The 57,671-nt window shown below is 28.9% G+C and carries 55 protein-coding genes and 1 pseudogene (1 of these 56 running past the window's edge); 46 read left to right on the top strand and 10 right to left on the bottom strand.

Features of this window, described 5'->3' with window-relative positions; genetic code table 11:
- The 11 genes from E6771_RS09040 to E6771_RS08990 form a co-directional block, all read left to right on the top strand.
- Positions 1-239, top strand: the 3' end of a protein-coding gene (locus tag E6771_RS09040) for an LD-carboxypeptidase (protein WP_316090966.1). Its footprint begins 682 nt before the window's first position; only the last 239 of its 921 coding nucleotides appear in the window; its start codon lies off the left edge, out of view; the stop codon is at positions 237-239.
- 3 nt (positions 240-242) lie between these two features.
- Complete coding sequence (locus E6771_RS09035) at positions 243-1,016, top strand: threonine/serine exporter family protein (RefSeq protein ID WP_316090965.1); 774 nt, start codon at positions 243-245, stop codon at positions 1,014-1,016.
- Positions 1,017-1,031: 15 nt separating this feature from the next.
- Positions 1,032-1,466: a threonine/serine exporter family protein gene (locus tag E6771_RS09030; RefSeq protein WP_316090963.1), complete on the top strand. Its 435-nt coding sequence runs from the start codon at positions 1,032-1,034 to the stop codon at positions 1,464-1,466.
- A 48-nt stretch (positions 1,467-1,514) separates the two neighbouring features.
- Positions 1,515-2,819, top strand: a complete 1,305-nt coding sequence (lysA, locus tag E6771_RS09025; protein WP_316090962.1) for a diaminopimelate decarboxylase — start codon at positions 1,515-1,517, stop codon at positions 2,817-2,819.
- 191 nt (positions 2,820-3,010) lie between these two features.
- On the top strand, positions 3,011-4,192 hold the full coding sequence (locus E6771_RS09020; protein ID WP_316090961.1) for a M20 family metallopeptidase: 1,182 nt from the start codon (positions 3,011-3,013) through the stop codon (positions 4,190-4,192).
- A 20-nt stretch (positions 4,193-4,212) separates the two neighbouring features.
- The gene (locus tag E6771_RS09015; RefSeq protein WP_316090959.1) at positions 4,213-5,652 is read left to right on the top strand and encodes a YfcC family protein; all 1,440 of its coding nucleotides are present in this window, start codon (positions 4,213-4,215) and stop codon (positions 5,650-5,652) included.
- A 99-nt stretch (positions 5,653-5,751) separates the two neighbouring features.
- The gene (dapF, locus tag E6771_RS09010; RefSeq protein ID WP_316090957.1) at positions 5,752-6,588 is read left to right on the top strand and encodes a diaminopimelate epimerase; all 837 of its coding nucleotides are present in this window, start codon (positions 5,752-5,754) and stop codon (positions 6,586-6,588) included.
- A 147-nt stretch (positions 6,589-6,735) separates the two neighbouring features.
- A complete protein-coding gene (locus E6771_RS09005; RefSeq protein ID WP_316090956.1) occupies positions 6,736-7,977 on the top strand; it encodes a dicarboxylate/amino acid:cation symporter in 1,242 nt (413 codons plus the stop codon).
- Positions 7,978-8,286: 309 nt separating this feature from the next.
- Positions 8,287-9,861, top strand: a complete 1,575-nt coding sequence (locus E6771_RS09000) for a ClC family H(+)/Cl(-) exchange transporter (protein ID WP_316090954.1) — start codon at positions 8,287-8,289, stop codon at positions 9,859-9,861.
- Between the two features lie 38 nt (positions 9,862-9,899).
- Complete coding sequence (locus E6771_RS08995; RefSeq protein ID WP_316090953.1) at positions 9,900-10,361, top strand: hypothetical protein; 462 nt, start codon at positions 9,900-9,902, stop codon at positions 10,359-10,361.
- A gap of 77 nt (positions 10,362-10,438) precedes the next feature.
- On the top strand, positions 10,439-11,320 hold the full coding sequence (locus E6771_RS08990; RefSeq protein WP_316090951.1) for a LysR family transcriptional regulator: 882 nt from the start codon (positions 10,439-10,441) through the stop codon (positions 11,318-11,320).
- A gap of 26 nt (positions 11,321-11,346) precedes the next feature.
- Here the strand turns inward: E6771_RS08990 and E6771_RS08985 are convergent, their stop codons facing one another.
- Positions 11,347-11,910 carry a chromate transporter gene (locus E6771_RS08985; protein WP_316090949.1) on the bottom strand — a complete coding sequence of 188 codons (564 nt, stop codon included), beginning with the start codon at positions 11,908-11,910 and terminating at the stop codon, positions 11,347-11,349.
- Between the two features lie 15 nt (positions 11,911-11,925).
- Positions 11,926-12,501: a chromate transporter gene (locus tag E6771_RS08980; RefSeq protein WP_316090948.1), complete on the bottom strand. Its 576-nt coding sequence runs from the start codon at positions 12,499-12,501 to the stop codon at positions 11,926-11,928.
- Positions 12,502-12,631: 130 nt separating this feature from the next.
- On the opposite strand from E6771_RS08980, the gene E6771_RS08975 reads away from it, so the two are divergent.
- Positions 12,632-13,510 carry a LysR family transcriptional regulator gene (locus E6771_RS08975; RefSeq protein WP_316090946.1) on the top strand — a complete coding sequence of 293 codons (879 nt, stop codon included), beginning with the start codon at positions 12,632-12,634 and terminating at the stop codon, positions 13,508-13,510.
- 57 nt (positions 13,511-13,567) lie between these two features.
- Here E6771_RS08975 and E6771_RS08970 read toward each other — a convergent pair whose 3' ends face one another.
- The 8 genes from E6771_RS08970 to E6771_RS08935 all read right to left on the bottom strand — a co-directional run bounded on the left by E6771_RS08970 (position 13,568) and on the right by E6771_RS08935 (position 21,840).
- Entirely contained in the window at positions 13,568-14,887 is a 1,320-nt protein-coding gene (locus tag E6771_RS08970) for an amidohydrolase (protein ID WP_316090945.1), read from the bottom strand.
- A 25-nt stretch (positions 14,888-14,912) separates the two neighbouring features.
- Complete coding sequence (locus E6771_RS08965; RefSeq protein WP_316090943.1) at positions 14,913-16,031, bottom strand: M20/M25/M40 family metallo-hydrolase; 1,119 nt, start codon at positions 16,029-16,031, stop codon at positions 14,913-14,915.
- A gap of 10 nt (positions 16,032-16,041) precedes the next feature.
- Positions 16,042-16,719, bottom strand: a complete 678-nt coding sequence (locus tag E6771_RS08960; RefSeq protein WP_316090942.1) for a hypothetical protein — start codon at positions 16,717-16,719, stop codon at positions 16,042-16,044.
- A gap of 28 nt (positions 16,720-16,747) precedes the next feature.
- A complete protein-coding gene (locus tag E6771_RS08955) occupies positions 16,748-17,455 on the bottom strand; it encodes a DUF5058 family protein (RefSeq protein WP_316090941.1) in 708 nt (235 codons plus the stop codon).
- A 47-nt stretch (positions 17,456-17,502) separates the two neighbouring features.
- Positions 17,503-19,074, bottom strand: coding sequence for an AbgT family transporter (locus E6771_RS08950; protein WP_316090940.1), 1,572 nt, complete (start codon positions 19,072-19,074; stop codon positions 17,503-17,505).
- A 157-nt stretch (positions 19,075-19,231) separates the two neighbouring features.
- Positions 19,232-20,518, bottom strand: a complete 1,287-nt coding sequence (locus E6771_RS08945) for a hypothetical protein (RefSeq protein ID WP_316090939.1) — start codon at positions 20,516-20,518, stop codon at positions 19,232-19,234.
- A 247-nt stretch (positions 20,519-20,765) separates the two neighbouring features.
- Entirely contained in the window at positions 20,766-21,239 is a 474-nt protein-coding gene (locus E6771_RS08940; RefSeq protein ID WP_316090936.1) for a hypothetical protein, read from the bottom strand.
- Between the two features lie 28 nt (positions 21,240-21,267).
- Positions 21,268-21,840, bottom strand: coding sequence for a hypothetical protein (locus E6771_RS08935; protein WP_316090934.1), 573 nt, complete (start codon positions 21,838-21,840; stop codon positions 21,268-21,270).
- A 284-nt stretch (positions 21,841-22,124) separates the two neighbouring features.
- Here E6771_RS08935 and E6771_RS08930 point away from each other — a divergent pair, with 284 nt between their 5' ends.
- From E6771_RS08930 to E6771_RS08765, 34 genes and pseudogenes are all read left to right on the top strand, one after another.
- Positions 22,125-22,559, top strand: coding sequence for a MarR family winged helix-turn-helix transcriptional regulator (locus E6771_RS08930; RefSeq protein WP_316090932.1), 435 nt, complete (start codon positions 22,125-22,127; stop codon positions 22,557-22,559).
- Positions 22,560-22,599: 40 nt separating this feature from the next.
- The gene (locus E6771_RS08925) at positions 22,600-23,988 is read left to right on the top strand and encodes an MATE family efflux transporter (RefSeq protein ID WP_316090931.1); all 1,389 of its coding nucleotides are present in this window, start codon (positions 22,600-22,602) and stop codon (positions 23,986-23,988) included.
- 76 nt (positions 23,989-24,064) lie between these two features.
- Positions 24,065-25,306 carry a peptidase T gene (gene pepT / locus E6771_RS08920; RefSeq protein WP_316090930.1) on the top strand — a complete coding sequence of 414 codons (1,242 nt, stop codon included), beginning with the start codon at positions 24,065-24,067 and terminating at the stop codon, positions 25,304-25,306.
- A gap of 176 nt (positions 25,307-25,482) precedes the next feature.
- Positions 25,483-26,820: a TrkH family potassium uptake protein gene (locus E6771_RS08915; RefSeq protein ID WP_316090929.1), complete on the top strand. Its 1,338-nt coding sequence runs from the start codon at positions 25,483-25,485 to the stop codon at positions 26,818-26,820.
- 23 nt (positions 26,821-26,843) lie between these two features.
- Complete coding sequence (locus tag E6771_RS08910) at positions 26,844-27,500, top strand: TrkA family potassium uptake protein (protein ID WP_316090928.1); 657 nt, start codon at positions 26,844-26,846, stop codon at positions 27,498-27,500.
- A gap of 29 nt (positions 27,501-27,529) precedes the next feature.
- Complete coding sequence (gene mnmG / locus E6771_RS08905) at positions 27,530-29,416, top strand: tRNA uridine-5-carboxymethylaminomethyl(34) synthesis enzyme MnmG (RefSeq protein WP_316090927.1); 1,887 nt, start codon at positions 27,530-27,532, stop codon at positions 29,414-29,416.
- A gap of 2 nt (positions 29,417-29,418) precedes the next feature.
- Complete coding sequence (gene rsmG, locus E6771_RS08900; RefSeq protein WP_316090926.1) at positions 29,419-30,120, top strand: 16S rRNA (guanine(527)-N(7))-methyltransferase RsmG; 702 nt, start codon at positions 29,419-29,421, stop codon at positions 30,118-30,120.
- 16 nt (positions 30,121-30,136) lie between these two features.
- Complete coding sequence (locus E6771_RS08895) at positions 30,137-34,579, top strand: hypothetical protein (protein ID WP_316090924.1); 4,443 nt, start codon at positions 30,137-30,139, stop codon at positions 34,577-34,579.
- 16 nt (positions 34,580-34,595) lie between these two features.
- Entirely contained in the window at positions 34,596-36,677 is a 2,082-nt protein-coding gene (locus E6771_RS08890) for an outer membrane protein assembly factor (RefSeq protein WP_316090922.1), read from the top strand.
- 29 nt (positions 36,678-36,706) lie between these two features.
- A complete protein-coding gene (locus tag E6771_RS08885; RefSeq protein ID WP_316090921.1) occupies positions 36,707-37,186 on the top strand; it encodes an OmpH family outer membrane protein in 480 nt (159 codons plus the stop codon).
- 20 nt (positions 37,187-37,206) lie between these two features.
- On the top strand, positions 37,207-38,217 hold the full coding sequence (gene lpxD / locus E6771_RS08880) for a UDP-3-O-(3-hydroxymyristoyl)glucosamine N-acyltransferase (RefSeq protein ID WP_316090920.1): 1,011 nt from the start codon (positions 37,207-37,209) through the stop codon (positions 38,215-38,217).
- Positions 38,218-38,300: 83 nt separating this feature from the next.
- On the top strand, positions 38,301-38,894 hold the full coding sequence (locus E6771_RS08875) for a TIGR03936 family radical SAM-associated protein (protein ID WP_316090919.1): 594 nt from the start codon (positions 38,301-38,303) through the stop codon (positions 38,892-38,894).
- A gap of 30 nt (positions 38,895-38,924) precedes the next feature.
- The gene (serS, locus tag E6771_RS08870; RefSeq protein WP_316090918.1) at positions 38,925-40,196 is read left to right on the top strand and encodes a serine--tRNA ligase; all 1,272 of its coding nucleotides are present in this window, start codon (positions 38,925-38,927) and stop codon (positions 40,194-40,196) included.
- Entirely contained in the window at positions 40,180-40,653 is a 474-nt protein-coding gene (locus E6771_RS08865; RefSeq protein WP_316090917.1) for a CbiQ family ECF transporter T component, read from the top strand. Before serS ends, E6771_RS08865 begins: the two co-directional genes overlap by 17 nt.
- A gap of 73 nt (positions 40,654-40,726) precedes the next feature.
- The gene (gene fba, locus E6771_RS08860; protein ID WP_316090916.1) at positions 40,727-41,704 is read left to right on the top strand and encodes a class II fructose-1,6-bisphosphate aldolase; all 978 of its coding nucleotides are present in this window, start codon (positions 40,727-40,729) and stop codon (positions 41,702-41,704) included.
- A gap of 176 nt (positions 41,705-41,880) precedes the next feature.
- Complete coding sequence (locus tag E6771_RS08855; RefSeq protein WP_316090915.1) at positions 41,881-42,993, top strand: M20/M25/M40 family metallo-hydrolase; 1,113 nt, start codon at positions 41,881-41,883, stop codon at positions 42,991-42,993.
- Complete coding sequence (gene mreC / locus E6771_RS08850) at positions 42,990-43,808, top strand: rod shape-determining protein MreC (protein ID WP_316090914.1); 819 nt, start codon at positions 42,990-42,992, stop codon at positions 43,806-43,808. The genes E6771_RS08855 and mreC overlap by 4 nt, the downstream gene beginning before the upstream one ends.
- A complete protein-coding gene (locus E6771_RS08845; protein WP_316090913.1) occupies positions 43,805-44,368 on the top strand; it encodes a hypothetical protein in 564 nt (187 codons plus the stop codon). The genes mreC and E6771_RS08845 overlap by 4 nt, the downstream gene beginning before the upstream one ends.
- Entirely contained in the window at positions 44,368-45,081 is a 714-nt protein-coding gene (recO, locus tag E6771_RS08840; RefSeq protein WP_316090912.1) for a DNA repair protein RecO, read from the top strand. The genes E6771_RS08845 and recO overlap by 1 nt, the downstream gene beginning before the upstream one ends.
- Positions 45,074-45,547 (top strand): PTS sugar transporter subunit IIA, encoded by a 474-nt coding sequence (locus E6771_RS08835; protein WP_316090911.1) that lies wholly within the window; start codon positions 45,074-45,076, stop codon positions 45,545-45,547. The genes recO and E6771_RS08835 overlap by 8 nt, the downstream gene beginning before the upstream one ends.
- Positions 45,548-45,556: 9 nt before the next feature.
- Positions 45,557-46,024, top strand: coding sequence for a transcriptional regulator NrdR (gene nrdR, locus E6771_RS08830; protein WP_005951286.1), 468 nt, complete (start codon positions 45,557-45,559; stop codon positions 46,022-46,024).
- Positions 46,025-46,038: 14 nt separating this feature from the next.
- Positions 46,039-46,971: a methionyl-tRNA formyltransferase gene (fmt, locus tag E6771_RS08825; protein WP_316090910.1), complete on the top strand. Its 933-nt coding sequence runs from the start codon at positions 46,039-46,041 to the stop codon at positions 46,969-46,971.
- 23 nt (positions 46,972-46,994) lie between these two features.
- Positions 46,995-47,843, top strand: a complete 849-nt coding sequence (folD, locus tag E6771_RS08820; protein ID WP_316090909.1) for a bifunctional methylenetetrahydrofolate dehydrogenase/methenyltetrahydrofolate cyclohydrolase FolD — start codon at positions 46,995-46,997, stop codon at positions 47,841-47,843.
- A 31-nt stretch (positions 47,844-47,874) separates the two neighbouring features.
- A complete protein-coding gene (locus tag E6771_RS08815; protein ID WP_005951295.1) occupies positions 47,875-48,324 on the top strand; it encodes an ACT domain-containing protein in 450 nt (149 codons plus the stop codon).
- A gap of 14 nt (positions 48,325-48,338) precedes the next feature.
- The gene (gene accB / locus E6771_RS08810; RefSeq protein ID WP_316090908.1) at positions 48,339-48,794 is read left to right on the top strand and encodes an acetyl-CoA carboxylase biotin carboxyl carrier protein; all 456 of its coding nucleotides are present in this window, start codon (positions 48,339-48,341) and stop codon (positions 48,792-48,794) included.
- A 207-nt stretch (positions 48,795-49,001) separates the two neighbouring features.
- The gene (locus E6771_RS08805; protein ID WP_316090907.1) at positions 49,002-49,445 is read left to right on the top strand and encodes a CBS domain-containing protein; all 444 of its coding nucleotides are present in this window, start codon (positions 49,002-49,004) and stop codon (positions 49,443-49,445) included.
- Positions 49,446-49,476: 31 nt separating this feature from the next.
- Entirely contained in the window at positions 49,477-50,751 is a 1,275-nt protein-coding gene (locus tag E6771_RS08800) for a hemolysin family protein (protein WP_316090906.1), read from the top strand.
- The gene (locus tag E6771_RS08795; protein ID WP_316090905.1) at positions 50,744-51,433 is read left to right on the top strand and encodes a DUF502 domain-containing protein; all 690 of its coding nucleotides are present in this window, start codon (positions 50,744-50,746) and stop codon (positions 51,431-51,433) included. The genes E6771_RS08800 and E6771_RS08795 overlap by 8 nt, the downstream gene beginning before the upstream one ends.
- Positions 51,430-52,278: a tetratricopeptide repeat protein gene (locus E6771_RS08790; protein WP_316090904.1), complete on the top strand. Its 849-nt coding sequence runs from the start codon at positions 51,430-51,432 to the stop codon at positions 52,276-52,278. Before E6771_RS08795 ends, E6771_RS08790 begins: the two co-directional genes overlap by 4 nt.
- Positions 52,279-52,292: 14 nt before the next feature.
- On the top strand, positions 52,293-52,805 hold the full coding sequence (locus tag E6771_RS08785) for an adenine phosphoribosyltransferase (protein ID WP_316090903.1): 513 nt from the start codon (positions 52,293-52,295) through the stop codon (positions 52,803-52,805).
- 98 nt (positions 52,806-52,903) lie between these two features.
- Positions 52,904-55,084 carry a bifunctional (p)ppGpp synthetase/guanosine-3',5'-bis(diphosphate) 3'-pyrophosphohydrolase gene (locus E6771_RS08780; protein ID WP_316090902.1) on the top strand — a complete coding sequence of 727 codons (2,181 nt, stop codon included), beginning with the start codon at positions 52,904-52,906 and terminating at the stop codon, positions 55,082-55,084.
- Between the two features lie 18 nt (positions 55,085-55,102).
- Entirely contained in the window at positions 55,103-56,272 is a 1,170-nt protein-coding gene (gene tgt, locus E6771_RS08775; protein ID WP_316090901.1) for a tRNA guanosine(34) transglycosylase Tgt, read from the top strand.
- 300 nt (positions 56,273-56,572) lie between these two features.
- Positions 56,573-57,012 (top strand): annotated as a pseudogene (locus E6771_RS08770) (hypothetical protein).
- A 248-nt stretch (positions 57,013-57,260) separates the two neighbouring features.
- On the top strand, positions 57,261-57,671 hold a 411-nt coding region (locus E6771_RS08765; protein WP_316090900.1), incomplete at its 3' end, for a hypothetical protein.

Below are 57,671 nucleotides of genomic sequence, written 5' to 3'. Positions count from 1 at the left end.
TTTTTGAAAAAATTAATGGAATCATACTTGGTGACTTTAGAAACTGTCCAGCAGATTCTGAAAATGATATGTCTTTGATGGAAGTATTTAAAGATTATCTTTCGGACTTAAAAATACCTGTAGTTTATAATTTTGAATCTGGACATAGTGAACCTATGATAACTCTTCCTCTGGGAGCAAAGACAAAAATAAATACAACAGTAAAAGAAATAGAGATATTGGAAAAGGTTGTAAGATAATCTATGAATAAGAAAAATAGTATTTCAAAAGAAAAGATAGAAGAAAATACTGTTCTTTTTGTGGCATGTTATATGGGAAGATTGATACTACAAAATGGCGGAGAAACTTATAGAACAGAAGAAACTATAAGAAGAACCTGTGAATACTATGGGATAAAGGCAAATAGCTTTGCCACTTTAAATACTATAATTACTTCAATAGATTCTTCAGATGGAAAGAGATATTCAAAAGTTGATAGAATAGACTCAAGAACTTTGAATTTAGATAAAGTAGACAGGTTGAATCATATAGCTCGAAATCTTAATGAGTATAAAATATCAGAAATAAAAGAAAAAATAATGGAAATAGAAGCTGAAAATAGGATGGATTTTAAAAAAAAAGTATTAGGAAATGTATTGGTTGGCAGTGCATTTGCTATACTTTTTAAGGGAGAGATAAGAGACAGTATTGTAGCTTTTATCTCTACTTTTATCCTTGCATGTGCAGATGAGTTTATAAAAGATTTAAAATTAAATAATTTTTTTATTAATTTTATTGGTGGGGTAATAGCAGCTATAATTTCATTGACATTTTTTAAGTTTAACTTTATAGATGACATATCTATTTCTATAATATCTGCCTTGATGCTTCTCGTTCCAGGAATATCTTTTACTAATTCTATAAGAGATATTATAGCTGGAGATTTTGTTTCAGGAATATCAAGAGGAGTAGAAGCTGTAACTACAGGGATAGCATTAGCTTCTGGATCAGGAATGATACTTTCTATTTTTCTATGATTTATGGAGGGAAGAATGATTATTCAAATAGCTGCAGCAATAACAGCAACTTTAGGATTTGGAATACTTTTTGGATTAAATAGAAAAAAATTATTCTATGCAGGAATAAGTGGTGGGATAGGATGGTTTTTTTACTTAATATCATTAAAAGTAAATTTATCAGAAGCAATAGCGTTTTTAGCAGCTTCTTTATCAATGACAATATATTCTGAAATAATGGCCAGAAAATTAAAATCTCCTGCAATAACATTTCTTATTGGAGGATTTATACCATTAGTTCCAGGAAGTGGTGTTTACTATACTATGTATGGGCTTATAAAAAACGATATGCAGATGACAGTTCAAAAAGGAATACAGACATTTATAGTAGCTGGAGCTATAGCAGTAGGAATATTATTAGGCTCTACAATATGCCAGATATACTTTTCAAAAAAGAAAAAACTTTATTAAGTTATTAATATAGTGCAGCTTAGAAAAACTTAAATTAGGAGGAAGATAATGAAATTATTTGGTACTATGAAAACAGAAAATGGAATACTTGAAATAGGGGGGGTGAAAGTAACTGAATTAGCAAAGAAATATGGTACACCTCTATATATAATGGATCAAGCTCTCATAGAAGAAAATATAATTAAATATAAAAATAATTTTAAAAGCAATAAATTTAATACATCCATTGTATATGCGTCAAAAGCATTTTTATCAAAAGCTATATGTCAGTTAGTTGAAAAATATGATATAGATATAGATGCTGTATCTGGTGGGGAATTATATACTATAAAAGCAAGTGGACTTCCTATGAAAAAGGTTCATATGCATGGAAATAATAAAACTGATGAAGAATTGGAAATGTGTCTTGATTATGAAATAGGAAGTATTATTATTGATAATGAAGAAGAAATTGAAAGATTATCAAAAATATGTAAAGAAAAAAATAAAAAAGTTAAAGTTATGTTGAGAGTAAATATAGGAATAGATGCGCATACACATGAGTATATAAAAACTTCTAAACATTCATCAAAATTTGGAGAATCAATATTTGATGATAGAATAGCAGAAATAGTAGAAAAAATAGTTAAAGATAGAAATATGGAATTTTTAGGTTTTCATTGTCATATTGGTTCCCAAATATTTGATACCAAAGCTTTCCATGAAGGAATTGAATCAATGGTAAAAGAAACTAAAAAAATATCAGAAGCTTTAGGAATATATATTCCAGAAATAAATCTTGGTGGTGGATTTGGAGTATATTATACTGAGAAAGATACAGCAATAGATGTAGAACAGTTTATGAAATCTATGATAGAACATTTAGAAAGAAGTTTAGAAGCTGAAAAAATGAAGTTGGAAAAGGTTTCTATTGAACCTGGAAGAAGTATTGTAGCAAATGCAGGGAGTACTTTATATACAGTTGGAGGAACAAAAACTACTTATGGTGGAGTGAAATATATATTTATTGATGGAGGAATGACTGATAATATAAGACCAGCATTATATCAAGCTGAATACGAAGCTATAGTAGCAAATAAAGCTGATGAAACAGCAGAAGAGGTAGTAACAATAGCTGGAAAATGTTGTGAATCTGGAGATTTGATAATTAAAAATGAGAAATTGGCAAAAGCAGAAGCAGGTGATTTAGTATTAGTAGCAACGACAGGAGCATATGGATATTCAATGTCTAATAACTATAATAAAGCTCCAAGACCAGCAGTAGTATTTGTTAAAGATGGAAAAAGTGCTTTATCAATAAAAAGAGAAAGTTTTGAAGACTTAGTTAAAAATGATGTTTTGATAGCTCTTTAGTAAAAGTTAAATTTTTTTAAATTAGATAGTATTCTAAAAATATGAATTATATAAAAAAATATTTTACTGAAATAAAGAATTAAAATATATAAAATATGAACAAAAAACTATTTATTTTGATTGATGGAACAAAATTGAATAAATTGGTAAAATCATTAAGGAATAAAAATTTCCTAAAGCTTGGAGGAAAAATGAATATTAATACACTGAAAAAAGAAATTGAAAGGGAGAAAAGCTGGCTTATAGATGTCAGAAGGGATTTTCATAAACATCCAGAGCTAGGTCAAGAAGAATATAGAACAATGGAAAAAATAGGTCAATACTTGAAAGAAATGGGAATACCATATAAAGATAAAGTATTTAAAACAGGTATAATTGCTGAAATAAAAGGGGAAGATTCTAATTATACAATAGCTTTGAGAGCTGATATAGATGCCTTGCCTATAAAAGATAAAAAAAATACTCCATATACTTCTGTTAATGAGGGGAAATGTCATGCCTGTGGACATGATGCACATACAACTGTTGCTTTAGGAGTAGCTAAATATTTTTCAGATAATAAAATAATTCCACCTTGTAATATAAGATTTTTATTTCAGCCAGCTGAAGAAACAGTTGGTGGGGCTAAACCTATGATACAAGAAGGAGCTCTTGAAAATGTTAATTGTGTATTTGGATTGCATGTAGATGAATATTTACCAACAGGTCATATTGGAATAAAATATGGAGCAATGAATGCTTCATCTGATACTTTGAAAATAAATATATATGGAAAATCTTGTCATGGAGCATATCCAAGTGATGGAGTGGACGCAATTCTTGCTGCATCTCATGTAATGGTGGCATTGCAATCTATAGTAAGCCGAAATATAGATGCCAGAGAAAGTGGAGTGATTACTATTGGAACAATTCATGGAGGAACTCAGGGAAATATAATAGCAGATAAAGTTCAGTTAGTAGGAACTTTGAGAACATTGAGTCCAGAAGTAAGAAAAGTTATGCTGGCAAAAATAGAAGAAATAGTAACTAATGTTCCTAAAGCTTTTGGAGGAAGTGGAGAGTTTATAAGAGAAGAAGGATATACTGCTCTGATAAATCATGATAAAGAAGTAGATATAATAAGAGAGAATGCTCTAGAACTCTTAGGAGAAAGTAATATTTTTGAAAAAAAGACTGCAAATATGGGAGTAGAAGATTTTGCATATTTTATTGAAAAAACTCCAGGAGCATTTTTTACTTTAGGTGTAAAAAATAAAGAAAAAGGGATAGATGCTCCTGCTCATAATGGGCTATTTGATATAGATGAAGATGCACTTATGATTGGGGTAGAAATGCAGATATTGAATATATATTCAGCATTTAATAAAAAATAAAATTTTGGGGGAGGAAAGTAATGTCAGAAAGAACAGGAACACCTGAAATAAAAAGAAAGAAATATTTTGAAGGAATGAAAATTCCTCATACATATGTAATAATTTCATGTATTGTATTACTCGCATTTATAGCAACATATCTTGTTCCAGCAGGAGTATATCAAAGAGTTCTAGATCCAGTATCAGGAAGAAATATTATAGATCCAGCAACTTTTCAATATGTAGAAAACACCCCTGTAATGTTTTTTTCAATGACACAGCCTAATCTTTTTACATCATTTGTAAAAGGTTTGAAAAATTCAGCAGGAATTGTATTTTTTACTTTTCTAGTATGTGGTTCTTTTAATATGATGCAAAAAACGGGAGCTATTGAAGGTGGGATAGCAAGAATAGCTCTTCTTTTGAGGAATAAAAGTATGCTTCTTATTCCAATTGTTGTATTTGTATTTTCAATTGGAGGAGTTACAATAGGAATGAATACAGAAGCTATAGCATTTGTTCCTTTAGGAATAGTAATGGCAAGAGCTCTTGGATTTGATGCTATGGTGGGAATGTCAATAGTAGCTCTTGGAGCGGGAGTTGGATTTGTTGGAGGATTTGTAAATCCCTTCACTGTAGGAGTGGCTCAACAAGTGTCACAACTTCCTATATATTCTGGAATGGGATATAGAGTTGTAGTATATGTGATTCTCTATATTGTAACTTGTATCTATATAACTAGATATGCTCATAAGGTAAAATCTAATCCAGAGAGCAGTGTAGTAAGAGAATTAGAAAAAAATGATAATTTTAGTATAGATTTTGATACTCTTCCAAAGCTTACTGGGGCACAAAAAATTGTCTTAGGAATATTTTTTCTAGGATTTGGAACAATAATTTATGGAGTACTTAAATATGGATGGGGAACAGATGAACTTATAAGTGTATTTTTATTAATGGGGATATCATCAAGCTTTGTATGTGGAATAGGGCCAAGTAAAGCTGCAGAAAATTTTATAGAGGGAGCTAAAGGAGTTTTATTTGGAGCCTTATCTATCGGAATAGCAAATGCTGTATTAGTAATTTTACAACAAGGTCAAGTAATAGATTCTATATTACATTCATTATCTCAGGCAATTTCTCATCTTCCAGGATATATATCTGTTGTATTGATGTACATAACTCAAATATTTACAAATATATTTATTCCATCTGGTTCAGGACAAGCAGCAACAACAATGCCAATCATGGCTCCACTTGGAGATTTATTAGGAATATCAAGACAGACAACAGTTTTAGCATTTCAGTATGGAGATGGGTTTACAAATTATATAAATCCAACAGCAAGTGGATTAATGAGTTATTTAGCTATAGCAAAAATTCCATATGAGAAATGGGTAAAATGGATGGGACCTTTAATGGGAATATGGTTGTCTATTGGAGCAGCAGCAGTAATAATAGCCTATATAATTGGATATTAAAATAAAATTATAGATTGATAATACAAAAATAATAAAATTTATGAATAATATTACCAATTTTCATATTATCAGAACTGAAAAAATAGAAAGGAGGAGAGAATGAAATTTTCAAAAATGCAGGCAGCAGGGAATGACTTTATTCTAATTAATGGGATGATAGAAAAATCTTCAAGCTGGAATGAAACAGCCAAAAAAGTTTGTGACAGACATTTTGGAGTAGGTGCAGATGGACTTATGTTTTGTGAAAGAAGTTCAAAAGCAGATATAAAAATGAACTATTACAATTCTGATGGTTCAAGAGGAGAGATGTGTGGTAATGGAATAAGATGCTTTGCAAAATTTGTATATGATAATGAAATTGTAACAAAGAATGAATTTTCAGTAGAAACAGATGCAGGAATAAAATATATAAAACTTAATATAGATATTTCAGGAAACATAGAATATCTTAAAGTTGATATGGAAAAAATTGATTTTAGAAGAAAATCAATTCCTTGTACCATAAAAAAAGAAAATATTTTGGAAGAAGAAATTTTTATAAAAAATAAGAAAGTAGTTTTCTCAAGTGTACTTATGGGAGTTCCACATACAACTATTTTTGTAGAAAGTTTTGATGAATATGACGTAAATGAAATAGGAAGACTTATGGAAAAAAATGATATATTTCCTCAAAAAACAAATGTAAATTTTGCTAAAATAATAGGAAAGGATACTATAATGATAAAAACATGGGAAAGGGGAGCTGGAAGAACACTTGCATGTGGAACAGGATGCTGTGCAACAGCAGCACTAGCACATAAGTTGGGAAAAATAAAAGAAAATAAGATAAAACTTATGGCAGAAGGAGGAGAACTTTTCATAGAAATAGGGGAAGATTATAAAATAACTATGTCTGGAAAAGCAGAGACTATATGCCATGGAGAATTTTTAAAGTAAAGGAATACTATTGACTTTAAAAATAATGAAAATTAAAAAAGGTAATTGATGTTGTAAGTGTTATATTTGAATATATAAGTGGATTTTTGAATTATTTCCTAAATAGGAAAAATTTAAATTCTAAATAAAAGCAGTGAGGTGTTAAAAATGGCAGAATTGAATAAGAAAAAAAGTGTATGGGAAGCCTATCGTTTTTCTATTATTTTAATAGGGGCAATAATTTTAGGAAGTATCATTGGAACTGTAATGGGAGAGAAGGCAAAAGTATTTAAACCTTTTGGAGATTTATTTATCAATGGGATGTTTACAATAGTTGTACCATTAGTAATGGTAACTATAAGCAGTTCAATTTCTAGTATGAGTGATATGTCTAGATTAAAAAGTATTCTTAAGAACTTGATACTTATATTTGTTTCAACTGGATTTGTAGCTGCAATAATAATATTGATTATAGTGAATATTTTTCCACCAGCTCAAGGTGTAAATCTCAATATTCCAGCAGCAGAAGCATTAAAACCCTTTCAAACTGGCGATCAGATTGTAAGAGCAATAACTGTTACAGATTTTCCTGAACTTATTTCAAGAAAAAACATGCTTCCTCTTATTCTCTTCTCAATAGTATTTGGGTTATGTGTAAATATGGTTGGAGAAAAAGGAAGAAAAATTGCTGATGGCCTAGATGCATTAGCAGAAGTATTTTTAAAAATGATAAATTTATTAATGTATTATGCTCCAATAGGGTTAGGAGCTTATTTTGCAGCACTTGTAGGTGAATATGGAAAAGAATTAATAGGTTCATACACAAGAGCTATGATAGTTTATTATCCATTATGTTTTGCTTATTTTATTTTTATGTTTCCAGTATATGGATACATAGCAGGGGGAAAAGAAGGAGTAAAATCATTGAAACATCTTCTTTCACCAGCTATAACTTCTCTAGCTACTCAAAGTAGTATAGCTACTCTTCCAGTAAATTTAGAAGCAGCTGGAAAAATTGGGGTTCCTAAAGATATTAGAGAAATAGTACTTCCAATAGGAGCAACAGCACATATGGACGGAACAGTATTTAGTTCTATACTAAAAATTTCATTTTTATTTGGTATATTTGGAGTCCCATTTACTGGAGCAGGAACTTATATAAGTGCTATTCTTCTTTCTATAGTAGGTGGAGTGGTAATGTCAGGAGTTCCAGGGGGAGGTCTTATTGGAGAAATGCTTATAGTAACTATGTATGGATTCCCACCAGAAGCATTCCCTATTATTGCAACAATTGGATATCTTGTTGATCCACCTGCTACAATGATAAATGCAACTGGAGACACAGTAGCAGCTATGCTTGTAACAAGAATGGTAGAAGGTAAGGATTGGATTAAGAAAAATTTAGGATAATCTTATATAGATTTATAAAGGGAATGACTGAAAGTTAGAATAAATTTCTACCTATAGTTCATTCTCTTTTTAATTTTTTGAAATTAATAAAAATTAAAAAGAGAGAATTAAAGAATAAAAATATTACTTGTTAGAGTATATAAACAAAAAAGTTAAATACGTAGAAATGAAGAAAGTAATTATATATTTGAATTGTGATACAACAGTTTTGTTTTATTTTTTCATGAAATTTTTTAAAAAATTATTGTATTATATCAGAAAAAGGAATAGAATATGAAAGAAAATCAATATATTATGGGGGACTTCATTATGAATTCTGAAAAAACTGCAGAAGATAATTTAAAATTACTGCAAAAAGGAAGCGGAAAACTGTATATGCTCTGTTTAGGAGTTGGAGTATTGACAGGTTTTATTGTTTCTATTTACAGATGGGGATTAAGCTATGCCAATCATATAAGGGAAAGTATTTTCAGTCATGAAGATTTGAAAAGTCCAATGTTTTTGGTGCTGGTATGGGGAGGATTTATAGCTATTGGATTATTAGTGGATTTAATTGCAAAAAAATATCCAAAAACATCTGGGAGTGGAATACCACAAGTAAAAGGAATAATTTTAAGACAGCTTGATTATGTAAAATGGGGCCAAGAATTAATTGCAAAATTTATAGGAGGGCTATTTGGAATTGGATGTGGACTTTCATTAGGAAGAGAAGGGCCTTCAGTGCAATTAGGATCTTATATAGGATATGGAGCTACTAAGATTTTTAAGAGAGACTCTGTTGATAAAAAATATCTTGTAACAAGTGGAGCAAGTGCTGGATTAGCAGGAGCTTTTGGAGCACCTCTAGCTGGAGTTATGTTTAGTTTAGAAGAATTACATAAATTCATATCTTCAAAACTTCTGATATGTACTTTTTTAGCTAGTATTGCATCTGATTTTGTTGGAAGAAGAATGTTTGGAATGGAGACAGCCTTTAATTTAATTGTAAACTATCCTAAAGAAATAAACCCTTATCTTCAATTTGGCTTATTTGTTTGCTTTGGTATAATTATAGCATTTTTTGGAAAAATATTTACAATGACTTTGATAAAAGTTCAAGATACATATAAAGGTGCTAAATTACCAAGATGGGCAAAAGTTTCTTTTGTTATGACAACTTCATTTATTTTATGTTTTGTTTTGCCAGAAGTAACAGGTGGAGGACATGAATTAGTTGAAGAGATGGCAGGAGGAAATAGAACTATACAGTTGCTTGCTGTTATATTTATTATAAAATTATTATTTACTGCATTGTCATACGCAACAGGTTTTGCTGGAGGAATATTTCTTCCAATGTTGGTATTAGGAGCTATATTAGGAAAGATATATGGAATATTGTTAGTTAATATACTAGGTGTAGGACCTGAATTTATACCTCATTATATGGTATTAGGAATGGCAGGATATTTTGTGGCAGTTGTAAGAGCTCCTATAACTGGAGCAGTTCTTATTTTAGAAATGACAGGAAATTTTGATCACTTACTTGCACTTGTAACAGTTTCTGTGGTAGCATACTATATAACTGATTTATTAGGATTAGAACCAATCTATGAAATTCTTTATGAAAGAATGCCAAAAGATGTTCCATGTGAAAAATTAGAACATAGTAAAAAAACTATAATAACTATTCCAGTAACTGGGGAGTCCGAACTAGATGGAAAGAGAATATGTGAAATAGATTGGTCTGAAGATGTTTTAGTAGTAGCTATTACACGAAATGAACATGAAATAATTCCAAAGGGAAATGCTAGAATAGAAGCTGGAGATAGAATAACAATACTTCTTCCAGAAAAGAAAGTTCATATTATGAAGGAGAGTTTATATAAATTAGGTACATGTAGTTAATTAAACTTTATATAAAATATCTAAGTGGGGGAATAGGCATGGAATTTAAAGTGGAACATCCAAATTTTGTAGAAAATAAAATAGTTTGGGAAATATCTGGATTAAAAAGTGTTCTTAAGTATAATGGAAATCCTGTTAAATTAAAATGGGGAAAAACTAAATTAATAGATGATCAAGGAATAGAAAGAGAAGTTAAAATAACAGATAATTTCTTTAATTCACCAATGATAGTTATTGATAAAAATGAAAAAATAAAAATAATGGAAAATTATTCCAAAATAGCCTATTTTTTCATAATACCATCATTTTTCTTTTTAATAAAAGGAGGAGTTCTGGGAGCAGTATTTGCTGTAGCTAATATTTATTTTGTAAGAAATACATTTCTTACAAATAAATCCTTGGGAACAAAAATAGCGTTAAGTCTTCTTTCCACTGTTGGAGGAATTGTGGCTTTATTTGTTATAGCAATGATATTCACAATTTTAATAAGAGGATTTTAATTAATTATTAAAAAATGATTCAAAAGTAAAGATGTTAAATTTTTAACTTTTGAATCATTTTTTATAGGAGGGAGATAATGCTTGATTTTAGAATTTATACATTTCTGGAATTATGTAAGACATTAAGTTATACTAGAACTGCTGAAAATCTTCATATGACGCAACCTGCTGTAACCCAGCACATAAAATTTTTAGAAGAATTTTATAAAAATAAACTTTTTTTATATTCAGGAAGAGCCTTGTCTTTAACAGAATATGGGAAATTATTGTATCGATATTTGGTAGCAATGAATTCTGATTCTGAAAAAATAAGAGAAAAACTATTAAATTTTTCATCAAGTAATTATATTTTAAATTTTGGAGCAACTCTCACAATAGGTGAGTATGTGATTCCTAAGGTATTGAGAAATTTTTCTTCTGATTATCCCGAAATAAATGTATCCATCTCAGTAAAAGATACTAAAATACTGCTTGAAAAATTAGAAAATGGAGATATAGAATTTCTTCTAGTAGAAGGATTTTTTGAAAAAACAAAATATGATTCATTCCTTTTTTCAAAAGAAGAGTTTGTTGCAGTATGTTCTAGTAAAAATAGATTTTCTCAAAAAGAATTTAATTTTGAAGAGCTTTTAGAAGAAAGAATTATAATAAGAGAAGAAGGTTCTGGAAGCAGAGATATTTTTGAAAAAATATTGTATGATAACAATCTTTCTATTAATGATTTTACAAAAAAATATGAAATAGAAAATATAAGAATGATAAAAGAAATGGTAAAAAATAATGTTGGAATAACTTTTATATATAAAACAGCAGTTGAGAAAGAGATTAAAAATGGAGAAATTTCAGTTATAAAATTGAAAAATTTTCATGCAGAAAGAGAATTTAATTTTGTCTTTTTAAAGGGTAGTATATATAAAGAAGAATATAAAAACTGGTTTAAATTTATGAAAAAATGCTGAAAATCATTGTTTTCAGCATTTTCTTTTTACACTAAAAATCTATATATACCTATTCCAAAAATTCCAGATACAAGCATTACACAAATTGGATTTATTTTAAATTTCCTAAGAGCTATAACAGCACAAAGAAAGATCATTATTGATATATAATTAATATGTTTTTCCTGAATAGTTATTTTATTTTCAAAGAAAGCAATAAGTGCTATTGTAGTTCCAGCAGAAGCTATAAGACCAACAACTGCAGGACGTAATCCCCTTAAAACACCTTTGATAATTTTGAGATCTCCATATTTAAAATAAAGAAATGTAAAGATCATAACTACAATAAAAGAAGGAGTAATGCATCCAAGAGTAGCAACCAGAGCACCTTTTATTCCTGCTATTTGTATTCCCACAAATGTAGCACAATTTAATGATACAGAACCTGGAGTCATTTCAGCAATAGTTATAATATCTGTAAACTCTTTTAATGTCAGCCATTGGTGAAGATCAACAACTTGGGATTTGATAAGAGGCATTGCTGCATATCCTCCTCCTATACTAAATAGCCCTATTTTGAAAAAGCTTATAAATAAATTTAAATATATCATAAATGTCACCTCTTTTTAAAGATTTTGAGTCTTGAATTTACAACTGCTGGAAATTGCACCAATAAATCCACAAACTAAAACTATAAATATAATATTAATTTCAAAGAAATATACTGCAATAAATACTGCTATTGTCATTAAACTAAAGATTAACTCTTTTCTTTTTACTACATCTTTAGCCAGAGAAAATGTAACATCAAAAATAATTGCTGCAATAGCAGCCTGCATGCCTTTCATTAGAGCATTTATAGTGACATTATCTTTAAAAGATATATAAAAGAATGAAACTATTGATAATGTAATAAGTGGTGGAAGTGCTGTAGCTGTGATAGAGATTAATGTACCTGGAATACCTGCCAGTTTGTAACCAACCAAGATAGATATATTAATAGATAAAGAACCAGGAGAAGATTGAGCAATGGCTATAAGGTTCAATATTTCCTTTTCATCTATCCAATGATATTCTTTTACAAATTTTTTTCTCATAAGAGAAACAATCACAAATCCTCCCCCAAATGTAAACGCACTAAGGTAAAGCATGGTTGTAAAAAGCTTCCAGTAATTTTTTTTCTGTAAAGTTAAAGTTTCCATAATTTACCTCCATTTTTATAATATTTCTTTTATTTCATATACTTATTATATAACTTGTTTAATTATAAAAAAAATAATATAATATTATAAAGTATATAATTTTTTTTATATGATAAGAGAGGTATTTATTATGACATTGAGACATATCAAAATTTTTTTGGCAGTATGTAAATATAACAATGTAACTATGGCAGCAAAGGAGCTCTTTATAGCACAGCCAGCTGCAAGCCTGGCTATAAAGGAATTAGAAGAATATTATGGAATAAAACTTTTTGACAGGATATCCAAAAGACTTTATATAACAGAACCAGGAAGAAAATTTTTAAGTTATGCTTCTCATATAACTTCTCTTTTTGATGAAATGGAAAAAGAATTAAAATGTCATGATTTATTTAATAATTTAAAAATAGGAGCTACTATTGCTACTGGAACATATTTCATGCCAAAATATGTTGAAAAATTTGCTGAAATATATCCAAGTGTAAAAATAAATGTATATATAGAAAACTCAAAAGTAATAGAAAATAAGCTTCTGACAAATGAACTTGATCTTGCTATAATTGATGGAATAATACACTCTGAAAATATTATAAGTAACCCTATTTTGGATGATAAGCTTGTAATAATATGCAGCCCTGAAAATCCTTTAGCACAGAAAGAAACTGTTTCTCTGGAAGAAATAAAAAATCAAAATTTTCTTTTGAGGGAAAGAGGAAGTGGAACAAGAGAATTATTTGACAGTATACTTTTTTCAAGAGGAATAACTATAGAACCACTATGGGAAAGTATCAGTACAAGGGCTCTAGTGATTGCTGTACAACAAAATATAGGAATAGCAGTATTACCTTATTATCTGGTAAAAGAGGAACTTGAAAAGAAAATAGTTTCCAGAGTTAAAATAAAAAATATTAAATTTGTGAGAAAGTTTAATATCATTTATCACAAAAATAAATATTTAAGTTCTTCAGCAGTGTCTTTTATTGAAATGTGTAAAAATATGGAAAAATAAAAAATGAGGGCAATCATAATTTATTATGATTATCCTCATTTTCATTATTTTAAAAGATTATGCTTTTATAGTTTTATCATTAGATTCCATAAAAGTAAGATATTCTTCTTTTGTCATAGCAGGTTTGAAATTTTTAAGGATTCCCTTTCCTATTTCAGCTCCATCAAATAATAAATCTACCACTGTAAGAGCCATAGATTCAGCTGGGGCAAGGTAAGCATATTCTTCATCAATAATAGAGTATCCTCTAGTGTGAAGAGCTCCTTTTACACCACCAAACATTGGATGAAGTGTAGGAATGATATGAGATACATCACCAAAATCAAATGACCCAGTGAAATCTCCCCCATCTATAATATCATCATCTGTAAGACCTATAAAATGAAGATTATCTCTTAAAACTTTCTCCATATCATCATGCTTTAGGATAGGAAGATATCCAGGAAGTTCAGTTATTTCTATCTCAGCTCCAACAGCCATAGCTCCAGCGATAAGAGCTCTGTTTACTTTTTTATTAGCATCAATCATACTATCAATAGTTCTGGCTCTTACATATGATTCCATTCTTACATCAGCAGGAACAACATTAACAATATCCCCACCTTTTGTAATAATTGGATGGAATCTTACTCTATCAGCTTCTTTAAAAGTCTCTCTTTGAGCATTTACATTATTAATAGCAAGCATAGCTGCATTTAAAGCATTTATACCTTCATATGGAGCAGAACCTGCATGTGATTCTTTTCCAATGAACTTAATTTCTTTTCCAATAAATCCATTACTTTCAGGTCCTACAAGTACTTTTTTATCTCCAGTATCAAGTGCATGGAACATGATACTCATATCTACATCATCAAATGCACCTTTTCTGATAAGCTCTTGTTTTCCACCAAAATATTTGATGTGTCCCTCAGCTTTTAATTTACTTCTATAAGCAAGTTCAATAAATTCTTCAGCAGGAGTTGCAATGAAATCTATCTTACCATCAAGTTCTTTAAAAACGCCTGATTTGATAAGTCCTACTGCAGCTCCAAGCATACCAGCAATTTGAACATTGTGTCCACAAGTGTGAGAAGCTCCAATACTGTTGGCATCTGGATGTTCAGAACAAGATATCCCATCAAGCTCTCCAAGAATAGCCACTTTAGGTCCAGATTTATCTTCATTTATTCTAGCTCTGCATCCTGTATAAGCTATCTTTTCTTCAACTTCCAATCCAAGTTCATTTTTGAAAAAATCACTTACAGTTTTTGTTGTTTCAAATTCTTTATATCCAAATTCAGGATTTGAATATATTTTTCTTCCTGCTGCTATTATAATTTCTTTATTTTCTTTAATAGCTGCAAGGACTCTTTCTTTTAATTCATTTTTATTCATAATAACTCTCTTCTCCTCTGAGGCTTTATTTTATAATATACTTCAAAATAGCCTCTGTAGTTTTAAATAAATCATCAGTGACAAGATATTCATTAACAGTATGAACATCATACATTCCAACACCAATGATTATAGAATTGAAACCTTCTTTTGCTAGAATATTGCTATCAGACCCACCACCAATTATTTTTAGTTCTGGGTGAATACCAATCTCTTCATAAATTTTAGCAAATTCTTTAGCAAATTTCAAATCATCTTTTGGTTTGAGAGCTGGATAATCATGACTTTTTTCTATAGTATATTTTCCACCAAATAAGAGAGAGGCATTTTTACATGCTTCTTCATAATTATTTAACATTTCAATAATTTTTTCTTCAGAATGGCCTCTTAATTCAGCAGTAAATACACAACAATCAGAAACTACATTAGTTGGAAAATCAGATTTGATACTTCCTATATTGGAAGTAGTAAATTCATCAATACGTCCTATTTTCATATTAGATATAGCATGAGCAGCTATACATATAGCATTAATTCCTTTTTCAGGTTCTATTCCTGCATGAGCTTTTTTTCCAGTAAATGTAAAAGATATTCCATATTTACTAGGAGCAGTATGAGCAATGAGTCCAGCTTTACCAGCATTATCTATAACAAGCATATTTATAGCTGGTTTCATAGCAGCAGGAACAGAAGTCCAATCAATATTCTTTGCACCAAGCATACCAGCTTCTTCACAAGGAGTTAATAATACAAAAATATCTCTATGATTTAATTTATTTTCTTTAATAGTTCTTAAAACTTCAATGATACTAGCTATTCCAGCTTTGTCATCTCCACCTAAAGTAGTAGTTCCATCAGTTTTTATTATATTATTTTCTATTATAGGATTTATATTTGAAGATGGTTCGATTACATCCATATGAGCAGCTAAGGTTATTCCTTTTTCAGATGAATTTCCTTTGAATTTTGCAAAAATAACAGGAGCATTTCCTCCATAATTTTTATATCCATTATCTAAGTAAATTTCCCCACCAAGCTCTTTTAAAAGGTTTATTAAGTATTCAGCATATATCCCTTCATTATTAGAAGGAGAGTGTATCTTTATCATTTCTATGAAATTTTCTATCATTCTTTTTTTATTCATTTTATTCTCCTTAATTTACAGATTTTTTAGAAAGTTCTTTATCCATTAATTTTTTAGCAAAAGTTATTGTTGAAAATACAGATACTAATGTTACTATAAATGATGGATTTCCTGGAATAAGAGCTACTAATTTTGTCATAATAAGAGATACTGCTAGGGCAAATATTGCAGTTTTAGGTGATTTTATAGCAAATTGTGCAAAAACTCCTCCAAATAATGCTGGAATAATTAAACTAAGCATAGTCATAAAAGAAACAGGTAATTTTGATAAAAGAGTTTGCCCAGCAAAAACAGAAAGGAGTAAAAATACTATTCCTATCCAAATAGAAACTCCAATACCAATAGTTCCCATAATAGCCCCTTCTTCAGTTCCTGATTCATATTCAGCAGCTTCCTGAGAAGCTATTGCAGCAGGTATTCTCATATTGACAAGATTTCCTGATAAGAATCCCATATAAAGTCCAGCTCTGCCAACTATTGGATAATAACTGATAGGTTCACTGAAATAAAAAGCACCAGAAACAGACATTTGAGAAATAGCTCCAGCCATTATAGCAGCAATTCCAGGATTAAAACCAAAATAAAATGTCATTACTAAAGGTGGAAGTAAAGTTGCTACTAATCCTAAAACCATTGTTGATCTGCCGATTTTTGTTATACTTTCAATATAGTTATTATAAATACTCACTTAAATTTCCTCCTAGTCACTCATAGTTTTAAAATGCTATTGTAGCTATTATAGCTCCACCAAACATTGCAATAGTTAAAGCCCATTCTTTTAACCAACTAAATTTTTCCCCTACTTTTAAACAAATAATCATTATAATAAGTCCAGAAACAGCAGATAAAGTAATGTTTGGATTTGTTGTAACTTTTAGATAATTTCCTATATTGAAATAAGCAAAAGAACCAAGCATAGCTCCAAGTCCTACAGCAGGGAGAAGAGCTTTTCTTCCACTAGTAAGCAGCCCATTTACTCTATCCATTTTATGGGCAAAAAGGAAAACAAATATAATCCATCCCATAGATCCTAATGCCATTGCCCAAAGAGCATTTGTGAATACAAGAGGTGTCATGTGGGTAGAAAGTTCTGAACCCATTGCCTGAGCACCAAAATTAGCAGCCATAGCTTCAAAATTAGAGCCACCAATGACACTAAGTCTAAGAGCAGAAACAGGAGATCCCATTGTGACAAGAAGAGCTAAAAGACTTCCAACAACTCCAAGAGCAGGACCAATACTTGCAATTGCAGCTGTTTTTATTCCTCTATTCATTCTCTCTTTAGGAATTCCCATATCTTTTCCAGCTTGAATAGACTTTTTAATAATTAGAGCAGATTGGATTAAAACTATGATAATTCCAATTGAACATATTAACCAAATTAAAGGATGGTTAGCATAGATCATGTGATTTAAATTTTCCATTTTATCTCCTTTTTATTATATAGTATTTTAAACTTTTTAGTAATTAGTTATATAAATGTAGAAACTCCTAAACCAATAGGTAATCTTAAAATATACCAGATAATCATAAGTGTAGTAAGAGTTATGAGAATAACTATAGAATAAGGAAGAGTTAAAGAGAAGATAGTTCCAAAACCAGCTTCATCTATTTTTTTTCCAGTTTTCTTTTCTTTTTCAGAATTGTATTGAGCCATAAGACCTATAATAACAGTTATTGCTGGATGTAAAGGAGAGATTATATTAGTTGCAGAATCTCCAATCCTATAAGCAAGCTGTGCATAGGCAGGATTAACTCCAATCATTCCAAATACAGGAACCACCATAGGAGCCAATAATATCCATTTTGTAGATGCAGAAGTCATAAATGGATTCATCATAGCAGTAAGAATAACTACCAGAATAAGAAGAAATAGAGGTCCAACATTGGCAGCTTTAATAAGTTCAGCCATTTTTATAGCTATTATTCTTAAGATGTTACTTTTATTTAAAAGATCCATAAATAAAGCACAAGTAAGGAAAGTAACCATCAATGGAGCAGATTTTTTTGCTCCAGCTTGGAGAAGCTTAGAAACATCCTTTCCACTGGCTATTTTTTTGATTCCTATTCCATAGCTAACTCCTATGAAAAGAAATAGGAAAAATAAAATAACTACAATAGATGAAAGTAATGGTGATTTAGGTAAAAATCCTCCAGCAGCATTTCTAAAAAAAGCTCCTGATGGAAGAGTTAGAGTAAGCATAATAATTACAAAAGAAATAAAACCATACATCCCAAATTTTAATCCTCTATTTTCCAAATCAGAAAGTTCATATTTTTTTAACATAGAATCATCAGCAGTTTCCTCTTCTGGAAAAAGTCTCATTATAAACTTCTCAGTGAATATTGTAAGAACTACAGTAAGAACTACTGTAGCAGCAGCCATAAAATAGTAGTTACACAAAGGGTTGATATCTAAATGAAAACCTGCGTCTACAGCTACTTGTTCAGTAATACCAGCTACAAGTGCATCTGCTCCAGCTACTAGGAGACTAGCACAATATCCGCCATTACAAGCTGCATATCCAAGCATTATTCCAAGAATAGGACTTCTGCCTATTGAAGCAAAGACAACTCCACCTAACGTAAGTGTAAGAATAACTCCAGCATCTGACATAACATTAGCATTTACACATGCAAAAATAAATACAGCAGTTACTACGCCTTTAGGAGCTTTTAATAGATATTTTCTCATAACAGAGTCAAAAAATCCAGTTTCTTCAACTACTCCAATAGCCATCATCATAATAAGAACAAGTTTTAAAGATGGAAAATTTACATAAGTAGTAGGAAAATCAGAAACAACTTGTCTCAATTTATTGAAAGTAAGTAAATTTTCAATTTTCACTACAGTGAGAGCTTCTGCACCTTTTTCCATAAAAGAGGCTTCTACACCCATTTTTGATAAAATAAGAGATATAATTAAAGTAAAAATAGCAAATATTCCAAATAAAATAAATGGGTCAGGTAATTTATTTCCGACTCTTTCTACAGTTTTAATAAAAGTTGTCATTTTGGTGCTTTTAACATTTCCTTGTGTCATAAAATCCTCCTTTAGATATTAAAGTCTTGTCTTTAATATGTCCTTAATTTTTTAGTTAAATAGTTTATACAATTTTTTTTAATATTTGTCAATATATTTTTTTCAATAAAAAAAGTAATTGTTTTTATTAAGAACAATTACTTTCAAATTTATACTTTTAAAAATTAAATTTTATTTTTCTTCGAGGTCTTCCAGCACCAGGAGTATTTTCAAATTCAGCTTCTTCTCCATAACCATTTTCAATGATTTTTTTTAATAAACGATTGACACTTCTTTCACTAATTTCAAATATTCCAGCAAGTTCTTTACTGGAAAAAGTATTTTTACCATATTTTTTTATAATAGATTTTAATTTTTCTAAATAAGTAGAGCTGATACCTATTTTTTTTGAAAGTTCAAAAATATCTTTATTAACAGAATCACTATACTGAAGCATATTTTCTGTCAATAGAGGTCCAGAAACATTTTTTCCATCATAAAAATATATTTCATTTTTATTTTTTGAAAGGCTAAGTTTTAAGGCTTTTCTTCCATGAGCTTCAGCTTGCAAAATAGTTTGTCCTTCACCAATTCCTACTCCTGCATAAAAATCTTTTTTTGAGGTATTTTTAATAAGAGCAGTAATTGTTTTCAAACTTTCTTCTTCCAATAAAAGACCTTTATTAGCTAAGATATAATACTCTTCATTTCCAAGAAATTGTATATTTCCTTGAATTTCTCTAGTATATTCTAATAATTTAGTTTCAAAGGTATTTTTATTTTGTAAAGTTTTTTGAGTAAGTTCTGAAATATTTTTCTTAACAAGTTTAATTATTTGAACTCCAATACCTATTTTTTCAAGTTCTTTTATTTTTGCCATTAACTCAAGTTTTTTAAATTCTAATTTTATTTCAGTGTTGGTTGCTTGTAGCCTATAAACTGGAATGTTAAGTCTCTTTAAATAATAATAAATATATCCAAATGCTGTGATAATACAATCTATTTCTTTTGTTTTCAGTTTTTCAAGATAATTTTTAAGGTATTCTTCTTCAGTTTTAGAATATTCATATTCTTGAAGATAGTAATTTTTTATTTGAATTTCATATTCTTCAAGGATATCTTTCAATGTTTTTTCTTCAATAAGATCCATACCTATTCTTAAATTATCTATAGACTCATAATCTTTCTGAAGATACAAAAAAGCCTTAATTATTCCCATCTCTCCTCTTTTGGTGTAAACAATGGTTTTGTCAGAAAGATCTGTTTTAAGATTTAGAGAAGAATAAACTCCTATCCCTGTAAGATATATTCCATCTACATCATTTTCTAATTTTTGAATAAGAGGAATCATTTCTTCAATTTTTTCTTTTGGATATTTTAAGAAGTTTGCATTTTTATACTCAGAAGAAAGAATATTATATATTTTTTCAACAGAGTCAGGAGCACCAATAATAGCTATTTTCATCAAAATTACCTCTTTAGAAATTAAGTTATTGTATACAGTGAATTATATCATATTTTTACTTAAAAGAATTGAGATATTTTATTAACAATTATAATTTTTTTTAAATTCTCTAATTCGTAATTTATAGAAAGATTAGTTTTTTAATTTTTTATGTTAAAATTATTTTTTCTTTAAATATATTATTATTTTATATAACTTTACAAATTGCTTTTTTAGCCTCTCTTAATGTAGGAGTTATTTTTATATTCTATTCAAACATACTTGAAATATCTCCAGTTAAAACATCTATAATTTCATCATTATTAACTATAAACCATTCACCATCGGATTTTTCTAATGTAACAATAATATCAGTTTCTATATATTTTAAATCATTTCGTTTTTCTAATTCTATAAAAAATTTAGTTGCCTTTTCTTCAATTTGTTCATCAGTTATTTCATCAGAAGTGGAAGATTGATATTCTTCTATATATTTTCCTACATCAACAGCTTTTATACTTAGGAGTATTTCAGTCGTATTTTTATTTTCAGTTATATTTTTAATTTTATAAGTCATTTTTTTAAAAACAGGTGCTATAACATTTGTTTCAACATCTGTAGATTCAATCATTTTACCTGTTTGAAATTCTTTTAAAGTACTTTCGAGAAATCTTTGAGCTTCAGAAGCACCATAAATTGATAATGATACTAATAAGAAAATTATTAAAAAAAGTTTTGTCATAAATTTACTCCTTTTTGCAATGTATTATTTATTTTATAATATTTGGTTCAAATACAACAAGTAAAGTAGAACCACTAAGTTTTAAAGTTACCCTGGAATATCCTATTTGTGTTTTTCCTCTTTCTATATTCTTTTTAAGTTTTCCATTTAAAAATTCTTGCATTTGATTTTGTGTATTACTGGAGTTTAAAATGTTATTAATTACTAATGAATATTTTTTTAAATCTTTTATATCCTGCTGATTAAATTCCACATTTTTAATTAAAGCCACTGTTTTTGAGTGTTTTGTTTCTCCTTTTGGTGAAGATAGATAGATTGAAGTTAACTCACTATTTTTTTCTTTAAAATTACATTCTAGTTTAAATTTTTTCCAAGTAATAACTCCAACATATTTACCACTTTTAGTAATTCTAGGTTCTTGTTTTTCAAATTTTATTTTAGGAAAAGCTTCCTTTAAATAACTATAAAATTCATCATAATTAATGGAGTAAGAAATTTCATTTTTAACCCTTGAAACATCATTTTTTGTTTTGTATATTTCTTTTTGTCCACAGGCTCCTAAAATTAGCAATAATAAAAAAATTAATATATTTCTTTTCAATAAGATCACTCCTTAATTATTTTTTATATTTATATTAAAATTTTCTAAAAGGTTACTAGTCTTAAAATAAATAATAAAGCTTATATTCTTTAATTATTATATCATGAATTTATTAATTTAAAATCTCTATTAATTAAAATAAATTTTAGGAATTTTTTATTAAAAAAATTTTTATTGAAATATCATTTAGTATTTGCTTTAGTGGAAATATTACAAATATAGACATAAATAATAGTTTGACATAAAACTAATTTCATGTTAAATTAAGGGATAGGTGATGAAATATGAAAAATGAAGTTTTTGGAAATTCATTATATAGTTATCTCTCTAGGGCCCACCATAGGAGCAGAATTTTTATGGATGAAGAGCTGAGAAAAAAGGGAATAACAGATTTAGGATATTCTCATATAAGGATAATTATAGTATTGTATATTTTTAAAACTCTTTCTATGAAAGAAATATCAGAAAAAATATCAAAAGACAAGTCAACAGTATCTATCCTTGTAAATAAGTTAGAAAAAAAGGGATATGTGAGAAAAAGAGTTTGTTCTGAAGATAGAAGAGTGATGTATCTGGAATTGGGACAAAAGGCAGAAGAAGTTATAGGAGTCATTTTTGATGTATCAGAGATATTTCATAAAAAAGTAGAACAGATACTTGAAAAAGATGAAATAAATACTTTAAAGAGAATAATGTCAAAACTTTTAGAAAAATGGTAGAATTGTAAAATGTAACAGGGAAGTTTTTAGGAGGAACATAATGAAAAGTAAACATCAATTTATGGGAACAGAAAAAATAACAAAGCTTTTGGTGCAGTTTTCACTTCCAGCTATAATAGGAATGTTAGTAAATGCTTTGTACAGTATAGTTGACAGAATATATATTGGGAATATAAAAGATGTAGGACATTTTGCAATTGCAGGTGTTGGTCTTACTTTTCCTATAACAATTTTTGTATTTGCTTTTGCTGTGTTGATAGGGCTTGGAGGGGCAACTAATATATCTTTGAGTCTTGGGAGAAAGCAAAAAGATGAAGCAGAAAAGTACTTGGGAAATGGAATAGGGTATGGAATAATTATTTCATTGATAATAGCAATTTTTGTATTATTATATATGGATAAACTAGTAGCAATATTAGGTGGGAGTGAAAATACAAGTAAATATACAAGAGAGTATTTATGGATAGTAGCATATGGATTTCCTGCAACAATAGTTGGATATGTAGCTAATGCAGCTATTAGATCAGATGGGAACCCAAAAATGTCAATGGTTACTCTATTAATAGGAGCTATAATAAACATAGTGCTTGATCCTATTTTTATATTTGGAATGGATATGGGAGTAGCTGGAGCAGCTTGGGCTACTATTATTTCACAATATATTTCAGCAGCTTGGACTATATTTTACTTTAAATCAAGTCTTAGTGGACTTAAATTACATTTTAAAAATATGAAACTTCAATGGGGAAAAATTAAAAATATTATGGCTTTAGGGTCATCTCCATTTGCACTACAAATAGGATCAAGTTTGGTAAACTATACTTTCAACAGTACATTAAAAGTATATGGGGGAGATAATTCAATTGGTGCAATGGCAATTATTCAGGCAATAACTATATTTCTTGCTATGCCTATATTTGGAATTAATCAAGGAGTTCAGCCAATACTGGGGTATAACTATGGAGCAAAACTTTATTCAAGAGTAAGAGAAGCACTTCGTAAAGCTATACTTGGAGCCTCTGTAATATGCATGATAGATTTTTTGACTATTCAATTTTTATCAAAATATTTTATATTTATATTTACAAGAGAAAAAGCCTTGTTAGACATAGCATCTCATGGACTTAAAATAAATACAATTATGTTTCCTATAATAGGATTCCAGATAATATCTTCTGTATATTTTCAAGCAGTAGGAAAACCTAAGTTGAGTCTTTTTATAAGTCTTTCAAGACAGATAATAGTTTTAATTCCTTGTATAATAATAATGTCAAGAATGTTTGGATTGGCAGGAATATGGTTTGCTGCTCCAACTGCTGATTTAATTGCAACAGTATTAACATTTGTTCTGATAAAAAGAGAAATGAAGCAATTAAAACAACTGCAAATAGCTAGAGAGGAAGAACTTATATTGGCTGAGGAAAAGTAAAAAGAAATAGAGATTGAAATAATCTTAAAAAAGTACTAAAATATAGATACTAAAATTATATAAGGAGTTGTTATTAATGAATAATTTAGTTGAAAGATTTCTAAAGTATGTAAAAATTGATACAGATTCAGATCCTTTGAGCAAAACATGTCCAAGTAGTAATATACAATGGAATTTAGCAAAAATAATAATAGAAGATTTGAAAGAATTAGAACTTGAAGAAATATCATTAGATGAAAATGGATATATAATGGCTACACTTCCATCGAATTGTGACTTAGATATCCCAACTATTGGATTTATAGCACATATGGATACAGCACCTACCTACAATGGAAAGGGAGTTAGTCCAAGAATTATAGAAAATTATAATGGAGAGGATATTGTTTTAAATAAAGACTTAGAAATAATTCTCTCTCCAAAAGATTTTGAACATTTAAAAAATTATATAGGACAAGATCTTATAGTCACAGATGGAAAAACTTTATTAGGAGCAGATGATAAAGCTGGAATAGTTGAAATAATTGAAGCTGTAAAATATTTGAAAGATCATCCTGAAATTAAGCATGGGAAAATAAAAATTGGATTTACACCAGATGAGGAAATAGGAAGAGGAGCTAATCTTTTTGATGTGAAGAAATTTGATTGTAAATTTGCTTATACAGTAGATGGTGGAGAGATAGGGGAATTAGAATATGAAAATTTTAATGCAGCTTCAGCTGTGATTAAAATAAAAGGTAGAGATATTCATCCAGGAACAGCCAAAAATAGTATGATAAATTCAATTCTTATAGGAATGGAATTAAATTCTATGCTTCCAGTAGAACAAAGACCAGAATATACCGAAAACTATGAAGGTTTTTTTCTGCTAAATGATATGAAAGGAACTGTAGAAGATACTTCAATGAATTATATAATTAGAGATCATTCAATGAAAAAATTTAATGAGAAAAAAATTCTTATAAAAGATGCTGTGGAATATTTAGCTAAAAAATATAAAGATGCGCAAATAGAAATAGAAGTAAAAGACAGTTATTACAATATGAAAGAAAAAATAGAACCAGTAATGTATGTAATAGATCTTGCTCATAAATCTATGGAAGAACTTAATATTAAGCCTTGTATTAAACCTATAAGAGGAGGAACAGATGGAGCAAGACTTTCTTATAAAGGACTTCCGTGTCCAAATCTTTTTACAGGTGGACATAATTTTCATGGAAAATATGAGTATGTGTGTATACAGTCAATGGAAAAAGCAAGAGATCTTATCGTAAAAATAGCTGAAAATTTAGTGAAAAAAAATTTTGAAGAAAAATAAAAAAGAAATTGAGAGCCTAAGTCTAATTTATAATTAGATTTAGGTTTTTTATATATTATTTTATAAAGTAACTTTTTTAAGATTGAAAGGGAGGATAAAATAATGTATAATTAATAAGATATGGGAAAAAATTATTTTATAAAAATAATTGTAAAATGAAATTGTGAGGCATAGTTATGTATATAGATCATTTTAAAAAGTTATCACCTTCAAGGAAATTAATATTGGGGTTTCTATTTGCAATATTACTAGGAACATTTATTTTAATGATGCCTTTTTCCCTTCAAGAGGGAGAAAAGTTGAACTTTTTATCATCTCTCTTTACAATTGTATCAGCAGTATGTGTAACAGGACTGACAGTAGTAGATGTAAGCAAGGTATTTAGCCCAGCAGGTGATCTGATAATAATATTTTTTATTCAGTTAGGCGGATTGGGTGTAATGACATTCTCATCAATTTTATTTTTGGTAATGGGAAAAAGAATGACATTTTATGAGAGAGAGCTTTTGAAAGAGGAAAGAAATGCAGACAGTAGTGGAGAAATTTCCAGTTTTATAAAGAAACTTCTTCTTACAGTTTTTATTATAGAAAGTATCGGAGCAATTATTCTTACATGGGAATTTGCGAAAGAAATGCCAATGAATAAAGCAGTATTTTATGGAATATTTCATTCAATTTCAGCATTTTGTAATGCTGGATTTGCTCTTTTTTCTAATAATTTGGAAGCTTACAAAGCTAATCCAGTTGTAAATCTTACTATTGGTTATTTAATAACTCTTGGGGGGATAGGATTTGCTGTAATTACATCAGTTATTATGGTTATAAGAAGAGGGATAGATAGATTTAATTTGACATCAAAAGTTGCTATTATAATATCTATGATTTTAACTTTTGGAGGAATGCTTCTATTCTTTATATTAGAATATTCAAATCCAGCAACTTTAGGAGATCTGAATTTTATTCAGAAAATATTGGCTTCCTATTTTCAAAGTGTTACATTGAGGACAGCAGGCTTTAATACAATTCCATTAGGGGAGCTTAGAAATTCAACTATTTTTATGTGTTGTATTTTAATGTTTATAGGAGCTTCACCAGGATCAACAGGAGGAGGAATAAAAACTACTACTTTTGGAGTGATACTGTTTTATGTAATAGGAATAGTACAAAAAAAGGGAAATATAGAAATATTTAAAAGAAGACTTGACTGGGAAATAATGAATAGAGCACTAGCTATACTGGTTCTTGCAATAACATATGTAAGTGTTGTTATAATGCTCATGCTTATAGCAGAAAGTTTTAGTCCAGAAGAAGTAGTATTTGAAGTTATTTCAGCCTTTGGAACAGTGGGATTAACCTTGGGAATAACTCCAGATCTTACGACATTTTCTAAACTGTTGCTAATAATCACTATGTTTGTAGGAAGATTAGGTCCACTGACATTTGCTTTGGCTATTGGAGAAACAAAGAAAAAAGCTTTATCTAAATATCCAAAAGAAAATATTTTAGTTGGATAATTAATAAATAAATGGAGGAAACAATGAAACAATATTTAGTTGTAGGACTTGGGAGATTTGGAACAAGTGTAGCACAAACTTTATATGAATCTAATGAAGAGGTTCTTGCTTTAGATATAGACGAAGAACTTGTACAGGAAGCAATAAATAGCAATATTGTAGATAATGCTGTTGTGATGGATGCAACTGATGTTAAGAATTTAAAAGAGTTAGGGGTAAGTGACTATGATATAGCTTTTGTATGTACTGGTGATGTTGAACCAAGTATAATGATAACTCTTAATTTAAAAGAACTTGGAATAGAAAAAATAATAGCTAAAGCTGTAAGTAAAAGTCATGGAAAAGTTTTAGCTAAAATAGGAGCAACAAAAGTTATTTATCCAGAGGAGTACATGGGAAGAAGAGTAGCACAATTGGCTATGGAACCTAATATGGTAGAACATTTAAGATTTTCTTCTGAATTTTTATTGTTAGAAGTAAAAGCTCCATCTGTTTTCTGGGGAAAAACTATGGTAGAATTAGATATTAGAAAAAAATATAATGTAAATGTAGTTGGAATAAAAAAAGAAGACCAATCATTTCAACCAAATCTTTCTGCAGATACCTTGATAGAAAAGGGAGATGTTTTATTAGTTATAACAGATAATAAAACTGCTGATTATTTAGAAAATTTAAAATAATTCAATTTTATATATTTTAGGAGGAACAAATGCAAAATTTTGATGTCATTGTGGTAGGTGCAGGACATGCAGGATGTGAAGCTGCTTTAGCCGCTGCCAGAATGGGAGCTCAAACAGCCATCTTTACCATAACTTTGGATAATATAGGAGTGATGTCATGCAATCCCTCTCTTGGAGGACCAGCAAAATCTCACCTTATTAAAGAAATAGATGCTCTAGGTGGAGAGATGGGAAGGAACATTGATAAGACATATATTCAGATAAGAATACTTAACACTAAAAAAGGACCTGCAGTGAGATCTTTAAGAGCTCAGGCAGACAAAGTAAGATATAGTAAGGAAATGAAAAGAACTGTTGAAAATTGTGAAAATTTAAGCGCTATTCAGGGAATGGTAACTGATATTATAGTTGAAAATGGAAAAGTTGTTGGAATAAAAACTAGAGAAGGAGTAGAGTACAAAGGGAAATTTGTAATAATAGCTACTGGAACTTTTCTAAGGGGGCTTATTCACATTGGGGATAAACACTTCAGTGGTGGAAGAATGGGAGAACTTTCCTCAGATGATTTACCTGTTTCATTAGAAAAAGCAGGGCTGAAACTAGCTAGATTTAAAACTGGAACCCCTTCAAGAATAGATGCAAGGACAGTGGATTTTTCAAAAATTGAAGAACAACCTGGAGAAACAGAAGACATACTAAAATTTTCTACAAGAACACCTGATAAAGAATTAGAAGGAAGAAAGCAGATATCATGCTATATTGCTCATACAAATGAGACTGTACATGAAATAATAAAAAATAATAGAGAGAGATCTCCATTATTTAATGGAACTATTCATGGAACTGGACCAAGATACTGTCCTTCTATTGAAGATAAAGTTTTTAGATATGGAGATAAAAATCAGCATCACCTTTTTCTTGAAAGGGAAGGATATGAGACTACAGAAATATATTTAGGTGGACTTTCTTCATCTCTTCCTACAGATGTACAAGACAGAATGGTAAAAAATATATCTGGACTTGAAAATGCTCATATCATGAGATATGCATATGCTATAGAATATGATTATGTTCCACCTCAAGAAATAAAATATACCCTTGAAAGCAAAACTGTAGAAAATCTATTTTTAGCTGGGCAAATAAATGGAACTTCAGGTTATGAGGAAGCTGGGGCACAGGGCCTTTTAGCTGGAATAAATGCTGTAAGAAAATTACAAGGGAAAGAACCTATAATACTTGATAGAGCGGACTCATATATGGGTACACTTGTAGATGATTTAGTATCAAAAGGAACTAATGAACCATATAGAATGTTTACTGCAAGAAGTGAATACAGATTGGCTTTAAGAGAGGACAATGCAGATTTGAGATTGTCAAAAATTGGATATGAAGTAGGACTTTTATCAGAAGAAGAATATTTGAGAGTGGTACAAAAAGGTAAAGATGTAGAGACAATAAAAGAAAAATTGAAAGAAAACTATGTAGGTCCCAGCAATTCAAGAGTAAATGAAGTCTTGAAAAGATGTGGAGAGGCTGAATTAAAAGATGGAACAACCTATTTTGAACTTTTAAGAAGACCAGATGTAAGATACTCTGATGTAAAATATATTGCTGAACTTTCAGATTTAGAACTGGGAGATTACTCTAAAGATACTGAATATCAGGTAGAGGTACAAGTAAAATATTCTGGATATATAGAGAGATCAATGAAAATGATAGAGAAACATAAAAGCTTAGAAAATAAAAAACTTCCTGAAGATTTAGATTATGATTCTTTGGGAAATATACCTAAAGAAGCAAAAGATAAGCTTAAAGCTGTAAGACCATATAATATAGGGCAAGCTTCAAGAATATCAGGAGTTTCACCAGCAGATATTCAAGTGTTGTTAATATATTTAAAAGCGAGAGGTAATTAATTATGAGAGGATTCCTATTAGAAGGAATAAAAAAATTAAATATTGAATATACAGATGAAAAGATAGATAATCTTATAAAATATTTAAAATTGTTAATAGAATATAATTCCCATACTAATCTTACAGCTTTGAGAGATGAGGAGAGCATAATTGAAAAACATTTTTTAGATTCTCTTTTACTTCAAAATCTTATAAAAAAAGAAACTAAAAAAGCTATAGATATTGGAACAGGAGCTGGATTTCCAGGAATGGTACTGGCAATTTTCAATCCAGATATAGAATTTACATTGATGGATTCTATTGGAAAAAAAACTAAATTTCTTGAATTAGTAAAAACGAATCTTGAGCTGAATAATGTTATTGTAGCAACTTCCAGAGCAGAAGACTATATAAATGATGAAAATAGAGAAATGTATGATTTAGGATTGTGCAGAGGAGTCTCAAAGCTTGGAACTATTCTTGAGTATATAATTCCTTTTCTAAAAATAAATGGTGAGTTTTTATCACAAAAAATGGAAGGAACAGGAGAAGAAATTGAAGCAGGCAATGCTTTAAAAATATTAAAAAGTAAGATAATTGAAATATATAATTTAAAACTGCCTTTTTCTAAAGAGACAAGAGTGGTTATAAAAATAGAAAAAATTGCTTCTAATGATAAAAAATATCCAAGAAGAGCAGGAATACCATTAAAGAGACCTCTATAAAATACAGGAGGAGGAAATGAAAGAATTTTACAAAAATAATAAGAAAAAACTCATAGCTGGACTTTCCCTCCTTTTAATTTTAATAGGAGGTTATTGGTCTGTGAAGTATCATTTGCCAAAAACAATTGAAGTCATACTCCAGATAGCATTAGGACCTAAGATTTCTAGCAGTTCAATAGAGTTTAAAAAATATGGCTTGATAGAAATAAAAAATCTTAAATTAATAAACAATAAAAAAATAATTATAGATGCTCCAAAAGTTGAATTGTTATATTCAAAAGAATCTCTTAAAAAATTAAGAATAGAAGAAATAATAATATATGATGGGACGGCCAATATAACTAGAGAGAAAAATGGAGATATAAATATAGTTGCAGCATTTACTGGAGAAAGTAAAGAAGGAAAGACTGATACAGAAGTAAAAACAGAAAAAGAATATAAACCTGGAATAGGAGTACCTATAGATAGAATAACTGCTATAAATGCCACAACTAACTATACAGATCTTTCATATACAAATCCTATACAAGAAACTGCCTATGGAACAAATGGATTTCTTACTTTTAGTAAAGAAAAGGGTATAGATATGATATTTAAAGGCAAAAATGAAGGACAAATATATACTTTTGCTTTGAATACAAGTAAAGAGCCGTACAATATAAATATAAAACTTGAAAATATAGCTGTAAAAACAGAATTACTTCAATATGCCTATGATGGAGATGAAATATCATATAAAGGTGGAGTATTAAATCTAGATCTTTCAATTTCTCCTAAAGGATTATTCGGAAATGCAGATTTTAAAGATGTTAAAGTAAGGTATAAAGAATTGGATACTGATGTAAAAGTTACAGAAGGAACAGTGGACTTTCAAGGTAAAACTGTAACTGTTAAAGCTGATTATGAAGTGTTTGATACAAAAGAAAAATTTCTTCTGATATATGCTGATGATGAACTGAATATAAATTTTGCTGCTAAAAATGTGACATATTCTCAAATACAGAAATACTCTTTAGCAAAAAGTCTTAATCTGCCTCTAGAGAATTTAGTTGTAAATGATGTAAAGTTTAATCTTAATCTTAATCCAGAAAGAGAGTTTAAAGTTACAATAGACTTTTTAAGTAAAGATTTTATTTTAAATAATTTAGAACTCAAAAATACTAAAGGAATATTTATTTATGATAGTAAAGGGATACATATAAAAGATTTAAATACTGACCTCTCATTTTGGAATAAAGATAAAAAAGAGGAACTTTTTCAAAAGAAGATAGCATTATCACTTGATTACTTTGAAGATGAAGGTGCTTTGACATTTCATATAAATGGAAATAATGCAATAAATAACTATATACCAAATATTAATGGAGTATTTAACTTTGAAACAAAAAATAAAAACTTTAATTTTAATTTTTTATCAAATATTATAAAATTAAGAGGAAAGTATTATTCAAATATAGAAAAAATAAATCTTTATAGAACAGGTAAATTTTCACTTGACTATGACTTAAAAAATAAAAATCTTGAAAGAGGAAGTGGAGTAATAGATTTTAATCTGTATAATCTTAAATTTGCTCTTGACTTTATAGCAGAAAATAACAAAATAATGATAGATAGCCTCACTGCTCATGATAAAAATGAGGATAAAATAACTTTTAATCTTACTGGAGAAACTGATATAAATAAAATGTCTTATGATCTAAAATTTGATGCAGAAGAATTAAATGTAGAGAGAAATGTTTTGAATGAAGATGTTCTTTTAAATGCTTCTCTTAATGGTCAGGTATCGGGAGAAAATGGAAATATAAAAGCATTGATTGATATTAAATCTTTATCTTTTAAGTATTTGGCTGAAATTAAAGATATTGCTGGAAAATTTGAATTTAAAAAAGATGAAAAAATTTATGGCGATTTTAAAGGGAGTATAGGTCAAATAAAGTATAATGATTATGATCTAAATGGTTTTATTTTCGCAATGAGAATAAAGGATGATAAATTTGAAATAAGAGATTTCAGAAATGGAATATTAGATGTAAATGGTAATATAAATTTAAAAAATTTAGCTTCGAATATTGACTTTTCTATAAAAAAATTGGACTTTGAAAAATTTAATATAGAATATCCTAAGTTCTATATTAATGATGTAAAAGGAAAAGTAAGTGGAAAAATAAATGATCCCAAAATAGATATGAGAATAAATGATATAAAATTGGATATTGGAGAAGAAAAAAAGGATATCCATATTTATGGAGATATAAATTATTATAAATCACTTGTGAAAGTGAATAAAATTTATTTCAATAACAGCATTTTTAATGGAAAATACAATTTAAAAAATAAAAAATATAATGCAATTTTAAATATAATAGAGGATGACCCATCTGAATATTATTCTGATACAAATTTGAAATACAGAGTAATTGGAACTTTAAAAGTAGATGGTGAAGATAAAAAAATAAATGCTAAACTGAATTCTACAATAGATAAAATATACATACGAGGAACAAAACTTCCAAATGTATATGTAGAAGGAAGGTATAAAGCAGATAATATTTCTGATGGAACTATTGAGTTAAATAAAATAGTTCTTTCAAATAGTGATATGAAAGATATTCTTCAATTAACAGCTGGTTATAATTTACAGACAAAGGAAATAACAGCTGGAATAGATAATCAAGTAGTTAGATTGAATACACTGAAAGAATATACAAAAGAAGAAATTATAAATGGAAATCTCATTTTTAATGGAAAACTTTCTGGAAAAGTGGAAGATTTAAAATATGATTTAAAAATAAATAGTAATCTTATATCAATGGAAGAAATAAAATTTAAAAACTTTTTAATAAAAATAAATGGAAATCTTGATAAAATATTTTTAGATGAATTTTCCTTTAAGTACCTTGATAACTCCTTTTATTCTAAAGGAGATATAACACTAGAAAATAAAAAATATAATTTTTTAGTAAATTCTTCTAAAATAAATTTAGATTTTTTAAACATTTTTTTAGAAAAATATGGTATAACTAATATAGAAGGAATTGCATCCTTCAATTTAAATTTGAAGGATGATGGAAATAATGGATATTTCAATTTGATGAATTTTGGAATGAAATCTAAGGAATTCTTTATTGATATGAATAGTTTTAACAGTACAATTAAGCTTGATAAAAAACGTCTTTATATAGAAAATTTTCAAGGGAAATTGAATGAAGGAAATACTATTTTAAAAGGATATTTAGAATTACCAAGTATAACAGATATAGCTGAAAATCCTTACTACATGGAAGACCTAGATTATGATATTTCACTTGACACTAAAGGAGTAAATTATAAGTATAGTAATTACTTTAGAGTCAAATTTGATACAAAATTTAATATGAAAAATAATAAATTAGCAGGAAATATCAATATTATAGATGGAGAAGTTGAAAATATTCCAAGTAATTCAAAATCATTATTTCAAATAATCAAAAACTTTTTATTTAAATCTTCATCATCAATAGTAAATAGAAGTGAAGATCTTGGAAAAGATTTTCAAATTAATACTATTTTTGAAAAGTCAATAGAATTGGATGTTACTTTAAAAATAGATAAAGGAATCAAACTTGATATACAAGATGTAAATATATTTGTTGGTGATGTGGAAGGAATTGTTGTAGGAGGAGGAAGACTTTCTGGTAAAAACGGAAAATTTGTTTTTCTAGGAGATGTGGAAATTAAAGAAGGTTCATTAGCAATTAATGGGAATACATTTGAATTGGATAAAGCGCTTGTAATATTTAATGATAGAAAGGATTATTTTCCAAATGTAAATCCAACTTTAGTCTTAGATTCCAGAGTAAAGGTACAAAATGATGAATTAGGAATGAGTATAAATGGAGAATTAGATGCTCTTAGATTTACAATAACTTCTAAAAATGGAAGTTCAAGTGGTAATTTATCATCTCTACTGGTAGGAGATGAGGAATTTTCAGACAGTGCTTCAGCGACACTATTCAAGACTGTTATAGGAAGTCAATTATCACAAACAATATTCAGACCAGTTTCAAATCTTATAAAAAATACTTTAAATATATCAAAATTTAGAATAAAATCCAATATTTTAACAAGTGAAAATCAGAATCCAAATGCAGAGGATAATAGATTGCGTTTAGGTGCAGTTATAGAAGCAGAAGATAATATTTACAAAGATAAATTATACTGGGTAGCAAGAGGTACCTTATTGGGGGATGATAACGCGGAAAATAATAATGAGAGAAACAGTGGAGCATTTGAGGAATATGACTTTTCAGTAGAATACAGATTTAAACCTGGACAATCTATTGGAATAGGAGCAGGAAAACTTCCTAGAAAGGCTAAAACTAAAGCCGATGAAAATTCAAAAAATTCTATAAATTATCATATTGACTTCAAATTTGAGAAAAAATATGATACTCTATTAGATATCTTCAGAAAGCAATAAAAAAACGGAGGTAAGGATGAGAAAGCAATTAATAGTACTAATGGTTTTTCTATTGGGACTTTTCAGTTTTGGTGCTGAATCTAACTACAGCATAAAAAAGGTGGAAGTTATAAACAATAGAGAAATTCCTTTTGAAATCATTTTAGAAAATATGAGATCAAAAGAGGGAGAGAAGTTTGTAACAGATAATATGATTGAAGATTACAAAAATATCAAAGGGTTAGAATATGTAAATGATGTTTCTATTCAACCAACAGTTTATGATGGAGGAATAAAGCTAACTGTTGATATAACAGAAAACAGAGATGCAAAATCTATGCTTGAGAAAAAAGGAATCATACCTCTTTCAGAAAGAGGAAAAGTTGATACTTCTTTGTTAGTAAATTCAATTGAATTTATTGGAAACCATTATGTGAGCACTAAAGATCTTATGGATAAAGTTCCAGTAAAAGTTGGAAGTTATTTTTCTAAAAATAAAGTTATAGAAGGGCATAAAGATCTTATTGAAAGTGGATATTTCAGAGATGTTATTCCTGATGCTGTAAAAAGTGGAAAAGGGGTAAAAGTAATATATGAAGTTATGGAAAACCCTATTCTTAATGGTGTAAATATTATAGGAAACACTGTTTATACAACAGAAGATCTTATGAAAGTAATACAGACTGAACCAGGAAAAATATTCAATATAAATACTATCAGAGAAGATAGAGATAGAATCTTAAAAAAATATCAAGATGATGGTTATACACTTACTGAGGTTACAGATATAGGAATTAATGGAAATCTAGAACTTGAAATTTATTTGAGTGAAGGAACAATAAGAGATATCCAATTCAAAAAAATGGTAACAAAGCAAAAAGGTGCTAGAAGAAAACCTACTGATGATGTTTTAAAAACTAAAACATATGTAATAGAGAGAGAACTAGAGTTTTCTAAAGATGAAATATTTAATTCAAATAAATATGATGAAACTGTAAAAAATTTAATGAGATTAGGACATTTTAAAAATGTTAAATATGAATCAAGAGATATTCCTGGAGATCCAGATGGAAAAACAATAGTGCTTCTTCTTGATGAAGAAAGAACTGCTATTCTTCAGGGAGCAATATCTTATGGTTCTGAAATAGGTCTGTTAGGAACTATTTCAATAAAAGATACTAACTGGAAAGGAAAAGGGCAAGAGCTTGGGTTTACATTTGAAAAATCAGATGAAGACTATACAAGTTTCTCAATTAATTTTTATGATCCTTGGATCAAAGATACAGATAGAATTTCATGGGGATGGAGCATTTATAAAAATAGTTATGAAGATGATGATAGTAAATTATTCCATGAAATAGATACTATTGGAGCTAAATTCAACATAGGTAAAGGACTTACTAAAAATGTAAGATTGAGTCTTGGAACTAAATTTGAATATGTAGAAGAAAAAGCTCGAAAAAGTAAGTTTTATGAAAATGGTGGAAAATATTACTGGTCTAATGGCGGACCAGAGGTTAGAGGAATTGATGACGATTACTTCATTTGGAGTTTATTCCCATCTTTAACTTATGATACAAGAAATCATTTCTGGAATCCTACAGCAGGGGAATATGCTAAGCTTCAATTAGAAGGTGGATATGCTGGTGGTTATGATGGTGACGTTTTTGGAAATGTTACATTAGAACTTAGAAAATATCATAGAGGATTCTTTAAAAATAATACATTTGCTTATAAAGTTGTTGGAGGAATTATGACTGATTCTACTAAAGAAGCTCAAAGATTCTGGGTAGGTGGAGGAAGCACACTTAGAGGATATGATGGTGGATTCTTTAAAGGTACTCAAAAACTTGTTGGTACTGTAGAGAACAGAACTCAAATTAATGAACTTCTAGGATTTGTTGTATTCTTTGATGCAGGTAGAGCATGGAAACAAAATGGAAGAGACTTAGAATATGGTCAAGATGCAGACTTCCCAGATAAAGTTGCTACAACAGCAGGAGTAGGATTAAGACTTAATACACCTATTGGTCCATTAAGATTTGACTTTGGATGGCCAGTGGGAGACAAAATGGATAGTGGAATGGAGTTCTATTTTAATATGGGACAATCATTTTAACATAATATAAAGTAACGGAGGTATCACACATGAAAAAAATATTAATACCAGCAATGGCATTGATGCTATCAGTATCAGCATTTGCTATGAAAGTTGGTTATGTTAACTCACAAGAGGCTTTTGCTAAATTTTCCCAAACTAAAACAGTTCAAGAAAATTTAAATAAAGAAAAAACTAGACTTGAAAATGAAATCAAACAAAAAGAAGTAGCACTTCAGAAAGCACAACTTGAACTTCAAGCAAAAGGAGCAAAAGTTACTGATAAAGAAAAAACAACTTTTGAAGGACAAGTAAAAGCTTTCCAAAAATTTATACAGGATTCTCAAACTAAATTAAGCAAAGAGGAATTTACAAGATTTCAAACTATTGAAACTACAATGAATAATGCAATTTCAGAAGTAGCTAAAACTGGAAAATATGATTATGTATTTGAAGCTGGAGCAGTAAAATTTGGTGGAGAAAATATAACTGATAAAGTAATAAGTACTATGGAAAAAAACAAGAAATAGAAATATTTTAAGGAGGTAACATGAACTACAAGTTAGTTGATTTGATTGCCCTCCTTGGTTGTGAAGTAAAGGGAGATTTAAGTCTAGAAAATATTTCTGGACTTGCTCCCTTTTTTCAAGCACAAGAGGACAGTTTGACATTTGCATCAGATGAAAAGTTTTTAAAAAAGCTGCATGAAACTAGAGCAAAAGTAATAATAGTACCAGATATTCCTTTGCCAGAAAATATTGGAAAAATATATTTGAAGGTTAAAGAAAATCCAAGAACACTTATGCCAAAACTTTTGAATTTTTTCAAGAGGGAAACTAGACCTTTTGAAAAAATGATAGAAGATTCCAGCAAAATAGGAAATAATGTCAAACTAGCACCAAATGTTTACATAGGACATGATACTGTAATAGGAGATAATGTAGTTATTCATCCTAATGTAACAATAGGAGAAGGAGTAACAATAGGAGAAGGAACAGTTATTTATTCCAATGCAACTATCAGAGAATTTTGTGTTATTGGAAAAAAATGTGTGATTCAGCCAGGAGCAGTAATAGGATCAGATGGATTTGGATTTATAAAAATTGATGGAAATAATACTAAAATAGAGCAGATAGGACATGTAGTATTGGAAGATGAAGTAGAGATAGGAGCTAATACTACAATAGATAGAGGAACTATTGGAAATACTCTAATTAAAAAATTTACTAAAATAGATAATCTAGTACAAATAGCTCACAATGATATTATTGGAGAAAATTGTCTTCTTATATCTCAAGTAGGTATAGCAGGAAGTGTTGAAGTAGGAGACAATACCACTCTTGCAGGACAAGTAGGAGTAGCAGGACATTTAAAAATAGGAAGTAATGTAGTTATAGCAGCCAAATCAGGTGTAAGTGGAAATGTAGGAGATAATCAAATGCTTTCAGGATATCCTTTAATGGATCATAAAGAAGATTTGAAAGTGAGAGTTTCTTGGAAAAAACTTCCTGAATTGTTAAAGAGAGTAAGAGCTATAGAAAAAAAATTAGAAGAAAAATAGAAATAAATAAAAAACATGTTTGAAGTATCTGGAATAAAGTGGTAAAATGGCAGAATATAAAATAAATATTATCAGAGGTAAAAATGAAAAAAAGAGTGTATTTTGATAAGTTTGGAGAAATGAAATTTATCTCTCACTTAGACTTGCTAAGATTTTTTGACAGACTTTTAAAAAAATCTCAAATTCCTGTAAAATATAGTCAAGGGTTTCATCCAAGACCAAAAATGTCTTTTGGAAGTCCTGTGTCTTTGGGAACAGAAGCATATGATGAACTGATGGATTTTGAATTGGAATCTCCAATGTCGAATGAAGAAGTGTTTGAAAGACTTAATAGCAGTAATGTTGTTGGGTTCAGAGTAAATAAAGTTGAGGAAGTACCTAAAAAGTCCTCCATAATGGAAGAATATACTGTCATGATATATGAAATTGAAGGAAAAGAGGATGATATCTCAAAATTAGAAGAACTTTTAAATAGAGATGAAATAGTGGAGATAAAGGAAAAGAAAGGGAAAATCACTACAAGAGATCTTAAGATAAGAATAAAATCTTTTAAAAGAGATAATAATAAAATTATTATGGAAATAATAAATATTTCACCTAACTCCTATCTTGAACTTATGGGTATTGAACAACAAAATGTAAAAATTAAAAGATGTGGATATAAAATAAATTCTTGAAATAATAAATAATATAGAGAGGGGATAAATATGTTAGAATTAAAATTTATTCGTGAAAACAGAGAACTTGTAAAAGAAATGCTTGCTAATAGAAACAGCAATATTGACCTTACAGAATTTGACAAACTTGATGAAGAAAGAAGGGCTATATTAGGTGAAGTAGAACTTTTAAAACAAAAAAGAAATACTGAATCTTCTGAAATTGCAAGATTAAAGAAAGAAAAACAAGATGCTTCTCAAATAATAGAAGAAATGGGAAAAGTTTCTGCTCAAATAAAAGAACTTGATACAAAGTTAGCAGAAGTAGATGAAAAACTTACTTATTTTCAAATGGTAATTCCAAATATGTACCAAGAAAATACTCCAATAGGAAAAGATGAAGAAGCAAATATTGAAGTAAGGAGATGGGGAACTCCTAGAGAATTTACATTTGAACCAAAAGCCCATTGGGAAATAGGAGAGAATCTTGGAATACTTGATTTTGAAAGAGGATCAAAGTTAGGAGGGTCAAGATTTGTACTATATAGAGGAATGGGAGCTAGAATTGAAAGAGCTCTTGTCAACTTTATGCTTGATATGCATACAACGGAACATGGTTATACTGAACACATAACTCCATTTTTAGTAAAAAGAGAGATATGCGAAGGAACTGGACAGCTTCCTAAATTTGAAGATGATATGTATAGAACCACTGATGATATGTTCCTTATTTCAACTTCAGAAATTACAATGACTAATATTCACAGAAAAGAAATATTGGATGAAAAGGAACTTCCTAAATATTATACAGCTTATTCTCCATGTTTTAGAAGAGAAGCAGGATCATATGGAAAAGATGTTAAAGGAATAATCAGAGTACACCAATTCAATAAAGTGGAAATGGTAAAAATAGCAACTCAAGAATCTTCTTATGAAGAATTAGAAAAAATGGTAGTTAATGCTGAAGAAGTTCTCCAAAGACTTGAACTTCCATACAGAATTATTCAATTATGCACTGGAGATTTAGGATTTTCAGCAGCAAAAACATATGATTTAGAAGTGTGGCTTCCATCTCAGAATAAGTATAGAGAAATTTCTTCTTGCTCTAACTGTACAGATTTCCAAGCTAGAAGAATGGGTCTTAAATACAGACCTAATGGAAGTTCAAAAAGTGAATTCTGTCATACATTAAATGGATCAGGACTTGCAGTAGGAAGAACTTTTGTGGCAATTATGGAAAATTATCAACAAGAAGATGGATCATTCCTTATTCCAAAAGCTCTAGTTCCTTATATGGGAGGGATAGATGTTATTAAAAAGTAGTTTGTTTATACTGCTTCTAAGTAACATAGTTATTAATAATATAAAATTGATGATTGGAATAACTTTTATTCTTTTTATAATAAATATTATTCTAAATAAAGATTTTAAAAAAAATATTGGAAAAATGAAGTTTTTATTTTTTCTATATTTTACAACATGCCTTATCCAGCTTTTTTATACACAAGAAGGAAGAGTTTTATTTAAAATAGGAAACTTTTATGTAACTGAAGAAGGAGCTTTTAATTTTTTATTAAATTTTTTAAGAATATTTAATCTTTTGCTTATATCATGGATAGTGAGTGCAAAAAAAATAATCAGTGGAAAATTCAACAGGTATCAGCATGTTATAGAAAATGTCATAGATTTGGTACCACAAGCACTTCTTCTTGTAAAAAAAAGAATGAAAATAAAATGGTTTTTTAGGCATATTTTAAAACAAATAAGAGTAAAAATATGATCTATTATAAAATTGATTTTATTTTAAATATCTGATAGAATGAAATATATACAAAATTTCAAGGAGGCTATAAATGTACAATTATAAAGATTTAGGACTTTCTAATACTAAAGAGATGTTTGTTAAAGCTAATAAAGAGGGATATGCAGTTCCTGCATTTAACTTCAATAATATGGAAATGGCTCTTGCTATAATAGAAGCATGTGCTGAAATGGGTTCACCAGTAATCCTTCAATGCTCAAAAGGAGCTCTTAATTATATGGGAGCAGATGTAGTTCCTTTACTAGGTAAAGCAGCTGTGGATAGAGCTAGAAATATGGGGTCAGACATTCCAGTAGCTCTCCATTTAGATCATGGACCTGATATTGCAACTGTAAAAATTTGTATTGATTCTGGGTTTTCTTCAGTAATGATTGATGGATCTCACTATGATTTTGCAAAAAATATAGAAGTATCTAGAGAAGTGGTAGAGTATGCTCATAAATTTGATGTAACAGTAGAAGCTGAACTTGGTGTTCTTGCTGGTATTGAAGATGATGTTAAAGCAGAAAGCCATATTTACACAAACCCTGACGAAGTAGAAGAATTTGTAAATAAAACTGGGGTTGACTCTTTAGCGATTGCTATTGGAACTTCTCATGGAGCTCATAAATTTAAACCAGGTGAAAACCCTAAATTAAGACTTGATATATTAGAAGAAATTGAAAGAAGAATACCTGGATTTCCAATTGTACTTCATGGATCATCAGCTGTACCCAAACAATATACTGATATGATTAAAGAATATGGTGGAGAAGTTAAAGATGCAATAGGAATACCTAATTCTGAATTAAGAAAAGCTTCTAAATCAGCAGTTGCTAAAATCAATGTAGATACTGATGGAAGGCTTGCATTTACTGCTGCTATAAGAAGAGTTTTAGGAACTACTCCAAAAGAATTTGACCCAAGAAAATATCTTGGTGCTGCAAAAGATGAAATGAAAGCTTACTATAAAACTAAAATAGTAGATGTATTTGGTTCTGAAGGAGCTTATAAAAAAGGAACAAAATAAAAAGCTTAAAAATAGAATGAATAAAGAGACAGCAGAAATGCTGTCTCTTTTATATAATAAAAGAATGGCATTTTTTATTGTTTTTTAAGATTTATACTACTTATGCTTTACAAAGAAAGACCAATGTATTATAATTATAGGAAAGAAAGTATTGAAAAACGAAAATAGGAGGAATCATGGTAAAGGAAAACAGATTGGTACAAACTTTTATTGACATGGCGAGTATCTCATCTCCATCATTAAAAGAAAGAGAAGTTGGAGATTACTTATTGAAAACTTTGAGAGAACTTGGGATGGAAGTTTATGAAGACAATGCTGGAGAAGTTCACAATGGAAATTGTGGAAATATTATAGGAGTATTGAAAGCGCCAGGAAAGAAAAAAGTTCTATTTAGCGCTCATATGGATACTGTGCTTCCTTGTGAAAAGATTACACCAATCATTGAGAATGGAATCATCAAAAGTGATGGAACATCTGTTCTTGGTGGAGATGATAAAGGTGGAATAGCTGCAATCCTTGAAATGATCAATGTAATAAAAGAAAATAACCTTGATCATCCAGAAATAATAGTTGTATTTTCTATAGCAGAAGAAATAGGACTACGTGGAGCAAGAGTTTTTGATATAGAAAAATATTCACCAAATTATTCTTTTATTCTTGATTCAAGTGGAAAACCTGGAATAGCAATTGTACAGGCACCATATTCAGCAAAAGGAGAAATGAAAATAATAGGAAAACCAGCTCATGCAGGAATATCTCCTGAAAATGGAATAAATGCTTTAACTGTTGCTTCTCATGCAATAACTAAAATAAAATTAGGAAGAATAGACAGTGAAACTACTTCAAACATAGGTATAGTAAGAGGAGGAGAAGCTGTTAATATAGTAATGCCTGAATTATCTATAATGTATGAAGCAAGAAGCTTTCAAGGAGAAAAACTAGATAATCTTTTAAAGGAAACTAATGATATATTTGCAGCCACAGCTAAAGAATTTGGGGCAGAATTTATTAATGATGTTAAAAAAGGATATGATGGATTTACATTAGATCCTGAATCAGAGATATTAAAATATTTTGCTAAAGCCTGTACAAATATTGGATTGGAATGCATACAAAAATCATCCGGTGGTGGAAGTGATGCTAATGTTTATAATGCAAAAGGGTTTAATGCAGTAAATCTTGCAGTAGGAATGAGTAAAGTTCACACTAAAGAGGAATTTATTGAAATACAAGATATGGTAAATACAGCAAAATTAGTTCTTGAAATTTCAAAGGAATTATCTAAATGATAAGAAAAGATAAGTCCTCTAACAAGAAGAATAAAATATTGTTTTTGTTTATAGGGATTATATTGCTCCTCTTTTTCTTTAGAGGAGCTCTTAATCATATTATAGATGGTGTAGGATATCTTTTTTTTCCAGTTCAAAAATCAATCTATAATACTGGAAATTATTTTAAGGAGACTTCATATGCTGTTACAGAATATAAACATATCTTAGAAGAAAATAAGAGGCTGAAAACTGAAAATGTAAAATTAGATATGGTTATGGAATTTAATGTTACTCTTGTAGAAGAAAATGAAAGGCTCAAAAAGCTTTTAGAAATGAAAGAGGAAAATCAGAAAGATTTGAGAGTAGCAAGGGTTAACTTTAGAACTCCAAGTAATCTTTATGAAAGATTTTATATTGATTTAGGTAAAAATGATGGTATGGTAAAGGATATGATTGTACTATCTGGAAAAAACCTGATAGGGAAAATAGGGAAAGTTTATGATGACTATTCAATGGTTGATATGATAACAGGAGAAAACTTTAATATAAGTGCTTTGACTGAAAATGATATGCTTGGAATAGCTAAAGGAAGTAATGAAGGAAATGGTGAACTTTATTTTGAACCAAATACTTTTGAAAATACTATAAAATCAGGTGGAAAAGTGTATACTTCAGGTATTAGTGATATATATCCAAAGGGATTATATATAGGATACATTTCAGATATAAATGAAGATGAAAGTGAAATATTTAGAAGTATTAAAATAAAAACCGATATAGATGTATTAAATCTTAATGAAGTTCTGGTTATTATACCAAAGGAGAAAGAATGAAGAAATGGATTTTAACATGTTTTCTTTTGATATTTTTTACAGCTTTTTCTTCAGAAAAAAGAATTTCAGATATCAAAAATTTAGCTTTTTCTACTCAAGAAATTCTTGTAGTAAATGGAAAAGAACGAGAAACTGGATATGATGTAAAATTTCAAGTTCCTGATAAAATAAAAAAAGAAATTACATTTCCAGAATTGAATAAAGGGGAGCTTTATATTTATAATGGAAATGAAAAAACAATTTACTTGCCAATTTTTCAACAGATTAGTCATGAAAAAATAAGTAATGATGAGAATAGAATAATAGAAGTTATAAATTATATTTTTGAAAAAGAAAAAAAAGATATTAATTTTAGAAAGAAGTATTATAATAATGAGATAAAAGAAATATCTCTTGAAGATGGAGTAACAATAAAATTTAGTAAGTTTGAAAGAACAAATGGTTACCTCCTTCCAGTTTCTTTTGAACTTTTTGATGATGAAATTAAAATTGGACTTATTAATATAATAAATTATCAAATTGATCCTAAATTTGATGAGAAGGAATTTGTGCTGGAATAATGAAGTTTTTTGATAGTAATGGGATAGTTATAAATAAGAAAGATTTTGGAGAAGCTGATAGATACATAACTATTTTTACAGAAACATTTGGAAAAGTAAATGTTATTGTGAAAGGTATAAGAAAAAGCAAAAGAAGAGAACAAAGTTCTACTGATATATTAGCTTTATCAAAATTTACTTTTTATAAAAAAGGAGAAAATTTTATACTTTCTAACTTGATTACAATTGATTCATTTAGTGAGATAAAAGAGAATATAGAAGTGTTGGGAATCGGACTATATATAACTTCTATATTAAATTCGATTCTTGTTGATAATAATAGAAAAAAAGAATTATTTTCACTTACTTTGAAAAGCTTAAATTTTTTAAAAAAGAGTAATAATGAAAAAAAGAATTACATATTGACAGCTTTTTACCTTTTTAAAGTGATCAAAGATGAAGGGCTAGGATTTTCAACTGGGGTAGGTTACTGTTTTTCTTTTGAAAAAAATACTTTTTTAATAGAGGGAACAGAAGTATTTTTCAAAGTATCCCCTAAAGAAAAAGAGATAGTGGAAAAACTTTTAAATGAAAAAGTGAAAAGTATTATTGATGAAGAATACAGTATTAAGGATATAAAAAATGTGATATTTCTTTTTGAAAAATATTTAAATTTTCATCTGGGAATAGAACTAAAATTAAAAAATTATTTAATGGGGGTAGAGAATGATTAATATAGTAAAGATCACTGATTACATGTCAGAAGATTTAATATCTCTTAATTTAAAATCAAAAAATAAAGAGGATGTTTTAATGGAGCTTGCAGAGCTTATTGGATTATCTCCTGATGTGAGTAATGCAGGGAATGCTATATATAAAGCATTAGTAGAGAGAGAAAAATTAGGTAGTACTGGAATTGGAAAAGGAGTGGCCATTCCCCATGCTAAAACTGATGCTGCTGAAAAATTAACAATAGCATTTGGTATAAGCAATGAAAAAATAGATTTTAAAGCTTTGGACAACGAAAATGTAAATCTGTTCTTTGTATTTGCTTCACCTATCAAAGATAGTCAAGTATATTTAAAAGTTTTAGCAAGAATATCAAGATTAATAAGAGAAGAAAGTTTTAGAAATGAATTGCTTTCGTGTAAAACTCCTGGAGAAGTTCTAGAATGTATAAATAAAAAAGAATCAATATAGGTGATAGAAATGAAATGTCCATTTTGTAATTCTGAAGATACAAAAGTAGTAGATAGCCGTTCTTTTATGGATGGATATTCGATCAAGAGACGTCGTGAATGCATAAAATGTGAAAAGAGATTCACTACTTTTGAAAAAGTAGAAGAAACTCCTTTGTACATAGTGAAAAAGGATAAAAGAAGAGATAAATTTGATAGAAATAAGCTTATGAGAGGACTTGTAGCAGCTACAGTAAAAAGAAATATAAGTAGAGAGAGTCTTGAAACTTTTGTTCTTGAAATAGAAAAAACTATTCAAAATTCATTGAGAGGAGAAATTACAACTCAAGAATTAGGAGAAATGGTAATGGAAAGACTGAAAAGTATAGATCAAGTAGCATACGTGAGATTTGCTTCAGTATATAAAGAATTTAATGATATAAAGTCTTTTATAGAAATTGTAGAAAATATAAATAAAGATAATGACAAAAAAGATTAGAAGCAGGTGAAATAATGAGAATACTTTTTATGGGAACTCCTGAATTTGCAGTTCCTTGTTTTGATGTATTAAACTCGAAATATGAAATAATAGGTGCTTTTACAAAAGTAGATAAACCAAATATGAGAGGAAAAAAAATAAGATTTACTCCAGTAAAGGAATATGCTTTAGAACATAATATACCTGTATATCAACCAAGTAGTTTAAAAACTGAGGAAATTCAAAATACAATCAAAGAATTAGATCCAGATTTAATTGTGGTAGTAGCTTATGGAAAGATACTTCCTAAAGAAATAATAGATATACCAAAATATGGAGTTATAAATGTTCATTCATCTCTTCTTCCGAAATATAGAGGAGCAGCACCTATAAATGCAGCTTTGATACATGGAGAGAAGGAAACAGGGGTAACTATAATGTATATTGCAGAAGAATTAGATGCTGGAGATATTATACTCAGTGTTTCAACTGAAATAAAAGATGAGGATAACTTTCTGACTCTCCATGATAGGCTGAAAGATTTGGGAGCAGAAGCTCTTTTAAAAGCGGTAATGCTTATAGAGAAAGGAAAAGCTCCAAGAGTAGCACAAGATCATTCGGAAGCAACTTTTGTAAAACCTTTTAAAAAAAAGGATTGTAAAATAGATTGGAAGAAAACTGAAAGAGAAATATTTAATTTTGTAAGGGGAATGAATCCTTTTCCAAGTGCTTATACAATTTTAAATGATAAAATATTTAAAATATATAGTGTAAAAGAAAATTTTAAAAGTTATGATGAAGGAATAATTGGAGAAGTTGTGGATGTAAAAAAAGGCACAGGAGTTATTATAAAAACTGGAAATGGAAGTGTTATACTGACAGAAGTGAAGCCTGAAAATAAAAAACTCTTAAATGGGACAGATATTATAAATGGGAATGTTCTTAAAAAAGGAGATATATTAAATTAACTGTACAGCTGGAAGGAGAAACTATGATATTAGATGGAAAGAATATCTCTTCTCAGATAAAAGAAGAGCTTAAAAAAGAATTAGCAGAAATAAAAAATAAAACTGAGCTTGTACCTGGATTTGCAATAGTAATGGTTGGAGAAAATCCAGCATCGAAAATATATGTAAATTCAAAAATAAAAGGTTGCAAAGAGATAGGCATAGAGTGTTTTCCACATTTTCTTCCAGAAGATGTAAGTGAGAAAAAACTATTAGAAACAATAGATGAGCTTAATAAAGACAGAAAAGTAGATGGAATGCTTGTACAGCTGCCACTTCCAAAACATATAGATGAAAATAAGGTTATACAGAAAATTGCTTTAGAAAAAGATGTAGATGGGTTTAAGCCTGAAAATTTAGGACTGCTTTTTTTAGGGAATAAAACTTCATTAAAGCCATGTACTCCATTAGGAATAATGGAACTGTTAAAGAAGTATTCAATAGAGCTGCAAGGAAAAGATGTAACTATTATAGGAAGAAGCAATATAGTTGGAAAACCTATGGCAGGATTTTTTATAAATGCTGGAGCAACTGTTACAGTATGCAACAGTAAAACAAAAAATCTCAAAGAAAAAACTAAAAATGCAGATATACTTGTAGTGGCAATTGGAGCTGCTAAATTTGTAACAGAGGATATGGTAAAAAATGGAGCAGTAGTGATAGATGTAGGAATAAATAGAACAGAAGATGGACTTTTTGGAGATGTGGATTTTAAAGAAATTGAAAAGAAAGCAGCATATATAACTCCAGTTCCAGGAGGAGTTGGGCCAATGACTGTTGCAATGCTTTTTCATAACACAGTGGAGGCTTTTAAAAATAACAGAGGAATATAAATATACTTAAAGATATGGAGGGAGAAGATAGATGAACGAAAAAGAAAAGAGAGAGTATTACATTGTTGATAAAAGAATACTACCAAACTCTATTCAGAGCGTAATTAAGGTTAACGATTTGGTGCAACACAGTAAAATTTCCAAGTATGAAGCAATAAAAAAAGTAGGGATAAGCAGAAGTACATATTATAAATATAAAGATTTTATTAAACCTTTCTTTGAAAGCGGAAAAGATAAAGTATTTAGTATTCATATGTCACTTGTGGATAAACCAGGTATTCTTGCAAAAGTTTTAGAAATAATAGCTACTGAAGATATGAATATACTTACAATAATACAAAATATTGCTATAGATGGAATTGCTAAATCGACTATATCACTTCAGACTACTGAAAATATGCTTAGAAAGATAGAGGGGATGCTGGAAAGAATATCAGAAGTTGATGGAGTAAAAGATTTAAGAATAATAGGAAGCAACTAAATTTGGAGGAAAAGATGAAAATTGATTTAAAAATTATAAAAGATTTAGCAGAAAATATTGAGAAATATAATTTAAATGAAGTAGTTATAGAAAGTGAAGGAGCAAAAGTAACATTAAAAAAAGAAATACCAGCAATGGTAGAAACAGTGTCAACAATTTCTAAAGCTGCAATAGTGCAAAATGCTGAGGAAGGTGTTGTAGAGACAATTATAGAAACTGCAATAGAAACAGAAGAAATGGAAACAATAAATTCTCCAATGGTAGGAACTTTCTATAAATCATCAGCTCCAGGGAATCCAGCATTTGTAACAGAAGGACAAACAGTTTCAACAGGAGATACATTATGTATAATAGAAGCAATGAAACTTATGAACGAGGTTAAATCACATAAAAATTGTACAATAGTAAAAATTTTAGTGGAAGATGGCCAACTTATTAAGAAAGGTGACAAATTATTTTCTATAAAATAAAGCCAGATTCTTTCTGGTTTTTATTTTTTTTAAATGAAATTTGACTTTTTTGCAGTATACATATATACTAAAAGGTATTCTTTGCAAATCTTCTATAAAATTTATAAAATTCAAGTATAAAAAAATGATTGTATCTTGGAGATATACTGAAGTTATGTTGTTTTTTGATAAATTATATGGTAAGATTATATAACATGGAGGTGTTCTATGAAAAAAGTTAAGGATGTATATAATAAAAATATAGTCACAATAGGGAAAGATACTCTTCTGGGAGATATCATTTTTATAATGAAAAATCAAGGATTTGGAAAACTTCCAGTAGTGGATGGGGATAAAGTAATTGGTGTAGTAACAAGGGAAGATATACTTATAAAACAAGGAAAAACTCCATTACCACCAGTTATTGCATTTTGGGAAGTAATGATAGCGCTTCCTAATAGTAAAGGATATAAGGAAAGCTTGAAAAAATTTATTTCATTTAAAGTAGAAGATATTATGCAGAAAGATTTTTATACTGCTGCTTTAAATGATGATTTAGAAGATGTAGTTACAAATATGCTCAATAAAGGATATAATTATGTTTTAGTTATAGAAAATGAAAAATTAGTTGGAATAATCACAAAGAGTGATTTAATAAATAAATGTTATTAGTTTAAAAAATAAGGAAGGTGTATGAGTAAAAGTGGACACGTACCAAAATGTTGTGTTACTTGTGTTTTTAATTTTGTTATCGGGATTTTTTTCTGCTTCAGAAACTGCTTTAACAGCATTTAGAAGTATACATTTAGAAAAATTGGAAGATGGAAAGCATAGTGAGCAAGTAAATCTTTTAAAAAAATGGTTAAAAAATCCGAATGAGATGCTTACAGGATTGTTGTTAGGAAACAATATAGTTAATATACTTGCTTCTTCAATAGCAACTATAGTTACTATTCAATTTATGGGAACTTCAAGCAAATCAGTTGCTGTTGCAACTATTGGAATGACTATTGTTATATTAGTATTTGGAGAGATAACTCCAAAAATAATAGCTAAAAATCATTCATTAAAGATAGCAGGAGTGGTTATAGTTATTGTTTATTGGTTTAGCTTTTTTACAAAGCCATTGATCAAAATATTGATATGGATATCAAAATTTATAGGAAGACTTCTTGGAATAGAGCTAGAAGATGAGACATTGATGATAACAGAAGAAGATATAATTTCTTTTGTAAATGTGGGAGAGGCCGAAGGAATAATAGAAGAAGATGAAAAAGAAATGATTCATTCTATAGTAGGTTTTGGAGAGACTTCTGCTAAAGAAGTAATGACACCTAGAACTGCAATGCTTGCATTTGAAGGAAATAAAACAATAGACGATATCTGGTATGAAATGGTAGACAATGGATTTTCTAGGATACCAGTATATGAAGATACTATTGATAATATACTGGGAGTGCTTTATATAAAAGATATAATGAATTGTATAAAAGATGGGAACACAAATGTTTCTATTAAAAATTTTATCAGGCCTGGATATTTTGTTCCTGAAACTAAATCTATTATAGAAATATTAAAAGAATTCAAAGCTCTTAAAGTACATATAGCATTAGTATTGGATGAATATGGAGGAATAGTAGGACTTCTTACTATAGAAGATCTTATAGAAGAAATAGTTGGTGAAATACGTGATGAATTTGATACTGAAGAAGAAGAATTTGTCACACAAATAGATGAAAACAGCTATGAAGTAGATGCTATGATAGATATAGAAACTTTGGATAAAGAACTTTCTTTAAACCTTCCAGAGTCTGATGATTATGAAAGTCTTGGGGGATTGATTGTTACTGAATTAGGAAGATTAGCTACTATTGGAGATGAACTTAAATTCAATGGAGTTAAACTGAAAGTATTAGAAATAAATAAAATGAGAGTATCAAAGGTTCTAATAGAAAAGGAGCAGCAGTCTGATGACTAAACATATAAAAAGTTATTTTTATGCAGGATTATTTTCTCTTCTCCCATTAGTACTGACATTATATATCTTTAACTGGATAATGAGTTTAGTAATGATAGTTTTAAATGATTCTTTTGTTACAAAAGTAATAAAAGAAATTATATTAAATTTGGTAGGAGAGGAAGATTATTTATTTTATTTCCAAGTATTAACATATGTATTATCATTAGTTACAATGATTGTATTCATTTGTTTTGTAGGTCTTACATTAAAAATGGTATTTTTTGCAAAAATAGCTAAAAAAGCAAAGGTTTTTTTAGCTAAAATACCATTTATAAATCAGATATATTCTACAATAAGCCAAATAACAGATGTTATTACTTCTGATAGGTCAAAAACTTATCAAAAAGTAGTAGCAATAGAATATCCTAGAAAAGGAATCTATAGTATAGGATTTTTAACATCTGAAAGCAATCCAACTGTAGAAAAAGCAGTAGGAATAGAAAGAATGTATAATATTTTTATTCCAACTTCACCTAATCCAACTTCTGGGATGTTTATAGTTATAAATGCAAAAGATGTAAAAATATTAGATATAAAAGTTGATGATGCAGTTAAATTAATAATATCTGGGGGAGTTATTCTGCCAGAAAAACATTTAGAAGAAAAAAATGAAGAACAGGAGCAGATAACAGTAGAATGAAAAAAATATTTTTTTTATTAGGAATATTACTTTTGAGTGGATGCTCTGGAGCTGGTAAAAGAGAAAAAAATCTTATTCAAAATGATCATGCTTTTATAAAGGGAGTAAATCTTTATCATAAGGGGAAGAAAAAGGAAGCTTTAAAAGAGTATGAGCAAATATATAAAAATGATTCAAAAAATCTTATGGTAATGAAAGAGATGGCAATAGTGAATTGTGAACTTGGCAATAAAGAAGCAGCTATTTATTATTTAGAAAAAGCTTATGAGATAGCCCCAAATGATGAAAGTGTTATAAAAAATTTGGCTAATGTCTATTATAGAGATAAACAGTTTGAAAAAGCAGAAAAATATCTTAATATGTTTTTTAAAAATTCAAATGATAATGATATTTTGAAACTTAGAGGATATATAGCTTATGCAAAAAATGACTATGAAAAATCATATAATTATCTAAAAGAAGTACAGGAAGAAAAATATGATATGAGATTGTATCATACAATTAAGAATAATCTCATAAAATTGGATAAAAAAGAAAATTTATATTCTTTATTGAATAAAAAATATGATAATTATAGTAATGAAAGAGACTATATAATTTTATATTGTGATTCTTTATCAACTATATTCAATGAAAAAGATTCAGCAACAAAGATATTGTTAAGATATATATCAGAATATGGTGGAGATGATGAGCTTTTTTTAATACTTTCAACTTTGTATTTAGAAAATGGAGAGGAAAAAAAAGCACTTAATTCATTTAAATTAATTTCAAATAATTATAAATATAAACCAGAATATATAGAACTTAAAAAAAGTTTAAATAGAAATAGCATAGAGAATTAATGGGGTGAAGTGAAATGGACTTGAAAAAATATGTAGCAACTGTATTAGATTTTCCCAAAAAAGGAATTGTATTTAGAGATATAACTCCCTTAATGAATGATGGAGAAGCTTATAAAGAAGCTACTGAGCAAATAGTAAATTTTGCTAAAGAACATAATATAGATGTGGTAGTTGGGCCAGAAGCTAGAGGATTCATTTTTGGGTGTCCAGTCTCATATGCTTTAGGAATAGGATTTGTTCCAGTTAGGAAACCAGGAAAACTTCCAAGAGAAGTAGTGGAATATTCATATGATCTTGAATATGGATCAAATGTTTTATGTATCCATAAAGATTCTATCAAACCTGGACAGAGGATTTTAATAATAGATGATTTACTAGCAACAGGTGGAACAATAGAAGCAGTTATAGAACTAGTTGAATCTCTAGGAGGAATAGTTGCGGGACTAGCATTTTTAATTGAACTTGAAGAGTTGAAAGGAATGGAAAAACTTAAAAATTATCCTACTTTGACTTTGATGAAATATTAGAATAGCAGAAGCCTGACTCAGAATTTACTTGTTTTGGTTGGGCTTTTTTATTTTAGGTTCTTTTAAAATGAAATCACATTATAGAAAAGAGGAAATATATGAACTATTGGGAAGAAATTGTAAATCAGATAAATAAGAATAATTTAAAAGTAGATCTAGAAAAAATCAAACTAGCTCTATATTTTGCTGAGGAATGTCATGAAGGACAATATAGAAAATCTGGAGAAGATTATATCATGCATCCTGTGGAAGTTACTAAAATTCTTATAGATATGAAAATGGATACAGATACTATTGTAGCAGGAATACTTCATGATATAGTTGAAGATACATTAATAACTTTAGCAGATATCAAGTATAATTTTGGAGATACAGTAGCAACACTTGTTGATGGAGTTACAAAACTAAAAAGCCTTCCTAATGGTACTAAAAAGCAAGATGAAAATATAAGAAAAATGATTCTTGCCATGGCACAAAATCTTAGAGTTATAATAATTAAACTTTCTGACAGACTTCATAATATGAGAACATTAAAATATATGAAACCTGAAAAACAGATTGCTATATCACAAGAGACTCTAGATATATATGCCCCTCTTGCTCATAGATTGGGAATAGCAAAAATAAAATGGGAACTTGAAGATTTATGTTTGCGTTATTTAAAACCAGAAGAATATGAACATATTAAGTCTTTAATAGATAGTAAAAGGGATGAAAGAAGCAAGTATGTAGAAAGCTTTATAAAAACTATAGTAAAACTTTTACATGATACAGGTATTAAAGGTAATGTTAAAGGAAGATTTAAACATTTTTATAGTATATATAAAAAAATGTATGAAAAAGGAAAAGAATTTGATGATATATACGATCTTATGGGAGTACGTATAATTGTAGACACAGAAGGTGAATGCTACAATACTCTTGGAGTTATACATAGTCATTTCAAACCTGTACCTGGAAGATTTAAAGATTATATAGCAGTACCAAAATCTAATAATTACCAATCCATACATACAACAATAGTTGGTCCACAGGGTAAATTCATTGAAATACAAATAAGAACAGAAGAAATGGATAGAGTAGCTGAAGAAGGAATAGCTGCTCATTGGAGTTATAAAGAAAAAACAAAAGTTACAAAAGGAGATCAGGTATATGGATGGCTTAGAAATATATTGGAACTTCAAAATGAAGCTGAAGATACACAGGACTTTATTAAAAGTGTAACTGAAGATATAATGAATGAAACAGTTTTTGTATTTTCACCCAAAGGAGATATACTGGAACTTCCACAAGGATCTACACCTTTGGATTTTGCTTTTGCAATACATACACAGATAGGATGTAAATGTGTGGGAGCTAAAGTTAATGGGAAGATAGTTACACTTGATTATAAATTGCAAAATGGAGATAGAGTAGAGATAATTACTGCTAAAAATTCAAAAGGACCTGCAAAAGATTGGTTGGATATAGTAGTTACTCATGGAGCAAAAAGTAAAATTAGAAAACTCCTTAAAGAACAGATAATGGATGAAACAATAAAGAATGGTAGAGAAAATCTTGAGAGAGAATTAGGAAAATTAGGAATATCTCTGAAAGAGATGGAAGAGGACCCTATCATTAAAAAACATATGGAAAAGAATAATATTAGTAATCTAGATGATTTTTATTACCATGTGGGAGAAAAGAGAAGTAAAATAGATGTTATTATAAAAAAACTTAGAACACGAATAGAAAAAGAGAGAGCTATTTCAAATATCAATATTGATGAGCTTATAGAAAAGAAAAAAGAGAAAGAAAAAAGTACTTCTGATAAAAATGATTTTGGAATAGTCATTGATGGAGTGAATAATACTCTTATAAGATTTGCAAGATGTTGTACACCTCTGCCTGGAGATGAAATAACAGGTTATGTGACTAAACTTACAGGAATAACAGTTCATCGCAAAGATTGTAAAAACTTAAAAAGTATGATAGAACATGACCCTTCTAGAGAAATAGAAGTAGCATGGGATAAATCTCTGACAGAAAAAAAAGTAAATAAATATAAATTTACATTTAATGTTCTTGTTTATGACAAACCTAACATACTTTTAGAGCTCATCAATACAATAGCAAATCATAAAATAAATCTTGTTTCTGTAAATTCAAATGAAATAAACAAAAATGGAGAGAAGCTTATAAATATAAAATTGACTATTGAGATAAGTGACAAGAGTGAGTACAAATATTTATTAAATAATATAATAAAATTAAAAAATGTAATATCAGTAGACAGATAACATAAGATAGGAGAATATATGACAATTAAATTGCCTGTTACATATGAACTGGTAAAAAATCAGGGTAAAGCCAGAGCAGGAAAAATAACAACTCCACATGGAGAAATAGAAACACCTGTATTCATGCCTGTTGGGACACAGGCAACTGTAAAAACTATGACACCAGAAGAACTGGAAACTATTGGAGCTGAAATAATTCTTGGAAACACGTACCATCTTTATCTAAGGCCAGGAGATGAGCTAATAGCAAAATTTGGAGGACTTCATAAGTTTATGAACTGGAATAGACCCATACTTACTGACAGTGGTGGATTTCAGGTATTTAGTCTTGGAGCTTTGAGAAAAATCACAGAAGAAGGAGTAAAGTTTAGTTCACATATAGATGGTTCAAAACATTTTCTCTCACCTGAAAAATCAATAGATATCCAAAATAATCTTGGATCTGATATAGTAATGCTTTTTGATGAATGTCCACCAGGGCTATCAGCAAGGGAATATATAATTCCATCTATTGAGAGAACTACCAGATGGGCGAAAAGATGTATAGAAGCTCATAAAAAACCCAATGAACAAGGGTTATTTGCAATTGTTCAAGGTGGGGTTTATGAAGATCTTAGGGATAAAAGTTTAAGTGAACTTATGGAGATGGACAAAAGTTTTTCAGGTTATGCAATAGGAGGCCTTGCTGTAGGTGAACCTAGAGAAGATATGTATAGAATACTTCATCATATAGTAGAAAAATGCCCTGTAGAGAAACCTAGATATCTAATGGGGGTAGGGGAACCTCTTGATATGCTGGAAGCTATTGAGGCAGGAATAGATATGATGGATTGCGTACAACCTAGTAGAATTGGAAGGCATGGAACTGTATTTACAAAATATGGAAGACTTGTCATAAAAAATGCTTCTTATGCTGAAGATGATAGACCACTTGATGAAGAGTGCAGTTGTTATGTATGTAAGAATTATACAAGAGGTTATATAAGGCATTTGTTTAAAGCTGAAGAGATTCTTGGACAGAGACTTGCTACTTATCATAACCTATATTTCCTTTTAAAATTGATGAAAAATGCAAGAAAAGCTATATTAGCAAATAAGTTTGAAGATTATAAAAATAATTTTATAAAAAATTATACTTTAGGAAAAGAATCTGAATGGGTTAAACCTAAGAAAATAATTGAAAAATAGAAAAAAATTGTTGTAAAAGAGAATGGTTTTAAGAAACTATTCTCTTTTTTTGTTTGCCTGATTTTTTTTAGAACGTAACTGTATTATTTTTTTATTTTTAATAAAATAATAGATTATCTAAGTATCTTAAGAAATATATTCTTCAAAAAAAAAGCACATTATGTTATAATTGTTCTATAAAAGTTCTTTTTATTTACAAATAATACATTTTTAAATTATAAAACTGGACTAAATTAAAATGGTTTAAAGAATTAAAATGTATTATTTGTTTGACAAAAACTACAAAAGGAGGAAAGAAGTATGAAGAAAATTTTGGGGATATTTCTTTTTCTATCTTGTTTGACAACAGCACTTTATTCACAAGAAATAAGTGAAAAAGAGGGAAAAAAAGTTCTTGAACAGATAAGAAGAGAAATACAGGATCTCTTGAGGAAAAAGTATTCAGAAGTGAAAACACTACTGAAGCTAGAACAGCAGCAGCAGGGGCAGCTTTTGAAATAGGAAAGGAAAGAATGGCTTTTTTGAAAATGGAAGAAGAAGAAATCATGAAGCTTGAAGAAGTTCTGGGAATGGAAGCAGATGAAAACAGAGTATTTTTAAGTCAGAAGTTTGATGAAGTATATGATAAGTTCAAAACTAATAATAATGAGATTGAACTTCTGTTACTTGAAAATGAAAAACTTAATGAATACTTGAGCAGATTAGACAGAATGGAGCAAAAAGTAAGAGCAGGAAATTAAATAGGGGGAAGATTTTATGAGAAAAGGTGACATAAGCAGAGGAAATACAGGAAACTAAAAGTGATCTTTTAACAAAAATACAGACAGAGCGCGAAGAAATAAGAAGGAAGATAGCAGAAAATGAAAGATTAATAAAAGAATACAACTCAGATTTTGTAGAACTTGTAAGAAAGGGAGATTTTTATTCTAAACCTTTAATACCAAGTACACAAGTTTTTTTATCATATCAATATTTAGATAGTGGAAAGATGAAAGACAGAACAAATGAGGAGTTTAAAGAAACAATAGATGCAATCAATAAGCACTATGGAACAACAAGTGGAAGAAGTCTACTCAGATCTTCTGGAAATATAGGAAAAGATAAAATAATGGCTGGAAATGGAGTAGCTGTTGATAATGAAGTATTCAGAGAAACAATTGAGGTAGGAGCAAATATAAAACCAATACAGCCAGATTTACCAGTAGTAAATCCAAGTATATCAGTAACAGCATCAGCACCAAGTGTAAACTTAGGAGGACTTCCTGGAACAGTAACTCCTGCAATAGTAGGAATACCAACAATCACAGCACCAGTAGTAGCTGTTCCAGTGGCTCCTGCAGGAGTATCAGTAACAGTGACAACACCAGCAGCTGTTGATAAAATAACAGTAACAGCACCA

Source organism: Fusobacterium sp. (genome assembly GCF_032477075.1).
Classification (GTDB): domain Bacteria; phylum Fusobacteriota; class Fusobacteriia; order Fusobacteriales; family Fusobacteriaceae; genus Fusobacterium_A.
Note: the sequence above shows the minus strand (reverse complement) of the source record. Positions and strands in the feature narration are given on the sequence as shown.

Bases quoted from the DNA above. Each gene is read 5' to 3' on its own strand.
- E6771_RS08940 (WP_316090936.1), bottom strand. From the start codon at position 21,239: ATGACAAAACTTTTTTTAATAATTTTCTTATTAGTATCATTATCAATT.
- E6771_RS08845 (WP_316090913.1), top strand. From the start codon at position 43,805: ATGAAGAAATGGATTTTAACATGTTTTCTTTTGATATTTTTTACAGCT.
- E6771_RS08915 (WP_316090929.1), top strand. From the start codon at position 25,483: ATGTATATAGATCATTTTAAAAAGTTATCACCTTCAAGGAAATTAATA.
- recO (WP_316090912.1), top strand. From the start codon at position 44,368: ATGAAGTTTTTTGATAGTAATGGGATAGTTATAAATAAGAAAGATTTT.
- E6771_RS08910 (WP_316090928.1), top strand. From the start codon at position 26,844: ATGAAACAATATTTAGTTGTAGGACTTGGGAGATTTGGAACAAGTGTA.
- mreC (WP_316090914.1), top strand. From the start codon at position 42,990: ATGATAAGAAAAGATAAGTCCTCTAACAAGAAGAATAAAATATTGTTT.
- E6771_RS08815 (WP_005951295.1), top strand. From the start codon at position 47,875: ATGAACGAAAAAGAAAAGAGAGAGTATTACATTGTTGATAAAAGAATA.
- E6771_RS08925 (WP_316090931.1), top strand. From the start codon at position 22,600: ATGAAAAGTAAACATCAATTTATGGGAACAGAAAAAATAACAAAGCTT.
- lpxD (WP_316090920.1), top strand. From the start codon at position 37,207: ATGAACTACAAGTTAGTTGATTTGATTGCCCTCCTTGGTTGTGAAGTA.
- E6771_RS09015 (WP_316090959.1), top strand. From the start codon at position 4,213: ATGTCAGAAAGAACAGGAACACCTGAAATAAAAAGAAAGAAATATTTT.
- rsmG (WP_316090926.1), top strand. From the start codon at position 29,419: ATGAGAGGATTCCTATTAGAAGGAATAAAAAAATTAAATATTGAATAT.
- E6771_RS08780 (WP_316090902.1), top strand. From the start codon at position 52,904: ATGAACTATTGGGAAGAAATTGTAAATCAGATAAATAAGAATAATTTA.
- E6771_RS08955 (WP_316090941.1), bottom strand. From the start codon at position 17,455: ATGGAAAATTTAAATCACATGATCTATGCTAACCATCCTTTAATTTGG.
- nrdR (WP_005951286.1), top strand. From the start codon at position 45,557: ATGAAATGTCCATTTTGTAATTCTGAAGATACAAAAGTAGTAGATAGC.
- fba (WP_316090916.1), top strand. From the start codon at position 40,727: ATGTACAATTATAAAGATTTAGGACTTTCTAATACTAAAGAGATGTTT.
- E6771_RS08950 (WP_316090940.1), bottom strand. From the start codon at position 19,074: ATGACACAAGGAAATGTTAAAAGCACCAAAATGACAACTTTTATTAAA.
- E6771_RS09000 (WP_316090954.1), top strand. From the start codon at position 8,287: ATGAATTCTGAAAAAACTGCAGAAGATAATTTAAAATTACTGCAAAAA.
- E6771_RS08835 (WP_316090911.1), top strand. From the start codon at position 45,074: ATGATTAATATAGTAAAGATCACTGATTACATGTCAGAAGATTTAATA.
- E6771_RS09005 (WP_316090956.1), top strand. From the start codon at position 6,736: ATGGCAGAATTGAATAAGAAAAAAAGTGTATGGGAAGCCTATCGTTTT.
- E6771_RS08895 (WP_316090924.1), top strand. From the start codon at position 30,137: ATGAAAGAATTTTACAAAAATAATAAGAAAAAACTCATAGCTGGACTT.
- accB (WP_316090908.1), top strand. From the start codon at position 48,339: ATGAAAATTGATTTAAAAATTATAAAAGATTTAGCAGAAAATATTGAG.
- pepT (WP_316090930.1), top strand. From the start codon at position 24,065: ATGAATAATTTAGTTGAAAGATTTCTAAAGTATGTAAAAATTGATACA.
- E6771_RS08980 (WP_316090948.1), bottom strand. From the start codon at position 12,501: ATGGAAACTTTAACTTTACAGAAAAAAAATTACTGGAAGCTTTTTACA.
- E6771_RS09035 (WP_316090965.1), top strand. From the start codon at position 243: ATGAATAAGAAAAATAGTATTTCAAAAGAAAAGATAGAAGAAAATACT.
- tgt (WP_316090901.1), top strand. From the start codon at position 55,103: ATGACAATTAAATTGCCTGTTACATATGAACTGGTAAAAAATCAGGGT.
- E6771_RS08865 (WP_316090917.1), top strand. From the start codon at position 40,180: ATGTTATTAAAAAGTAGTTTGTTTATACTGCTTCTAAGTAACATAGTT.
- E6771_RS08790 (WP_316090904.1), top strand. From the start codon at position 51,430: ATGAAAAAAATATTTTTTTTATTAGGAATATTACTTTTGAGTGGATGC.
- E6771_RS08785 (WP_316090903.1), top strand. From the start codon at position 52,293: ATGGACTTGAAAAAATATGTAGCAACTGTATTAGATTTTCCCAAAAAA.
- E6771_RS08885 (WP_316090921.1), top strand. From the start codon at position 36,707: ATGAAAAAAATATTAATACCAGCAATGGCATTGATGCTATCAGTATCA.
- folD (WP_316090909.1), top strand. From the start codon at position 46,995: ATGATATTAGATGGAAAGAATATCTCTTCTCAGATAAAAGAAGAGCTT.
- E6771_RS08965 (WP_316090943.1), bottom strand. From the start codon at position 16,031: ATGAATAAAAAAAGAATGATAGAAAATTTCATAGAAATGATAAAGATA.
- E6771_RS08795 (WP_316090905.1), top strand. From the start codon at position 50,744: ATGACTAAACATATAAAAAGTTATTTTTATGCAGGATTATTTTCTCTT.
- fmt (WP_316090910.1), top strand. From the start codon at position 46,039: ATGAGAATACTTTTTATGGGAACTCCTGAATTTGCAGTTCCTTGTTTT.
- lysA (WP_316090962.1), top strand. From the start codon at position 1,515: ATGAAATTATTTGGTACTATGAAAACAGAAAATGGAATACTTGAAATA.
- dapF (WP_316090957.1), top strand. From the start codon at position 5,752: ATGAAATTTTCAAAAATGCAGGCAGCAGGGAATGACTTTATTCTAATT.
- E6771_RS08945 (WP_316090939.1), bottom strand. From the start codon at position 20,518: ATGAAAATAGCTATTATTGGTGCTCCTGACTCTGTTGAAAAAATATAT.
- E6771_RS08985 (WP_316090949.1), bottom strand. From the start codon at position 11,910: ATGATATATTTAAATTTATTTATAAGCTTTTTCAAAATAGGGCTATTT.
- E6771_RS08805 (WP_316090907.1), top strand. From the start codon at position 49,002: ATGAAAAAAGTTAAGGATGTATATAATAAAAATATAGTCACAATAGGG.
- serS (WP_316090918.1), top strand. From the start codon at position 38,925: ATGTTAGAATTAAAATTTATTCGTGAAAACAGAGAACTTGTAAAAGAA.
- E6771_RS09020 (WP_316090961.1), top strand. From the start codon at position 3,011: ATGAATATTAATACACTGAAAAAAGAAATTGAAAGGGAGAAAAGCTGG.
- E6771_RS08970 (WP_316090945.1), bottom strand. From the start codon at position 14,887: ATGAATAAAAATGAATTAAAAGAAAGAGTCCTTGCAGCTATTAAAGAA.
- E6771_RS08855 (WP_316090915.1), top strand. From the start codon at position 41,881: ATGGTAAAGGAAAACAGATTGGTACAAACTTTTATTGACATGGCGAGT.
- E6771_RS08930 (WP_316090932.1), top strand. From the start codon at position 22,125: ATGAAAAATGAAGTTTTTGGAAATTCATTATATAGTTATCTCTCTAGG.
- E6771_RS08990 (WP_316090951.1), top strand. From the start codon at position 10,439: ATGCTTGATTTTAGAATTTATACATTTCTGGAATTATGTAAGACATTA.
- E6771_RS08890 (WP_316090922.1), top strand. From the start codon at position 34,596: ATGAGAAAGCAATTAATAGTACTAATGGTTTTTCTATTGGGACTTTTC.
- E6771_RS08975 (WP_316090946.1), top strand. From the start codon at position 12,632: ATGACATTGAGACATATCAAAATTTTTTTGGCAGTATGTAAATATAAC.
- E6771_RS09030 (WP_316090963.1), top strand. From the start codon at position 1,032: ATGATTATTCAAATAGCTGCAGCAATAACAGCAACTTTAGGATTTGGA.
- mnmG (WP_316090927.1), top strand. From the start codon at position 27,530: ATGCAAAATTTTGATGTCATTGTGGTAGGTGCAGGACATGCAGGATGT.
- E6771_RS08995 (WP_316090953.1), top strand. From the start codon at position 9,900: ATGGAATTTAAAGTGGAACATCCAAATTTTGTAGAAAATAAAATAGTT.
- E6771_RS08875 (WP_316090919.1), top strand. From the start codon at position 38,301: ATGAAAAAAAGAGTGTATTTTGATAAGTTTGGAGAAATGAAATTTATC.